Origin of the sequence: Actinacidiphila sp. bgisy160 (assembly GCF_965342435.1) — a bacterium.
In the GTDB taxonomy this organism is placed as follows: Bacteria; Actinomycetota; Actinomycetes; order Streptomycetales; family Streptomycetaceae; genus Actinacidiphila.
Map to the genome: position 1 here is coordinate 1 of NZ_CBDRCM010000020.1, position 55,244 is coordinate 55,244.

54 protein-coding genes (1 of these 54 running past the window's edge) are annotated in these 55,244 nt (G+C 73.3%); 24 read left to right on the forward strand and 30 right to left on the reverse strand.

Annotation, left to right across the window (positions count from 1 at the left end):
• Nucleotides 1-279 precede the first annotated feature (279 nt).
• From ACRWNP_RS17725 to ACRWNP_RS17740, 4 genes are all read right to left on the reverse strand, one after another.
• Entirely contained in the window at nt 280-516 is a 237-nt protein-coding gene (locus tag ACRWNP_RS17725; protein ID WP_431962357.1) for a response regulator transcription factor, read from the reverse strand.
• Between the two features lie 139 nt (nt 517-655).
• Nucleotides 656-1,180: a helix-turn-helix domain-containing protein gene (locus ACRWNP_RS17730; protein ID WP_431962359.1), complete on the reverse strand. Its 525-nt coding sequence runs from the start codon at nt 1,178-1,180 to the stop codon at nt 656-658.
• Nucleotides 1,181-1,338: 158 nt separating this feature from the next.
• Complete coding sequence (locus ACRWNP_RS17735; RefSeq protein ID WP_431962361.1) at nt 1,339-1,683, reverse strand: hypothetical protein; 345 nt, start codon at nt 1,681-1,683, stop codon at nt 1,339-1,341.
• A gap of 471 nt (nt 1,684-2,154) precedes the next feature.
• Nucleotides 2,155-2,451 carry a hypothetical protein gene (locus tag ACRWNP_RS17740; RefSeq protein WP_431962363.1) on the reverse strand — a complete coding sequence of 99 codons (297 nt, stop codon included), beginning with the start codon at nt 2,449-2,451 and terminating at the stop codon, nt 2,155-2,157.
• 175 nt (nt 2,452-2,626) lie between these two features.
• Here ACRWNP_RS17740 and ACRWNP_RS17745 point away from each other — a divergent pair, with 175 nt between their 5' ends.
• Together ACRWNP_RS17745 and ACRWNP_RS17750 are read left to right on the forward strand one after the other, a co-directional pair.
• Nucleotides 2,627-3,061 (forward strand): hypothetical protein, encoded by a 435-nt coding sequence (locus ACRWNP_RS17745; RefSeq protein WP_431962365.1) that lies wholly within the window; start codon nt 2,627-2,629, stop codon nt 3,059-3,061.
• Nucleotides 3,058-3,519, forward strand: coding sequence for a group III truncated hemoglobin (locus ACRWNP_RS17750; protein ID WP_431962367.1), 462 nt, complete (start codon nt 3,058-3,060; stop codon nt 3,517-3,519). Before ACRWNP_RS17745 ends, ACRWNP_RS17750 begins: the two co-directional genes overlap by 4 nt.
• Before the next feature lie 89 nt (nt 3,520-3,608).
• On the opposite strand, the gene ACRWNP_RS17755 is transcribed toward ACRWNP_RS17750, so the two are convergent.
• Nucleotides 3,609-4,616, reverse strand: a complete 1,008-nt coding sequence (locus tag ACRWNP_RS17755) for a zinc-binding alcohol dehydrogenase family protein (protein ID WP_431962369.1) — start codon at nt 4,614-4,616, stop codon at nt 3,609-3,611.
• Between the two features lie 162 nt (nt 4,617-4,778).
• Here ACRWNP_RS17755 and ACRWNP_RS17760 point away from each other — a divergent pair, with 162 nt between their 5' ends.
• A complete protein-coding gene (locus ACRWNP_RS17760; protein ID WP_431962371.1) occupies nt 4,779-5,084 on the forward strand; it encodes a hypothetical protein in 306 nt (101 codons plus the stop codon).
• A gap of 173 nt (nt 5,085-5,257) precedes the next feature.
• On the forward strand, nt 5,258-5,677 hold the full coding sequence (locus ACRWNP_RS17765; RefSeq protein WP_431962373.1) for a PPOX class F420-dependent oxidoreductase: 420 nt from the start codon (nt 5,258-5,260) through the stop codon (nt 5,675-5,677).
• A 208-nt stretch (nt 5,678-5,885) separates the two neighbouring features.
• Here the strand turns inward: ACRWNP_RS17765 and glgC are convergent, their stop codons facing one another.
• Nucleotides 5,886-7,103, reverse strand: a complete 1,218-nt coding sequence (gene glgC / locus ACRWNP_RS17770; protein WP_431962375.1) for a glucose-1-phosphate adenylyltransferase — start codon at nt 7,101-7,103, stop codon at nt 5,886-5,888.
• A 17-nt stretch (nt 7,104-7,120) separates the two neighbouring features.
• Nucleotides 7,121-8,317 (reverse strand): glycogen synthase, encoded by a 1,197-nt coding sequence (glgA, locus tag ACRWNP_RS17775; RefSeq protein ID WP_431962377.1) that lies wholly within the window; start codon nt 8,315-8,317, stop codon nt 7,121-7,123.
• Between the two features lie 145 nt (nt 8,318-8,462).
• On the opposite strand from glgA, the gene ACRWNP_RS17780 reads away from it, so the two are divergent.
• A complete protein-coding gene (locus tag ACRWNP_RS17780) occupies nt 8,463-9,209 on the forward strand; it encodes a class I SAM-dependent methyltransferase (RefSeq protein ID WP_431962379.1) in 747 nt (248 codons plus the stop codon).
• Between the two features lie 9 nt (nt 9,210-9,218).
• On the opposite strand, the gene ACRWNP_RS17785 is transcribed toward ACRWNP_RS17780, so the two are convergent.
• Complete coding sequence (locus tag ACRWNP_RS17785) at nt 9,219-10,094, reverse strand: DivIVA domain-containing protein (RefSeq protein ID WP_431962381.1); 876 nt, start codon at nt 10,092-10,094, stop codon at nt 9,219-9,221.
• A 532-nt stretch (nt 10,095-10,626) separates the two neighbouring features.
• Between ACRWNP_RS17785 and ACRWNP_RS17790 the strand changes: the two genes are divergently transcribed.
• Nucleotides 10,627-11,574 (forward strand): N(4)-(beta-N-acetylglucosaminyl)-L-asparaginase, encoded by a 948-nt coding sequence (locus ACRWNP_RS17790; protein WP_431962383.1) that lies wholly within the window; start codon nt 10,627-10,629, stop codon nt 11,572-11,574.
• A 9-nt stretch (nt 11,575-11,583) separates the two neighbouring features.
• On the opposite strand, the gene ACRWNP_RS17795 is transcribed toward ACRWNP_RS17790, so the two are convergent.
• The 6 genes from ACRWNP_RS17795 to ACRWNP_RS17820 form a co-directional block, all read right to left on the reverse strand.
• The gene (locus ACRWNP_RS17795) at nt 11,584-11,805 is read right to left on the reverse strand and encodes a ferredoxin (RefSeq protein WP_431962385.1); all 222 of its coding nucleotides are present in this window, start codon (nt 11,803-11,805) and stop codon (nt 11,584-11,586) included.
• 51 nt (nt 11,806-11,856) lie between these two features.
• Nucleotides 11,857-13,062, reverse strand: coding sequence for a cytochrome P450 (locus tag ACRWNP_RS17800; protein ID WP_431962387.1), 1,206 nt, complete (start codon nt 13,060-13,062; stop codon nt 11,857-11,859).
• Nucleotides 13,063-13,102: 40 nt separating this feature from the next.
• Nucleotides 13,103-13,756 (reverse strand): TetR/AcrR family transcriptional regulator, encoded by a 654-nt coding sequence (locus ACRWNP_RS17805; RefSeq protein ID WP_431962389.1) that lies wholly within the window; start codon nt 13,754-13,756, stop codon nt 13,103-13,105.
• Nucleotides 13,757-13,864: 108 nt separating this feature from the next.
• Complete coding sequence (locus tag ACRWNP_RS17810) at nt 13,865-14,086, reverse strand: hypothetical protein (protein ID WP_431962391.1); 222 nt, start codon at nt 14,084-14,086, stop codon at nt 13,865-13,867.
• A 42-nt stretch (nt 14,087-14,128) separates the two neighbouring features.
• Nucleotides 14,129-15,244 carry a PP2C family protein-serine/threonine phosphatase gene (locus ACRWNP_RS17815; RefSeq protein WP_431962393.1) on the reverse strand — a complete coding sequence of 372 codons (1,116 nt, stop codon included), beginning with the start codon at nt 15,242-15,244 and terminating at the stop codon, nt 14,129-14,131.
• Between the two features lie 130 nt (nt 15,245-15,374).
• Entirely contained in the window at nt 15,375-17,012 is a 1,638-nt protein-coding gene (locus tag ACRWNP_RS17820) for a phosphodiester glycosidase family protein (RefSeq protein WP_431962395.1), read from the reverse strand.
• 257 nt (nt 17,013-17,269) lie between these two features.
• Here ACRWNP_RS17820 and ACRWNP_RS17825 point away from each other — a divergent pair, with 257 nt between their 5' ends.
• Entirely contained in the window at nt 17,270-18,010 is a 741-nt protein-coding gene (locus tag ACRWNP_RS17825; protein ID WP_431962397.1) for a TSUP family transporter, read from the forward strand.
• 38 nt (nt 18,011-18,048) lie between these two features.
• Here the strand turns inward: ACRWNP_RS17825 and ACRWNP_RS17830 are convergent, their stop codons facing one another.
• On the reverse strand, nt 18,049-18,660 hold the full coding sequence (locus ACRWNP_RS17830) for a TetR/AcrR family transcriptional regulator (protein WP_431962399.1): 612 nt from the start codon (nt 18,658-18,660) through the stop codon (nt 18,049-18,051).
• Nucleotides 18,661-18,773: 113 nt separating this feature from the next.
• Here ACRWNP_RS17830 and ACRWNP_RS17835 point away from each other — a divergent pair, with 113 nt between their 5' ends.
• Nucleotides 18,774-20,396, forward strand: a complete 1,623-nt coding sequence (locus tag ACRWNP_RS17835; RefSeq protein ID WP_431962401.1) for an FAD-binding oxidoreductase — start codon at nt 18,774-18,776, stop codon at nt 20,394-20,396.
• Nucleotides 20,397-20,428: 32 nt separating this feature from the next.
• Here ACRWNP_RS17835 and ACRWNP_RS17840 read toward each other — a convergent pair whose 3' ends face one another.
• Entirely contained in the window at nt 20,429-21,691 is a 1,263-nt protein-coding gene (locus ACRWNP_RS17840; RefSeq protein ID WP_431962403.1) for an MFS transporter, read from the reverse strand.
• 58 nt (nt 21,692-21,749) lie between these two features.
• Here ACRWNP_RS17840 and ACRWNP_RS17845 point away from each other — a divergent pair, with 58 nt between their 5' ends.
• The 5 genes from ACRWNP_RS17845 (at nt 21,750) to ACRWNP_RS17865 (ending at nt 31,807) form a co-directional block, all read left to right on the forward strand.
• Complete coding sequence (locus ACRWNP_RS17845) at nt 21,750-22,739, forward strand: helix-turn-helix domain-containing protein (protein ID WP_431962405.1); 990 nt, start codon at nt 21,750-21,752, stop codon at nt 22,737-22,739.
• A gap of 219 nt (nt 22,740-22,958) precedes the next feature.
• Nucleotides 22,959-24,059 carry a PucR family transcriptional regulator gene (locus ACRWNP_RS17850; RefSeq protein WP_431962407.1) on the forward strand — a complete coding sequence of 367 codons (1,101 nt, stop codon included), beginning with the start codon at nt 22,959-22,961 and terminating at the stop codon, nt 24,057-24,059.
• A 141-nt stretch (nt 24,060-24,200) separates the two neighbouring features.
• Nucleotides 24,201-24,869 (forward strand): hypothetical protein, encoded by a 669-nt coding sequence (locus ACRWNP_RS17855; protein WP_431962409.1) that lies wholly within the window; start codon nt 24,201-24,203, stop codon nt 24,867-24,869.
• 57 nt (nt 24,870-24,926) lie between these two features.
• Nucleotides 24,927-26,939: a flotillin family protein gene (locus ACRWNP_RS17860; RefSeq protein WP_431962411.1), complete on the forward strand. Its 2,013-nt coding sequence runs from the start codon at nt 24,927-24,929 to the stop codon at nt 26,937-26,939.
• A gap of 35 nt (nt 26,940-26,974) precedes the next feature.
• Nucleotides 26,975-31,807, forward strand: coding sequence for a DNA repair ATPase (locus ACRWNP_RS17865; RefSeq protein WP_431962413.1), 4,833 nt, complete (start codon nt 26,975-26,977; stop codon nt 31,805-31,807).
• On the opposite strand, the gene ACRWNP_RS17870 is transcribed toward ACRWNP_RS17865, so the two are convergent.
• Nucleotides 31,768-32,235: a winged helix-turn-helix transcriptional regulator gene (locus ACRWNP_RS17870; protein ID WP_431962415.1), complete on the reverse strand. Its 468-nt coding sequence runs from the start codon at nt 32,233-32,235 to the stop codon at nt 31,768-31,770. The two genes, ACRWNP_RS17865 and ACRWNP_RS17870, sit on opposite strands and share 40 nt — an antisense overlap.
• Nucleotides 32,236-32,329: 94 nt before the next feature.
• Between ACRWNP_RS17870 and ACRWNP_RS17875 the strand changes: the two genes are divergently transcribed.
• Complete coding sequence (locus tag ACRWNP_RS17875) at nt 32,330-32,824, forward strand: PaaI family thioesterase (RefSeq protein ID WP_431962417.1); 495 nt, start codon at nt 32,330-32,332, stop codon at nt 32,822-32,824.
• Here the strand turns inward: ACRWNP_RS17875 and ACRWNP_RS17880 are convergent.
• The 3 genes from ACRWNP_RS17880 to ACRWNP_RS17890 all read right to left on the reverse strand — a co-directional run bounded on the left by ACRWNP_RS17880 (nt 32,712) and on the right by ACRWNP_RS17890 (nt 34,745).
• Nucleotides 32,712-33,290 (reverse strand): hypothetical protein, encoded by a 579-nt coding sequence (locus tag ACRWNP_RS17880; RefSeq protein ID WP_431962419.1) that lies wholly within the window; start codon nt 33,288-33,290, stop codon nt 32,712-32,714. The two genes, ACRWNP_RS17875 and ACRWNP_RS17880, sit on opposite strands and share 113 nt — an antisense overlap.
• Before the next feature lie 44 nt (nt 33,291-33,334).
• Nucleotides 33,335-33,733 carry a hypothetical protein gene (locus ACRWNP_RS17885; RefSeq protein WP_431962421.1) on the reverse strand — a complete coding sequence of 133 codons (399 nt, stop codon included), beginning with the start codon at nt 33,731-33,733 and terminating at the stop codon, nt 33,335-33,337.
• A gap of 109 nt (nt 33,734-33,842) precedes the next feature.
• Nucleotides 33,843-34,745, reverse strand: a complete 903-nt coding sequence (locus ACRWNP_RS17890; protein WP_431962552.1) for an EamA family transporter — start codon at nt 34,743-34,745, stop codon at nt 33,843-33,845.
• Between the two features lie 119 nt (nt 34,746-34,864).
• Here ACRWNP_RS17890 and ACRWNP_RS17895 point away from each other — a divergent pair, with 119 nt between their 5' ends.
• Complete coding sequence (locus ACRWNP_RS17895; protein ID WP_431962423.1) at nt 34,865-35,968, forward strand: protein kinase family protein; 1,104 nt, start codon at nt 34,865-34,867, stop codon at nt 35,966-35,968.
• Nucleotides 35,969-35,971: 3 nt separating this feature from the next.
• On the opposite strand, the gene ACRWNP_RS17900 is transcribed toward ACRWNP_RS17895, so the two are convergent.
• Together ACRWNP_RS17900 and ACRWNP_RS17905 are read right to left on the reverse strand one after the other, a co-directional pair.
• Nucleotides 35,972-36,355, reverse strand: coding sequence for a VOC family protein (locus ACRWNP_RS17900; RefSeq protein ID WP_431962425.1), 384 nt, complete (start codon nt 36,353-36,355; stop codon nt 35,972-35,974).
• A 174-nt stretch (nt 36,356-36,529) separates the two neighbouring features.
• A complete protein-coding gene (locus ACRWNP_RS17905) occupies nt 36,530-37,078 on the reverse strand; it encodes a GNAT family N-acetyltransferase (protein WP_431962427.1) in 549 nt (182 codons plus the stop codon).
• Between the two features lie 61 nt (nt 37,079-37,139).
• Here ACRWNP_RS17905 and ACRWNP_RS17910 point away from each other — a divergent pair, with 61 nt between their 5' ends.
• Nucleotides 37,140-37,559 (forward strand): hypothetical protein, encoded by a 420-nt coding sequence (locus ACRWNP_RS17910; protein WP_431962429.1) that lies wholly within the window; start codon nt 37,140-37,142, stop codon nt 37,557-37,559.
• Between the two features lie 11 nt (nt 37,560-37,570).
• Here the strand turns inward: ACRWNP_RS17910 and ACRWNP_RS17915 are convergent, their stop codons facing one another.
• Nucleotides 37,571-38,494: an RNA polymerase sigma-70 factor gene (locus ACRWNP_RS17915; RefSeq protein ID WP_431962431.1), complete on the reverse strand. Its 924-nt coding sequence runs from the start codon at nt 38,492-38,494 to the stop codon at nt 37,571-37,573.
• Between the two features lie 26 nt (nt 38,495-38,520).
• Complete coding sequence (locus ACRWNP_RS17920; protein WP_431962433.1) at nt 38,521-38,994, reverse strand: carboxymuconolactone decarboxylase family protein; 474 nt, start codon at nt 38,992-38,994, stop codon at nt 38,521-38,523.
• Nucleotides 38,995-39,489: 495 nt separating this feature from the next.
• On the opposite strand from ACRWNP_RS17920, the gene ACRWNP_RS17925 reads away from it, so the two are divergent.
• Nucleotides 39,490-40,032, forward strand: coding sequence for a DUF2238 domain-containing protein (locus tag ACRWNP_RS17925; RefSeq protein ID WP_431962435.1), 543 nt, complete (start codon nt 39,490-39,492; stop codon nt 40,030-40,032).
• On the opposite strand, the gene ACRWNP_RS17930 is transcribed toward ACRWNP_RS17925, so the two are convergent.
• The 3 genes from ACRWNP_RS17930 to ACRWNP_RS17940 all read right to left on the reverse strand — a co-directional run bounded on the left by ACRWNP_RS17930 (nt 40,013) and on the right by ACRWNP_RS17940 (nt 44,823).
• A complete protein-coding gene (locus tag ACRWNP_RS17930; RefSeq protein ID WP_431962437.1) occupies nt 40,013-40,216 on the reverse strand; it encodes a hypothetical protein in 204 nt (67 codons plus the stop codon). The two genes, ACRWNP_RS17925 and ACRWNP_RS17930, sit on opposite strands and share 20 nt — an antisense overlap.
• Before the next feature lie 248 nt (nt 40,217-40,464).
• A complete protein-coding gene (locus ACRWNP_RS17935) occupies nt 40,465-40,710 on the reverse strand; it encodes an aldehyde dehydrogenase family protein (RefSeq protein ID WP_431962439.1) in 246 nt (81 codons plus the stop codon).
• Between the two features lie 393 nt (nt 40,711-41,103).
• Nucleotides 41,104-44,823, reverse strand: a complete 3,720-nt coding sequence (locus ACRWNP_RS17940; protein WP_431962441.1) for a S8 family serine peptidase — start codon at nt 44,821-44,823, stop codon at nt 41,104-41,106.
• A gap of 193 nt (nt 44,824-45,016) precedes the next feature.
• Between ACRWNP_RS17940 and ACRWNP_RS17945 the strand changes: the two genes are divergently transcribed.
• The 3 genes from ACRWNP_RS17945 (at nt 45,017) to ACRWNP_RS17955 (ending at nt 46,364) form a co-directional block, all read left to right on the forward strand.
• Nucleotides 45,017-45,376, forward strand: a complete 360-nt coding sequence (locus ACRWNP_RS17945; RefSeq protein WP_431962443.1) for a hypothetical protein — start codon at nt 45,017-45,019, stop codon at nt 45,374-45,376.
• A complete protein-coding gene (locus ACRWNP_RS17950) occupies nt 45,373-46,083 on the forward strand; it encodes a hypothetical protein (protein WP_431962445.1) in 711 nt (236 codons plus the stop codon). The genes ACRWNP_RS17945 and ACRWNP_RS17950 overlap by 4 nt, the downstream gene beginning before the upstream one ends.
• 107 nt (nt 46,084-46,190) lie before the next feature.
• Nucleotides 46,191-46,364, forward strand: a complete 174-nt coding sequence (locus tag ACRWNP_RS17955) for a hypothetical protein (RefSeq protein ID WP_431962447.1) — start codon at nt 46,191-46,193, stop codon at nt 46,362-46,364.
• 267 nt (nt 46,365-46,631) lie between these two features.
• On the opposite strand, the gene ACRWNP_RS17960 is transcribed toward ACRWNP_RS17955, so the two are convergent.
• The 3 genes from ACRWNP_RS17960 to ACRWNP_RS17970 all read right to left on the reverse strand — a co-directional run bounded on the left by ACRWNP_RS17960 (nt 46,632) and on the right by ACRWNP_RS17970 (nt 48,993).
• A complete protein-coding gene (locus ACRWNP_RS17960; protein ID WP_431962449.1) occupies nt 46,632-47,012 on the reverse strand; it encodes a thioesterase family protein in 381 nt (126 codons plus the stop codon).
• Nucleotides 47,013-47,093: 81 nt separating this feature from the next.
• On the reverse strand, nt 47,094-47,990 hold the full coding sequence (murQ, locus tag ACRWNP_RS17965) for an N-acetylmuramic acid 6-phosphate etherase (protein WP_431962451.1): 897 nt from the start codon (nt 47,988-47,990) through the stop codon (nt 47,094-47,096).
• A gap of 52 nt (nt 47,991-48,042) precedes the next feature.
• Nucleotides 48,043-48,993, reverse strand: coding sequence for a MurR/RpiR family transcriptional regulator (locus ACRWNP_RS17970; RefSeq protein WP_431962453.1), 951 nt, complete (start codon nt 48,991-48,993; stop codon nt 48,043-48,045).
• Nucleotides 48,994-49,197: 204 nt separating this feature from the next.
• Between ACRWNP_RS17970 and ACRWNP_RS17975 the strand changes: the two genes are divergently transcribed.
• From ACRWNP_RS17975 to ACRWNP_RS17990, 4 genes are all read left to right on the forward strand, one after another.
• Nucleotides 49,198-50,199 (forward strand): N-acetylglucosamine kinase, encoded by a 1,002-nt coding sequence (locus tag ACRWNP_RS17975; protein ID WP_431962455.1) that lies wholly within the window; start codon nt 49,198-49,200, stop codon nt 50,197-50,199.
• An 8-nt stretch (nt 50,200-50,207) separates the two neighbouring features.
• Complete coding sequence (locus ACRWNP_RS17980) at nt 50,208-51,785, forward strand: sodium:solute symporter (RefSeq protein WP_431962457.1); 1,578 nt, start codon at nt 50,208-50,210, stop codon at nt 51,783-51,785.
• An 85-nt stretch (nt 51,786-51,870) separates the two neighbouring features.
• On the forward strand, nt 51,871-53,049 hold the full coding sequence (locus ACRWNP_RS17985) for an anhydro-N-acetylmuramic acid kinase (RefSeq protein ID WP_431962459.1): 1,179 nt from the start codon (nt 51,871-51,873) through the stop codon (nt 53,047-53,049).
• A gap of 42 nt (nt 53,050-53,091) precedes the next feature.
• Nucleotides 53,092-55,244, forward strand: the 5' portion of a protein-coding gene (locus ACRWNP_RS17990) for an FAD-binding and (Fe-S)-binding domain-containing protein (RefSeq protein ID WP_431962461.1). It continues 706 nt past the right edge of the window; 2,153 of the gene's 2,859 nt are visible here — the first part of the coding sequence; the start codon lies at nt 53,092-53,094; its stop codon lies beyond the right edge, outside the window.

Genomic DNA, 55,244 nt, shown 5'->3' on the forward strand with positions numbered 1-55,244 from the left:
GCTCCTGACCCCCTCCCCGGGTGACGTCGCGACAGATCGGCCCCTCGACGGAGGAGTTCGCGGTCCGCGAGAGGTTCGCCGTCCTCGGGGCGACCGGAAACCTCAACGCGCGCTACTGCTGCCGGGCCCGCGCCCGCTGTGCCCGAGAAGACCTCGGCAAGTGCTTGCTGTCCATCCGCGCTGACGAGGCCGAGGAGGCCTGGCGCGTCGTGGGACCCGTGCTGCCGGCGTGGCTCCCCCTCGGAAGGCCGGCGGTTGCCACCCTCCGTGCGGCCGGGCTCACAGGCCGAGTGCGATGGCGGTGCGGGTGAGTTCGGCGGTGCTGTAGACGCCGAGTTTCGCGCGGATGCGGCGCAGGTAGGCGTCGACGGTGTGCTTGGACAGTCCCATGTGGCGGGCGGTCTGGAGGTAGGTGCGGCCCGCGGCGATGTGGCGGAGGGTCTCGCGTTCGCGGGGGGCGAGTTCGGGGACCTCGGTCCCGGTGCCGGACTGGGGCGTGGTGGGTGCGGAGCTCATCGGGTGTCCTTCGGCGGCTGTCGTCCCTGCTCACGCCCTCGGAAGCAGGAGATGGATGTCCGATTAGGGCGTTTTGCCCTCTATGGACCACCCTCGCGCGCCGACGTCATCACATCGTCCGCCGACTGTCACAGACGTGTCACGAGGCGGGTGTGCCGGCCGCGCGAGGGCGGGGGACGCCGTCGGCCGCGGTGAAGATGCCGAAGACCCGGTCGTACCCCTCCAGCCGTTGACGTGGCCGCGGTTGGTGCTGATCCGGGCGCAGGAGTCCGAACCAGTCGCCGAGGAGCAGCTGCCGCTTCCAGGCGGCGACCTGGTCCTCGGAGACCCGGTACTGCGCGGCCACCTCGGAATCGCGGGCCTCGCCGTCCGCCATGAGCACCACGATCCGGGCCTTGTCCACGACGGAGAGCCGGTCCTCCGGCTTGTCCGGCAGGGCGCCGGGCAGGGCGCATCCGGACGCGGCCGCCGCGACGGGCAGGCCGGGCAGGCCGTCCCGGCCCGTGACAGCGCCGTCGCCCCCGCGGCCGTCGTACCGGGAGCATGGGGCGGGGCGGTCGGCGGCGGTGGTGTGGGTCAGTTGCGCGGCGCCCGCGGTGGCGCCGGCTACCGCCAGGGCGGCCATCACCGTGGCGACGGGACGCCGCAGGGCGTGCCTGGACATGGCAGGTGCTCCGTTCCGGGGGTGCTGGGGGAGAGGTGTCGTGGAAGGGCGGAGGTCCGAGGAGGGCGTGAGGACCTCCGCCCTTCCACGGCGGGCCGTGGCTGCCCGCGCCTCCGGCAGGCCTGGTCGGGGGTGACGTGACCGGGCCCGGGGAGTCGTCAGTCGGCGATGACGCCGTTGTTGATGGTCCCGTTGTTGACGTTGGTGGAATTGTTGTCGCCGACGACGATGATGATGCCGCCGTTGCCGTTGCCACCGGGACCCTTGTCGTGGTTCCAGTCGCTCCCACCACCCCAGCCGTCGCCATGGCCCCGGCCGCCCCAGTCGCCTCCGTGGCCGCCGCCCCAGCCGCCGTGCCCAGTCGCCTTGGCGGTGACGGGGTGCGCCGGCGCCTGGCCGGGCGTCGCGGCGAACGCGGTGGCGGGGAGCAGTGTGCCTCCTGCTGCCAGGGTCGTCACGGCGGTCAGCGTGACGAGGCGTCGGATACCGGAGGTGCGCTTCATGGGAGCTCTCTTTCGTGAGCCGGAGGAGTTCGCGATGTCTCCAGTAAGCCGTGCGGCCGCCCACGCGTCATGTCGCTGGATTTCGGTACTTGACAGGAACCGTCACCGGTTTGATCCGGCCGTCCGCAGTTCCTCCCGCGACTCAGCCGTCGCGGCGGTAGTGGGCGGCGACGGCGGGCCGGCCGGTGTCGTTGGGGCCGGCGTCCGGGTCGGCGCCGACGTAGCGCAGGGGCAGGTGGAGGGCGCGCGGGCCGTCGAGCGTGAGGCGGTGGTGACGCGCTCTGCAGGCGAAGCCCTCGGCCCGAAGGGCGGCCAGGACGAACCCCCGGCGGGACCGCCGTCGGCCCAGCGGATCGGGGCCGGGTCGAAGTGGGCGACGAGCAGGCCCCCGACGTAGTGGAGGCCGTGGACGCAGGTGATCAGGTCGTACGGCGCGGTCGGCTCCCAGGCCGTCACCGACGCGGTGACCAGTTACACCGAGGGCGGCAGGGGCGTCGGTGCCAGGGGCCCCACCAGGTCGACACCGGTCAGTCGCGCGGTGGCCGGCAGACGCCCGGAGGCCTCCCGCAGGGCCGGCCCCTGCCCGCCGCACAGGTCGAGCCGGCGCGGCTCGGGAGCGTGGGACAGCAGATGGCCGACCGGGTCGAAGCCGGGTTCGCGGGCGTAGCTGTTGGCGCCGGTCAGACCCCGCTCACGGGTCGTGGTGTTGCCGGCGACGACGGCGGTGCTTTCGAGGCGGTGGTCGGGCAGCAGAACGGGCGAGGTCATCGGGCCATTCTCGAGGCCGATCGACTTGCGCCCCAACCCCGTTGGGGGGATTGTGACGGGCGACTCTAATTTGCATTTCATATGCGCATTTACGCTAGGGTGGAGGCATGGACCTTCACCGCATCCGACGTCATCCCGTGCGCACTGTCCGGCGCCGCCCCGAGCGGAGCGCCCGGTGAACGCCGGCGCCGTGCTGGCGCAGGTGGCCGCGGTCTTCGTGTGGCTGGGGATGGTGCTCGGGATCTCGTTCCTGGAAGCCCCCCTCAAGTTCCGCGCCGAGGGGATCACCGTGCCCCTGGGCCTGAGCATCGGGCGGATCGTCTTCCGCGCGCTGAACCGCGTCGAGGCGGTGCTCGCGGCGATCGCCGCCGTGGCGCTGGCGTGGGAGGTGCCGGGGCCGGTCGCGCTGGGTCTCGGCGCGGGGGCCGTCGCCATGCTCCTGGCGCAACTGTTCGTGGTCCGGCCCGCGTTGAACCGCCGCACCGCCGCCGTGCTCGCCGGGGAGACCGGCCCGCGAAGCCGAGCCCATCTGCGGTACGTCGCGCTCGAGGCGGTCAAGGCGCTGTGCCTGGCCGGATGCGGCGCCGCGCTCGTCCTGGAGCGGCTGTGAACGCGTCCGGGCCCGTGGCCGTGCGGGGCGGCACGGGTCGTGACCTCGCGGACCGCGCGGACGTCGAGGTGCTGGTGACCGCCTTCTACCGGCGGGCCTTCGCCGATCCCCTGATCGGGCCGGTCTTCACCGAGGTGGCCCGCATGGACCTCGACGCGCACATGCCGATCATGTGCGACTTCTGGGAAACGGTGCTCTTCGCCGCGGGCCGGTACCGGCGCAACGCGCTGGCCCCGCATCTCGCCCTGCACCGTATGGCCCCCCTGGGCGCCGAGCACTTCGGCCGCTGGCTGGCACTGTGGACCCTGACGGTGGACGGGCTCTTCCGCGGCGACAAGGCCGAACTCGCCAAGCGGCAGGCCGAGCGCATCGCCGGATCCCTCCAGCGCCGCCTGGCCGGCCGCGACGCGAGCGAGTACGTCAGCATTCGCCGCCGTGAGGGCGGCGAAGCGCTCTGAGGTCCCCGGCGGCGGCCGCCCCGCACGGGGCTGTCGCCGCCGGCCAGGGCAGGCGAGCCTGGCCGTCCCGTGGCCGTCGCCCCCGCTCCTCAGCGTGTGACGACGACCTTGCCGATGGTCCGGCCGGATTCCACCATCGTGTGGGCGCGGCGCAGCCCGGCGGCCGAGAAGTCCTCGATGGTGGTGGTGACGGTGCTGCGGACGCGGCCGTCGTCGACCAAGGCCGCGATCTCCTGCAGCAGGTTCTTGTGCTCGATCATGTCGGGGGTCCGGAACATCGGCCGGGTGAACATCAACTCCCAGTGCCACGCGATGCTCTTGGCCTTGAGCGGCAGCAGGTCCAGTCCCTCGGGCTCGTCGATCGCCGTGATGTGACCGCCCGGGCGCATGATCCGGGCGTAGGTCTCGACGTTGCCGGCGGAGTGCGGGGACAGCAGGTAGTCGATGCCGTCCGGGGCCGCCGCCGCGGCGGTCGCGGCGAGGTCGTGGTGGTCGACCACGGCGTCGGCCCCCAGCCCGGTGACCCACTGCGCGGTCTCGGGGCGGCCGGCCGAGGCCAGCACCCGCAGGCGGGTCAGCTGTTTCGCCAGCTGGATGAGGATCGAGCCCACACCGCCCGCGCCGCCCAGCGCCAGCAGGGTCCCGGTGGACCTGGCGTCCAGGGCGAACCGGTCGAAGAGGGTCTCCCAGGCGGTGATGCCGGTCAGTGGCAGGGCGGCGGCCTCCGCGAATCCGAGGCTGCGCGGCTTGCGGGCCACGAGGCGCTCGTCGACGATCTGGAACTCGGCGTTGCTGCCGGCACGGGTGAGGTCCCCGGCGTACCAGACCTCGTCCCCAACTTGGAGGGTGGCCACCTCCGCACCCACCGCCTCGACGACGCCCGCGGCGTCGAAGCCGAGGACGCGGGGCCGGTCGGAGGCGGGCAGACCGGGGCGGACCTTGATGTCGACGGGGTTGACCGACACCGCCTGCACCCGCACCAGCACGTCTCGGGGCTCGGGATCCGGCACCGGCACCTCGACGTCCACGAGGCTCTCGGGATCCTCCACGGGCAGTCCCCGGTAGGAGGCGACAGCCCGCATGGTCCGTTCGGTCATGGCCGGAGGCTCCCTCACTGCGCTGACGGGTTTCGGCCAGCCTGGCACGCCCTCGGGCCCCGGGCAGTGACAGCCGGGCCATCCGGGTGCCGCCACCAGGGCGCCGCCCGGCGGCCGGGGATGCGGGGCAGGGCCGGAAAGAAGGGGCGTCATCCTGACGCCATGCAGCGTCGCGTCATCGTGAAGCCGTCATCGATGAGCGGCGGCCGGCGCGTCCGCGTGGGCGGCGAGATCCTGGGGATCGCGTACCACCTTCGCGACTTCCAGGACTTCCTGCGGTGCGCCGGCGCCGGTCCCGACGCCATCGACCTGGCCGACCCGGACCTCATCGAATGGCGCGGGCCGGCCGCCGGCCCCGGCGCGGACGTGAGGAACCCGCCGCGAAGCCGTGACCGAAGCCGCCGCCCGCCGGCTACCGGGTCTATTCGCAGTGCATCGGGCTTCAGCGCGGTGGTGAAGCGAATCTGAGAACTGCCGTCGCCCGCTCCGCCGGGCGCCTCGGCTGGTTCTGCTGACGCACGGGGCCGGGGGCGCCCCTTCGGCGGACACCGCAGGGCGCGCCGGGTCCGGGCCGCCGCGCGGCCGTACGGGATGTGGCACGGTGAGCGCGCAGCGCCGAAGATCACCGAGAAGGAGTGCCCGTGTCCATGCCCCCGCTTACCCCGGCCGCGATCGAGATGCTGAAGAAGCCCAACCCGGCCGTGATCGCGACGCTGAGGGCCGACGGTCAGCCGGTGTCCACGGCCACCTGGTACCTGTGGGACGACGGCCGGGTCCTGGTCAACATGGACGGCGGCCGCAAGCGCCTGGACCACATCCGCAACGACCCGCGGGTCAGCCTCACGGTCCTGGACGACGGGAACTGGTACACCCACCTCACCCTGATCGGGCGCGTCGCCGAACTGCGCGAGGACACCGGTCTCGCCGACATCGACCGGCTGGCCCAGCAGTACCTGGGCCGCCCCTACCCGCAGCGCGACCGCGAGCGCGTCAGCGGCCTGATCGAGATCGAGCGGTGGCACGGCTGGGGCACGCTCAAGGACAGCAGCCAGCCGGGCTGACCGGCCGGCGGCCCGTCAGCCCCCGTACGGCTGCGCCGTCGACCGGGTCCCACGCGGGATGCGGGTCCCGGTCACCTCCAGCCGGCCGTCCGGCTGCCCTACGCCGGCGGCCGCCGACGGGCCGCTCACCGCGTCCCGGCCGCCCTGGGGATGCCCGCGGCGGCCGGTCCCGCGGCCGCCGCGTCACCGGGTAGCTCCACCGCTCCGCTCACAGGACGCGCTGCCCCTTGCCCAGCGCGATGACGCCGTTGCCGGAGGCGTGGTAGAGCTCGCGGTCCCGCTCCGGGTTGACGCCGACCGTGGCGCCCGCGGGCACGACGACGTTCTTGTCGAGGATCGCGCGGCGCACGACAGCGCCCCGCCCGATGCGGACGTTGTCGTGCAGCACCGACCCCTGCACCACCGCTCCCTCCTCCACGACCACCCCAGGCGACAGCACGGACTGCGTGACCTGCCCCGAGATGATGCAGCCCGGGCTGACCATCGACTCGCTCGCGATCCCGCCGGCCACGAACTTCGCCGGGGGCAGCCGCAGCGAGTGCGTGTAGAGCGGCCACTGGTCGTTGTAGAGGTTGAAGACCGGGTTGACCGAGATCAGGTCCTGGTGAGAGTCGTAGTACGCGTCCAGGGTGCCCACGTCCCGCCAGTAGCCGTGGTCGCGAGCGGTCTCGCCGGGGACGTGGTTGTCGTCGAAGTCGTAGACCTGCACCTGCCCCTTGGCGGTCAGCAGCGGGATGATGCTGCCACCCATGTCGTGCACCGACGCATCGTCCTCGGCGTCCTGGGCCAGTGCGTCCAGCAGCACCTTGGTGGTGAACACGTAGTTGCCCATCGAGGCGTACACCCGGTCGGGGTCCCCTGGCAGACCGGGCGGATCAACGGGCTTCTCCAGGAACCGCTCCACCCGCGACCCGCCCGGCGCCGGGGTGATGATCCCGAACGAGGAGGCCTGGTCGCGCGGGACGCGGATGCCGGCCACCGTGGCCCCCGCGCCCGCCTCGATGTGCCGGCGCAGCATCTGCCGCGGGTCCATGCGGTACACGTGGTCGGCGCCGAACACGACGATGTAGTCGGGCTGCTCGTCGTACACCAGGTTCAGCGACTGGTAGATGGCGTCCGCGCTGCCCAGGAACCACCGTGGGCCCAGCCGCTGCTGCGCCGGGACGGGGGTGACGTAGTTGCCCAGCAGGTTGGACATCCGCCAGGTGGTGGTGATGTGCCGGTCCAGGGAGTGCGACTTGTACTGCGTCAGCACGCAGATGCGCATGATGTCGCCGTTGACGAGGTTGGACAGCACGAAGTCCACCAGCCGGTAGGCGCCGCCGAACGGCACCGCCGGTTTGGCGCGGTCGGCGGTCAGCGGCATCAGCCGCTTGCCCTCGCCGCCCGCGAGCACGATTCCCAGTACCGATGGTCCGCCGCGCATCCCTGCCCCCTTTGCCGCTACCGCCCTTGCGACCTGCAGATCTCCTCGTACACGTCCACGGTGCGGCGGGCCACCGCGTCCCACCCGAACTCCGCCACCGCACGCTCGCGTCCCGCCGCCCCCATCCGTGCCGCCGCCGTGGGATCGCCGGCCAGCGCGCCGACGGCCGCGGCGAGCCCCGCCTCGAACGCCTCCGGGTCCTTCTCCTCGTACGGCACCAGGTGTCCGGTCACGCCGTCCTCCACCACCTCCGGGATCCCGCCCACCGCGGACGCGACCACCGGGGTGCCGCAGGCCATCGCCTCCAGGTTCACGATGCCCAGCGGCTCGTACACCGACGGGCAGACGAACACCGCGGCGTGTGTGAGCAGTTGCACCACCTCGGGCCGGGGCAGCATCTGCGGGATCCAGATCACCCCGCCGCGCACCGCGCGCAGTTCCTCCACCAGCTCGCGGAACTCCCAGTCGATCGCCGGGGTGTCGGGCGCCCCGGCGCACAGCACGATCTGCAGCTCCGGATCGATCCGCCGCGCGGCCCGCAGCAGGTGCGGGACCCCCTTCTGGCGGGTGATCCGGCCGACGAACAGCGCGTACGGGCGGCCCGGGTCGACGCCGTGCGCGGCCAGCGCCCCGGTGGCCTCGTCCGGCCGGTAGAGGCGGGTGTCGATGCCGTTGTGGACGACGTGCACACGCGCCGGGTCGAGCGACGGGTAGCTCCGCAGGATGTCCGCGCGCATCCCGTGAGAGACGGCGATGACGCCGTCCGCGGCCTCGACCGCCGTCCGCTCCGCCCAGCTGGACAGCGCGTACCCGCCGCCGAGCTGCTCGGCCTTCCAGGGACGCAGCGGTTCGAGGGAGTGGGCGGTCATCACATGCGGCACGCCGTACAGCAGTTTGGCCAGATGGCCGGCGAGGTTGGCGTACCAGGTGTGCGAGTGCACAAGGTCCTGTCCGGCGAGCGCGGCGGCCATCGACAGGTCGACCGACAGGCTGCGCAGTGCCTCGTTCGCGCCCGCGAGCTCCCCGGCGGCGGCATGGCGGGTGACGCCGGTGCCGTGCGCGTCGTCGGCTGCGTCCGCGCCGTCCGCCCCGGCCCAGCAGTGGACCTGAAGGTCCGTCAGCGTCCTTAGCTCGTGGGCCAGGAACTCCACATGGACGCCCGCCCCGCCGTAGACGTACGGCGGGTACTCCCGCGTGAGCAGTGCCACCTTCACGGGCGCCTCCCGGGGTCCCGTCGCCGTGTGGGGACATCCATGCCCCGCGGAACGGTGTTCGATCCGTGTTCCCCGCCATTCAGCGCGTGATGTCCCGCGCCAAATTCCTTCGACTTCGCCGCGCGCTTCGTGGATCGTCGGGCGTATGCGACAGGACGACATCTGGGGCGCGGAGACCGCCCGCGCCTACGACACCCCCGGCACCGGCATGTTCGCCCCCGACGTACTCGGACCGGCGGTGGACCGTCTCGCCGAACTCGCCGACGGCGGACGGGCGCTCGAGTTCGCCATCGGCACCGGCCGTGTCGCCGTACCACTGGCTCGCCAGGGCGTACCGGTCAGCGGCATCGAGCTGTCCCAGCCGATGATCGACCAACTGCGCACCAAGGCGGACGCCGCGACCGTCCCGGTCGTCGTCGGTGACATGGCCACCGCCCGCGCCCCGGGCATCTTCCGGCTCGTCTACCTCGTCTACAACACCATCTCCAACCTGCTGACGCAGGCCGAACAGGTCGCCTGCTTCCGCAACGCCGCCCGCCATCTCGCACCGGGCGGGCGCTTCGTGATCGAATTGTGGGTTCCCGAGCTGCGCAAACTGCCGCCCGGTCAGCAGGCGGTGGTCTGGACTTCCGAATCCGGGTACATGGGCGTGGACACCTACGACGTCCTGCGGCAGCAGGTCGTCTCGCACCACTTCCGCTTCGCCGACGGCGAGCGGACCCGGCTTTACCGCAGCCCGCACCGCTACATCTGGCCCTCCGAGCTGGACCTCATGGCCCAGCTCGCCGGCTTCGTCCTGGAGTCCCGCCACGCCGACTGGCTCGGCGCAGAGTTCACCGCCGAATCCCGCTCCCACGTCTCCGTGTACCGGCTCCGCACTCCGGAGAGCTGACGGGCCGCCTCAGTCCTCCTCCCCGCTCAGGGAGCCCGCGGAGGTGAGGGCGGTGGTGTCCTGGGCGGGGGCCGGTGGGGCGGTCGGGTCGGGGGCGGTGGCCATGGCCGGGGTGGGGGCCGGGGAAACGGGATGGGGTTCCGCGGTGCGCTTCGCGGTGGTGCGGGTGAGGGAGACCGTCGGGGGAGCGGGAGGCGGCGCGAGGGAACGGGCGAGGTCGCGGTCGAGGCGGCGGAGCTGGGACCGCATGTGGGCGGTCAGACGGGTGCGGTAGGCGTTCTCGAAGGTGCGGAGGTCCTCGACCTTGCGCTGCAGCACGGTGCGGGCGGTGACCAGCGAGACCATCGCCTGGCGGTGCTTGTCCTGGGCCTCGTGTTCGAGGGCCTGGGCCCGGTCGCGGGCGTCGCGGCGCAGGCTCTCGGCCTGGCCGAGGGCCTCGCCGACGATCTTGTGGGCCTCGGCGCGGGCCTCGGTGACGGCCTGCTCGGCGGTGCGCTCGGCCAGGGCGAGCAGCCGGGCCGTGCTGTCGGCGGCGAACCCGGGCTGCGGTTCCGCGGACTCCTCGGCTGCCTCGGGCGCCTCGGGCTCCGTCACCTCGGCGGCCGGGCCGGGGACGGGCTTCGGCTCCGGCGCCGCTTCGGGCTCGGGTTCGGGTTCCGGTCCGGACGCCACCTCGAGCTCGGGCTCCTCGGGCTGCCGGGCGGCTGCCTCGGCGGAGGAGATCGCGGCGCGCAGGTCCTGGTTGATCCGCAGCAGCCGGGTCAGCTCGGCCTGCACGTCGTCCAGGAAGTCGTCGACCTCGCGCTCGTCGTAGGCCTCGCGGAGGCGGACGGTGGTGAACTGCTTCCTGCGCACGTTCTCGGGGGTAATCGGCGTCTGTGCCATCTGCTCACCTCGAGGTGTTCGTCGACAAGTCCTGACCGCATCCGTCAACTCCAGCTTGGGCGGCGGACCGGGCCTGGGCAGCCCGGGAACACCGCGCGGGGGCGGTGCGGGCGGTGTCACCAGCGCCGATCGTGGGACCCGGGCGAGCGGCGTGGATGGCGCAACTGCGGGCGGCGCAGTGGCAACTGTGATCATCCGCGCTGTCACCGCGCCCGCAGACAGCGTGGATTTCCTTCCGCGTCCGGCGAAAGGGCCGGACGGGTGAATACAGGCCCCCGGAGGCTGGGTACGGACACCTTCCGGACGGCACACGTGGGCTGCCCGACGGGGCCTCAACCGGCCGGCACGCCGACGTGAGCCGGACCCACGAGGAAGCGCGCGTCCTCGCGGCAGAGCCCGGGCGGCGACCGGCCCTTCCGGGCCCGGCGTCGGGCTCGCCGCGACGTCCTACCAGCTCGTCGCCGGTGCCGGGGCGGGGTGCCGGGGGCCGCGGGGCGCCCGTACGACCCGACCCACCAGAGAAGGGGAACTCATGACGCAGCACGTCGTCATCGGAAGCGAGCGCAGCGAGGTCGGTCTGCCGGCCGGGATGGACGTCCTGCGACGGGGCGGCACGGCACTGGACGCCGTGGAGGCGGCGATGCGCCGTTGCGAGGACAACCTCACCGACCACTACGTCGGCACCGGCGGGCTGCCCAACGCGCAGGGCGTCGTCGAGCTGGACGCGTCGGTGATGACGGGTTCGGACCGCAGGTTCGGCGCGGTGGGCGCGCTGCGCGGGTTCCCGAACCCGATCTCGGTGGCGCGCGCGGTGATGGAGCGGCTGCCGCAGCACTGCCTGCTGGTGGGGGAGGGCGCCGCCCTGTTCGCGCGGGAGAACGGGTTCGAGGCCGCCGAGCTGCTGACCGAGGAGTCCCGGGCCATGTGGCGCGAGCAGCTGCTGACCGCCGCCGAGGCGGTGGAGGGGGAGAACACCCCGGCCGTGGACGGCGACCGCCGCTACCGGCGGGCGGCGCTGGAGCTGGTGCGGCGGATGGCGCCGCACGAGGGGCCGTGGGGGACGATCAACATCATCGCCCTGGACGCGCAGGGCGAGATGTGCGTGGGCGTCTCGACCTCCGGATACCCCTTCAAGTACCCGGGACGGGTGGGGGACTCCGCCGTCCCGGGGGCGGGCAACTGGTGCGATCTGCGCGGTGGCGGGGCGGCCTGCACCGGCCGCGGCGAGCTGAGCCTGCGCGGCGGGACGGCGCGTACGGTGGTCGACCTGCTGGCGCTGGGCAAGGAGCCCGCCGACGCGTGCCGCGTCGCCCTGGAGGAGGCGGCCGGCCTGCCCGACGAGTACCGGTCCGAGCTGAGGGCGCTGGCGCTCACCCCGGACGGGCGGCACGGTGGCGCGGCCGGCCAGGAGGGCAGCGTCTACGCCGTGATGACCGACGCCTCCACCGAGCCGGAACTCCGCCCGCGCACGCTGGTCTGACGACAGGCCTCAGGGCTGGGGCGCGATCAGTTCCCCGCTGGTCGCGTCCCGGATGGTAATGGCCTCCACGGGGCAGGACTCCGCGGCGTCGACCAGGCGCTCGTCCGGTTCGGCCGTCGGGTGCCTGGGGCACGACTTGCGGTCGCGTAGCTCGAAATGCCCGGGTGCGATGCCGGCGCAGGAGCCGGTGCCGATGCAGGTGTTCCGGTCCACCTCGATCTGCCAGGTCATGATCGGTGTCCTTCGGTCTCGTCGGGTGTTGCCGGCTGTCGCCAGGTGTTGTCAGGCCCGGTCCCAGGTGAGCGGCATCCGCTCGGGTCCGCGCAGGAGAAGGCCGGACTTCCACGCGACGCTCTCCTCCGGCCCGGCGAGGCGCAGTCCGGGCAGTCGGTCGAGCAGGGTGCGCAGGGCCACCTGTAGCTCCATGCGGGCCAGTTGGGCGCCCAGGCAGTGGTGCGGTCCGTGCCCGAACCCGACGTGCGAGGCCTCCTGGCGGAGCAGGTCGAGCCGGTCCGGGTCGGTGTAGACCGTTTCGTCGCGGTTGGCCGACACGGGGCAGACCACCACCGCCTCGCCGGCGCGTACGGTGCCGCCGCTGAGTTCGACGTCGTCCAGCGCGTAGCGGGGCATGCCGGCGCCGTTGCCCAGGGGGACGTAGCGCATGAGTTCCTCGACGGCGGCGGGGACGAGACCGGGGTCGGCGCGCAGTGCCGCGAGTTGCTCGGGGTGGGTGAGCAGCGCGTAGACGAAGTTGGGGATCTGCGTGGCGGTGGTCTCGTGGCCCGCGACGAGCAGCGAGATCGCCAGGACCTGCAGTTCCCGTTCCGACAGGCGCTCGTCGTTGTCGCGGGCGTCGACCAGGGTGCCGAGCAGGTCGTCGTGCGGCGCGGCGCGGCGTTCGGCGATCAGGGCGGCCATGTACGCCATCAGCGCGTCGGTGCAGTCCTGGATCTCCCGCGGGGTGTACTTCGAGGTGGACAGCAGCGCGTCGGACCAGGTGCGGAAGTCGGCGCGGTCGGTCAGAGGGACGCCGAGCAGTTCGCAGATGACGGTGACGGGCAGCGGCAGGGCGAAGTCGGCCACGAGATCGGCGGGGGCGCCGCGGGCGGCCATGCCGTCGGCCAGTTCGGCCGCGATCTGTTCGGTGCGGGGTCGCAGGCGCTCGATGCGCCGGGCGGTGAAGGCCTTGGCCACGATCCGCCGCAGCCGGGTGTGGTCCGGGGGGTCGAGGTCCAGGATGCTGCCCTTGAGGCCCCGGTGCGGCCGCAGGCGCGGCTCATCACGGCGGACCGCCTCGGCCCGGCTGAACCGGGGGTCACCGAGGACGGTCCTGACGTCCTCGTACCGGGTGACCAGCCAGGCGGCCTCCCCGTAGGGGAACCGGACCCGGCACAGCGGCTCGTCCTTGCGCAGTTGGGCGAAGGCAGGGTCGACGGTCAGGCGGTCGGTTTCGGTGAGGGGGTAGTTCCGGGGCTCGGTCGTGGCCATGGCGCACGCCTCCCATGAGCTCGGGGTGTCGGCGCGGTCCTCACGACGGCCCGCGGGGATCGCGAGGTGCGGCGGCGCGGCCGCCGAGGGCGGGCCGCAGCAGGTGGCACAGGTCGTCGGCGAGGATCTCCAGCGGGTCGTCGGTGTCGACCGGCCGGCCGCCGGCGATCCAGGCGGTGAGGAACGACCCGGTCTGGAGCACCGCCATCAGGGCCCGCTGCCGTGCCTGCGCGGGGGTCACGCCCCGCCACCGCCGGGGCCCGGCGGTCAGCAGGGCCACGTAGCGTTCGTGGGCGGCCAGATAGCGGTCGCGGGCACTGCCGTCGTCACCGGCCGCCGAGGGGGTGGCGGCCAGCAGTACGCGGATCGTCGGCGCGAGGGCCCGCCAGCCCGACGCGGCGTGCTCCAGCCAGTCGCGGACGCCGGCGCGGGTCCACTCGGGGACGGAGGCAAGCTCGGCGTACAGGTCGTCGGTGACCTGGTACACCCGGTTCGTCAGGGCGGCGATGACCTCCGCCTTGCCGCGGAAGTGCGCGTACACCGTGGCCCGGGTGACCCCGGCCGCGCGGGCGATGTCCTCCATGGTGGCGGTGACGAAGGACTTGGCGGCGAAGACCTCGACCGCCCCGTCCAGGATCCGGTTGCGGGTCAGGTCCCGCTGTTCGGCGCGCAGGCTCACCCGCGAAGCGCCCATCGCGGTCGCGGATCCGGCACCGGCCGACGACGTTCCATGGAAAAAGCTTACAAAACGCTATCAAACTGTACATTTTGTGTACGGGTGGCGGGGGTCCGCGACGGCCGGTCAGCCGTGGTTGCGGGGGTGGTCGCGGGCGGTGCGCTCGTTGCCCCGCTTGTAGTCGCCGGTCCAGCGGGCCATCACCAGCTGGGCGTCGCCGCGCTCCACTTCCTCCAGGAACCGCTCGGCGCGCTCCCCGCGCAGGAGGGCGGCGGTGCGCGCGCCGTGGGTGACGACCACGGTACCGTCGCCGCGCCGGCGGTAGGAGAATCCGTGAGGCCGGGGCATGGTGGCGAGCGTAGGGGCGGGCCGGGTCCGTGCGACAGCGATTTACGGGACGTCGCGGGACACGACGTGCGGCGAGCGCACGGCCAGGGCGGCGATGTCGTCCTCCAGCCGCCCGCCGCTGTAGCGCACCAGTTCCCGGTGCAGCCCGTCCAGCAGTTCGCGGGGCGCCGCCGGGCTCTGCCGCCGCAGCCAGTCCGGCAGCGGGAAGAACGCCCCTGTGTGGTCGCGGGTCTCGGTGACGCCGTCGGTGTAGAGCAGCAACTGGTCGCCGGGGGCGAAGGTGTGGGTGTCCACGAAGTAGTTTTCACCGATGAGGTCGGCGAGGTTCAGCGGCGGGGAGGCGGCGGTCGGCTCCAGCACCTGGATGCGGCCGGTGCGCAGGAGGACCGGCGGGGGATGCCCGCAGTTGAGCAGCCGCAGGCGGCCGCCGCCGTGCGGGATCTCGGCGATCACGGCGGTGGCGAAGCGCTCCGGCAGGTCCTGGCCGGGGTAGCCGGAGCTGTGGCGCTTGATGCTGGTCTCCAGGCGGTGGATGATCCCCCGCAGGTCCGGCTCGTCGTGCGCCGCCTCCCGGAAGCAGCTGATCAGCGCCGAGGCCGCGCCCACGGCGGACAGCCCCTTGCCGCGTACGTCGCCGATGAGCAGCCGCACCCCGTAGGGCGTGTCGGCCACCTCGTAGAAGTCGCCGCCGATGCGTGCCTGCACCTGTGCGGCCAGGTACAGCGACTCGATCTCCATGCCCTGGACGTGCCGCGGCAGCGGCCGCAGCAGTACGGCCTGCGCCGCGTCGGCGACCATCCGGGCGTGGAAGAGCGCCTCCTCGCGCTGGATCCGTACGTGGCTGGCGTACGCCGCCGCCAGGGTGACCGCGACGATGGCGGCCCCGGTGTACGGGGTGCCCAGGTCGGTGTAGGCGAAGCTCAGGCCCACCATGACCAGCAGGCAGAACGCGCCCAGCAGTACGGTCGCCAGCACCGGCCACATCGCGGCGGCCAGGGCGGGCGCGACGGGCAGCAGGCGGCTGATCGCGATCTCGCGCGGGGTGGAGAACGCCAGCGAGGCGATGAGCACGGTCAGGATCACCGGGGCGAGCCAGCCGGCCTTCCGGCGGCCGTCCAGGCGGGCACTTCGGTGCCGCAGCCATCCGGACATGATCACGAAGCGCATCATACCGGGGCAGAAGGGGGGTGCGAGGTGCCCGTCCGGCCGGACGGACCCGCGACCACCCCGGGGCCCGGCCCGGGGTGGTCGGAGTGCGGGCGAGCCGGGTGGACGGCGCCGGCCCGCGTCAGTTCTCGCCGCGGTGACCCGGCAGGACCTGGATCGTGTCGCCGACGGCGCGCTCACCGGTCGCGTCGGAGGGAACGTTGGCCAGTACGCCGTCGACCACCATCACCGACGAGCCGCCGCCGTCGAGGTTGAGGGCCTGTACCGCGCCCAGCGACCGCATGAACCGGGCCGCCTCGCCGAGGGTGAAGCCCTCGCTCACCCCGGGCCGCCGCCCGTCCACCGTGACCAGCAGCAGCCGGCCCCGCCGGTCGATGCCGGCCATCGTCCGCGGCTGGCGCACGTTGGACCACGCGAAACCGAACGACAGGTCCAGCGGGTCCAAGGTGCCCTCGCCGGCGGCGTCGATGTGCACGCGGCCGTCCTCCACCAAGGTGGGCGCCGCGCTCACGATGCTGTCGCCGGGGCCGAGACGGACCTGACGCCCCGCGGCGTCCCGGACGACCTGCCGTACGACCAGTCGCCCGCCGGTCCGGGCGTGCTCCGTGAGCCACGTCGCCGCGGCGCCGGTGCCCTGCAGCACCGTGCCGCGCTCGGGCACGGAGCCGCCGCGGGCGCCGGTGGAGAGCACGGTCCCGTGCGCGTCGAGCACCACCTGCACACCGCCGCCGGTGGGTAGCGCCGCCCGGAAGGCGGGGGTGAACTCCACCAGGTCGTCCGCCAGGGTGCAGGTCGTGTCGTGGCGCGGCCGTTCGGTCGGGACGCCGCCGGGACGGCCGCAGTTGCGCACCTTGCCCGGCAGGCGGTTGATGCCCTGCACGGCGTACCGGGCGGAACCGGCCCGCACGGTGACCGTGGTGGACAGGTCCGCGATCCGCGGCCGCCGCCCGCCGTCGCCGAGGATGAGTGCCGCACGCGAACCGGCCGCCATCGACTCCAGCTTGCCGTCCACCGCGGACAGACCCGCGACGGTGCCCTGGACGCCGTCGGCGTCCGAGGTGATGAAGAAGCCGCCGTTCACGCCGAGCAGCGACCCCAGCCGGCCGGCGACCGCCGAGGTCTTCTCCCGGTCGGCGACGTTGCCGCCGTCGCTGACCTCGACCGACCCGCGCAGCCGCGCCGGGTCCACCACGGCCACGTGGACGCGCTCGCCGTCGGCGGCCTGCCGTCCGTCGTAACCGGTCCACTCCGTCGCCGTACGGAAACCGGCGGCCACGACCGCGGCGTTCGCCGGGCCCGCCTCGGCCTGCGTGGTGTACCGGCCGACCCTGACCTGCCAGCCCATCACGCCGCGCGGCGTGTCGGCGTAGGTGTCCCACTCCACCGCCTCCAGCCGCGGCTCGAACCCGGCCTCCCGCAGCCGCCCGGCGGTCGCGTCGGCCCAGGCGCGGTCCCCCAGCGGAGCCCACGTCGCGGCGCCCGTCAGCCGGTTGACGGCGGGGGCCTGCACGGTCACCGTCCACACCCCGCCGGCCGAGGGGTCACGCCGCACGCCGCTGCGGACCTCCAGGCCGGGTGCCACCTGCCGCGTCGTCCACGCGATCCCCCGCGTGCCGGAGGCGGTGGGCGACTGCGCCCCCGCGACGGCCGGCGGGACGACGGCGACCAGCGTGAGGGCGGCGGCGAACACCGCCCCCCTCCGTGCGGCCTGCCCCACCCGGCGCGCCCCGTCGCGCGGTTCGGCGGCTGTGACGGACATACCCACTCCTGACGTTCGGTTCCACCGGGCGGTGCAGTGGCGCGGCCCGGGCCTTGATCCGCCATCCCAGACCCGCACCGGGACGGGCAACCCACCAGGCGACGGACCCCGGGGGAACCCTCGATGACAAACCGGGGGCGACGAGGGCGGAGTTGTCCGCGGTCGCGCCACCGGGCCCACCCCGGTCGCGGCGCCGGTCCGGGGGCCCGGTAAGAACGTGCCGTGACCTTCGCACTCTCCGTCCCCCGGCGGCCCTGATGCCCTCGCTCGACCCGGCGCAGTGGGCCGTCGCGCTGCTCGCCCTCTTCCTCGTCGGCTACTCCAAGACCGGCGTGACCGGGGCCGGGACGGTGGGGGTAGCACTGTTCGCGCTGGTGCTGCCGGCCAAGCTGTCCACCGGCGTGCTGCTGCCCCTGCTCCTCGTCGGCGACGTCGTGGCCGTGGCCGTCTACCGCCGGCACGCCGACTGGGGCCGGCTGGTGCGGCTCTTCCCGTGGGTCGTGGCCGGGGTGCTGCTGGGCGCGGTGGTCGTCGACCGGGTCGACGACACGCGCATGCGCGAACTCATCGGCGCGCTGCTGCTGTCGATGCTCGCCGTCCACTGGTGGAGCCGGCGCCGGGGCCCGGACGACCCGGTGGCGAAGCACAGGGCCGTCGCCGCCGGCGCCGGGATCCTGGCGGGCTTCGCCACGATGACGGCCAATGCGGCGGGCCCGATCATGTCGCTGTACTTCCTGGCCGTGGGGCTGCCGATGCTGGGCTTCCTCGGCACCAGCGCCTGGTTCTTCCTGCTGCTCAACGCCTTCAAGGTGCCCTTCAGCGTCGGCCTGGGGCTGATCACACCCGGCACGCTGGCCTTCGGCGCGACGGCCGCCCCGGCCGTGCTGGCGGGGGCCGCCGCCGGCCGCGCGACGATCAGCCGCATCAGCCCGAAGGTCTTCGAGCGCGTCACGGTCGCCCTGACCCTCCTCGCCGCGATACGCCTCGTCACCCTCTGAGCGGCCCGGGTGTGCCGCGAGCGGCGGCACGTGCGGGCTCAGCTGACGATCGCGGTGATCAGCCGCCGGCAGCGCTCCGCCATGTCCTGCGCGGACTCGCCGGGATGGTGGATCCACCAGGTGACCAGGGTGCTGACCGTGCCGGTCCACAGCTGCTCGAGCGCGTCGCGGTCCAGCGGGTCCTCGATCCCGCGGGCGGCGAGGAACTCCGCGCTGCCCGCGGCCGCCAGCCCGTCGATGACGGCACGGTGGCGTTCGGCCGCCTCGCGCGGCGGACCCGTGGCGGGCAACGTCCGGTCGTACAGCACGAACCAGGCGTGGCGCCGGCCCTCCAGCGTGGTGAAGACCGCGCGCAGTACGGACAACGGCGTGCCCGGCGAGGTGACCCCCGGGACCAGCGCGTCGGTGAGCGCGCGCGTCAGCGAGCCGGCGACGCGCTCCAAGGCGGCGGCGTACAGCGCGTCCTTGGATCCGAAGTACTGGTACAGCAGCGGCTTGGTGACGCCGACCCGCTCGGCGATGGCGGCCATCGACGCACCGCCGTAGCCGCGGCGGCCGAACTCCTCGACGGCCGCGGTGAGCAGCTGCTCCTCGCGCTCGGCGCGGGGCACGCCCTTGGTGCCCGCGGTACGGGTTCTCGCGCTCGCCACGTCCGTGATTGTAGGCAGTGAACTGACCTCGAGGTCAGTTCACCCTCCCGGCCGATGTGACTGAGTGGTAATTTACCTTCTGGTCATATCGAGCCGGTGAAGGGCGGACACGCATGACGCGCGCGGGCACACGGTCGTGGTGGGGATGGGGCATCGTCGAGCACGCGGTGCGGGGCGCCGAACGCACCGCGCTCACCGACCGGGTGGCCGGACTGCTCCCGGGTGCCGACCTCACCGTCCACCTTCCCCCGGACGTCGCTTCCCTCGCCCTGCCGCCCGTACGGGTCACGGCGCCGCCGCCGCTGGCCCACCTGTGCTCCGGCACCCCGTACGACCGGGCCGCGCACACCCACGGCAAGGCCTTCCGGGACGTCGTCCGCAACCTGCGCGGCGACCTGCGCCACGCCCCCGACCTCGTCGCCCGCCCCCGCACCGAGCGGGACGTCGTCGACCTCCTCGACTGGTGCACCCGCGAGCGGATCGCCGTCATCCCCTTCGGCGGAGGCAGTTCCGTCGTCGGCGGCGTGGAACCCCGCCTCGCCGACGGCCGCCGCGCGGTGACCCTCGACATGGGGCACCTCGACCGCGTCCTGGAGATCGATCCGGTGAGCCGGTCGGCCCGGATCCAGGCCGGCGTGCTCGGCCCGCACCTGGAGGAGCAACTGCGGCCCTCAGGACTGACGCTGCGTCACTTCCTGCAGTCCTTCGAGTACTCCACCCTCGGCGGCTGGCTGGCCACTCGTGCGGGCGGCCACTACGCCACCCTCTGGACCCACATCGACGATCTGACGCAGGCCCTGCGCGTCGTGACGCCGTCGGGCACCGGCGAGTCGCGGCGGCTGCCCGCCTCGGGCGCGGGGCCGTCGCCCGACCGGATGTTCCTCGGCTCCGAGGGCACCCTCGGGGTCATCACGGAGGCCTGGATGCGCCTGCAGCGACGCCCCCGGTGGCGGGCGAACGCCTCCGTCCACTTCGCCGGGTTCACGGCGGCCGTCACCGCCACCCGTGCCCTGGCCCAGTCCGGGCTCCACCCGTCGAACTGCCGTCTGCTGGACCCCGCCGAGGCGCTCGTCAACGCGGGCGTCACCACCGGCGACAGCGTCCTGATCCTGGCCTTCGAGTCAGCCGACCACCCGTTGGAACCCTGGATGGACCGAGCCCTGGAGCTGTGCCGCGACCACGGCGGCCACGTCCCCGAGCCGGCCCGTCACACGGACACGGGCGCGGACGGCGCGTCCGGGGATAGGGGAGCCGGGGCGGACCGTTCCTGGCGTTCGTCCTTCCTGCGCATGCCCTATCAGCGCGACGCCCTGGCCCAGCAGTCCCTGGTCGTGGAGACCTTCGAGACCGCCTGTACCTGGGACCGCTTCGAGGAGCTCCACGCGGCGGTCACCCAGGCCGCGAACGAGGCGATCCGCACCGTCTGCGGCACAGGAGTCGTCACCTGCCGGTTCAGCCACGTCCACCCCGACGGGCCCGCCCCCTACTTCGGGATCTACGCCGCGGGCCGCTGGGGCAGCACGGTGGACCAGTGGGACGACATCAAGGCCGCCGTCTCCCAGGCCATCGCCGACCATGGCGGCACGATCACCCACCACCACGCCGTCGGCCGCGACCACCGTCCCTGGTACGACACCCAGCGCCCCGGCCCCTTCGCCGCCGCCCTCACCGCCGCGAAGTCCGCCCTGGACCCCGCGGGCATCCTCAACCCGGGCGTGCTGCTGCCCGCGGGCTGAGCCTCGCCTGCTCGCTCCGCCGGCCGCCGTGCTCAACGGCCGATCGGCTCGGGCGGCGCGGCGGACGCCCCCTCGGCGTGCGCGGCGGCGGGACGGCCGTGGGGCAGGCGGCGTACGGCCGCCGAGGCCATCGGGGCCAGGGCCGCGACGGCGTGGACGACCCCGGCGGCCGCGGCCACCCGGTACCCGCCGACGTGGTCGGCGAGCGGCCCCACACTGAGCTGGCCGACCGGGATGGCGATGTAGGACAGCAGGTCGTCGAAGGACGACACACGGGACAGGGCGTCGGGCGGCACGTGTTCCTGGAGGGAGGTGTCCCAGCCGACAGCCGCGACCGACGAGCCCAGCCCGGCGGTGAAGGCGGCGGCGATCAGCCACGGGGCGCCCAGGTGCGTGCCGAGCGTGAGCAGGGGCAGTGCGCCGAGCACGCCCGCCAGCACACTCAGCCGCAGCAGATGACGGGCCGCCAGCCGGTACATCAACGCGCTCATCACCAGCAGTCCGACGCCGCGCGCGCTGAGCACGAAGCCCCAGGCGGCCTCGTCGGCGATCTGCCGGGTGAGCACGGGGCCCAGGATCTGCCAGCTGCCGACCTGCACCAGATTGACCACGCAGAAGCACAGCGACACCGTCCAGACCCAGCGGATCCGGCGGTACGCGGCCCAGCCCTCACGGATGTCGGCGAACAGCCCCGGGCGGCGACCTGCCGCGGCAGGGGTGGTGAGGGACGACAGGCGCGTGAGGCAGCCGGCGGCGAGGAGGTAGGTCAGCGCGTCGAAGGCGATGGCCGGACCGCCGCCGACGGACGCCGCCAGGACGCCGGAAAGACTCGGCCCGAGGATCTTCGCGCCATTGCGCACCGAGCCCAGCAACGCGTTCGCCTGCCGGATCCGGTCCCCGGCAACGAGTTCGGGCACGATGCCGCGCAGCGCCGGCGTGGTGAAGGCGGCGAGCACGCCGTTGAGGAATCCCAGCGCCGCGACCGGCCACAGGGCGTACCGCCCGGTGAGCAGCAGCGCGGCGACGGAGCCCTGGGTGACGGCCGAACCGAGGTTCGCCGCCACCAGCACCGTCCGGCGCGGCAGCCGGTCGGCCGTGGCGCCCCCGACGAGCAGGAACACCAGCAGCGGCACCATGTACGCGGTGAGGACCACGCCGAGGTCGCCGAGGGCGTCCGAGGAGTCGAGGACCGCGAACGCCAGCGCGACGGGCGCCATCGCGCTGCCGAGCAGCGACACGGTCTGGGCGGTGAGGAACCAGCGGAAGTCACGGCGTGGTGGAGGGGGTGGGAGCACGGGCGGAGTCTGCTGGAGGCGCCGCGCGGGGCACTATCGTTTCGGCGGGAGGCGAAAGATGACCTTGTTGAGGCTGAGTTCCCTGGCCCTGTCGCGGTCCCGGTTCGCCCTGTCGCCGCTGGCCGAGACCCTCGCGTCACTGTGGGTGCTGGGCGCCGGGTACTGCGACCCGTGGCTGGCCTCCTGGTACGACCGCCACCGAGGGGCGTTCAGCGCCGCGGTCGACGCCGACCCCTTCGCCAAGGGCCTGCTGCGGCTGCTGGCCTCCACGAAGTGGATGCCGGCGCACATCGTCCTGCCGCCGGCCGGTGGTATGCAGACCACGATCGACAGCGAACTGGCAGCGGTGGCCCGCGTGCCCGACGCGCAGGTGCGCGCCGAACTGGAGAAGTCGGTGGCGCACAGCTGGAAGGAGCACGACCTTCGCTGGCTCACCGGACGCGACCTTGCCGCCAGGACCGCCGAGGTCTTCCGGCGCGCCTGGACCGCCCACGTCGCCCCGGACTGGCCCCGCCGCCGGGCCCTGCTGGAGCGGGACGTCACCTACCGGGCCGGGCTGCTCGCCGCCTATGGCTGGCCCCGCGCCCTGGAGCAGATGAGCCGGCACAGCGCCTGGGTCGGCGCGGACGCGATCCGCTTCAGCCACTGGGGTTCCCCGGACAGGGTCGTCGGCGAGGAGGGCATGCTGTTCGTACCGGTCGCCGCCGTGTCCAGGGGCACTTGGTTGTGCGAGGCACCGCCGGCGTCGTACGCGCTGGTCTACCCGGCCCGGGGCAGCGCCGCGACCGCGCCGCGCATGGAACCCCGGCGAGCCCTGGCCCGGCTGATCGGCACCGGCCGCGCGGCGATCCTCCACGAACTGGAGCGCCCCGCGACCACCAGCGAGCTCTCCGCCCAGCTCGGACTGTCCCTCGGAACCGTCGGCGGCCACCTGGCCGTACTGCGCGACGCCGGACTGGTCACCGGTACCCGTGTCGACCGCCGCGTGGTCTACCGGCGCACCGCCTCCGGCGACCTCCTCGCCGCGGACGTGGACGCGGGCGTCTGAACGCGGCACTCCCCAGGCCACGGGGGGAGACCTGGGGAGCGTGCGGAGATCATCGTCCCTCGAACGGCCGTACGTCAAGCCGACAGCGGAGAAGGGAGGTTGGCCCGGCTCCGGTACATCGTCCGCCATAGGGGCGGTGATCACCGGTCCCGGCAGGGTTGATACGGTCCAGGTTGCCGGGGGACGGCAATGAGGTGTGCCTGGAGGGGAGACGGGGCCATGGGGAGCGTGCCGGAGGAGGAGCTCGAGGCGTACGCGCGCATGCTGGGCGAGGTCTCGGGGACGGGCCGGCGGCCGCGACGGGACGAACTGGACGCGCTCCGCCGGTCCGGCGAACGCGCGGGCGGCGGGGGATACGGGCTGCGCGACGTCGTCGGCGCCTACCTGACGGCGACCCGCGAGGCGTGGGGCACGCTGCGGGGCGTGGCGGGCGCCGGCACCGCCATTGAGGTGCAGCGGGCCGGCGAGGCGGTGCTGACCGCCCTCGACGCCGCGATGGTCGCGCTCGGTGAGGGCCACGAACGTGCCCAGCGGCTCCTGGCCCGCCAGGAGGAGGCCGCCCGCAGGGAGTTCGCCGACGACCTGCTGTACGGGCGCAGCGACCCGGGGCGGCTCGCCGAGCGCGCCGAACGGTTCGGGCTGCGCCTGGGCGGCGGGCACGCGGTGGCCGTGGCGCGCGGCCTGGACGCGTACGAGGACAGCCAGCCCGTGGTGCGGCGCATCGAGCGGGAACTGTCGGGCCGCTTCGGCGACCGGGACGTCCTGGTCGTCGGCAAGGACGGCCGGCTCGTGTGCATCGCCCCCGGCAACGAGCGTGCGGTCTTCGAGGCGTTCGCCGACACGGCGCTGCGCCCCGGCCCCGGGTACGGGGCGGCCCGGCGGGTGGCGGTCGGCCGTACCCACTCCGGCACGAGCGGCATCGTCCGCAGCTACGAGGAGGCCCTCGGGGCCCTGGACGTCGCCGACCGGCTGCGTCTGCATCCTCCCGTGCTGCGTGCCGAGGAACTGCTGGTCTTCCCCGTGCTGATGCGGGACCGGGCCGCCATGGCCGACCTCGTCCGTACCGTGCTGGGGCCTTTGGAGCAGGCGCGGGGCGGGGCCGGTCCGCTGCTGGAGACCATCACCGCGCACGCCGAGGCCGGGCACGTCAACGCGGAGGCAGCGCGTCGACTCGGCCTCGGGGTCCGGACGTTCACCTACCGCCTGGAGCGGATCAAGGTGCTGACCGGCTACGACCCGGCCGACCCGCTGAACCGCTACACCCTGGAGACCGCGGCGATGGGCGCCCGGCTGCTCGGCTGGCCCGAACAGCCTCTCTAGCCCGCGGGCCCGCCGTCAACAGGCCGTCAACAAGGCGTCAAAATTGCCGGGAACCGGCAATGTGCACCGGCCACCCGCCCTGCCACCATCGTCATGGCACCGACAACGGAGCCACTGCACGAAGCGGGGGTGGGCAGGGGGATGCGCGATTTCGCCGAAGCCGCGCTCGGTTACCCCACCGCCCTGTTCAGCTTCGCGCTCGTGGTGGTCATCGGGTACTGGGGGAGTGTCCTGCTCGGTGGCTTTGACGTCGACGCCCTCGGCGGGGGGCAGGGGGGACACGGGGGAGAGGGCGTCGACGTCCACCACGACGGACACGAGCACACGGGGGGCTTCGACGGCTTCCTCGCCGGTCTCGGACTGGGCGGGGTCCCGGTCACCGTCACGCTGTCGTTGCTGATCAGCATCGCGTGGTTCGCCTCGCTGGCAGGCCGGGTCCTGACCGGCGGCGGGCCGCTGACCGGCACCGCCGTCCTGGCCGCGGCGCTGGTGTGCTCCTGGACCGGCACGCGCGTGCTGCTCCTGCCGCTGCGCCGGCTGGTGCCCCGAGAACGCGCGCCCTCGCGCACCGACTTCGTCGGCAAGGTCTGTGTCGTCCGCACCGGCCGCGTCAGCGCCGGGTTCGGGCAGGCCGAGGTCACCGCCGACGACGGATCGACCGCCGTCCTCCAGGTGCGCACGGCCGGGCCGGACGAGGGCCTGGTGGGCGGCAGCACCGCCCTGATCTTCGACTACGACGCCGCCCGGGAGTGCTTCCTGGTCGCGCCGTACGACGCCGCGCTCGATCCGGATCGCCCTCCGGCCGGCTGAGCCCGCCGTCCCACCCCGTCTTCCGCTCTTCCACCTCTTCCCACCCGAGGATCGCTGATGGACGCCATCACCATCGGGATCGGCGTGCTCGTCGCCGTCGTCCTGCTCATCGCCCTGGGCATGCTCCTGATCGTCAGCCGGCTCTTCCGCAAGGTCGAGCAGGGCAAGGCCCTGATCATCTCCAAGGCCAAGAAGGTCGACGTCACCTTCACCGGTGCCGTGGTGCTGCCCGTGCTGCACAAGGCCGAGGTCATGGACATCTCGGTGAAGACCGTCGAGATCCGCCGCACCGGCCGCGAGGGCCTGATCTGCCGGGACAACATCCGCGCCGACATCCACATCAACTTCTTCGTACGGGTCAACAAGACCGTCGAGGACGTCATCAAGGTGGCCCAGTCCATCGGCACGGAACGGGCCAGCAGCCAGGAGACGATCCAGCAGTTCTTCGCCGCCAAGTTCTCCGAGGCGCTGAAGACGGTCGGCAAGCAACTGGACTTCGTCGACCTCTACACCAAGCGCGAGGAGTTCCGGGACCGGATCATCTCGGTCATCGGCACCGACCTCAACGGCTACCACCTCGACGACGCGGCCATCGACTTCCTCGAGCAGACCCCGATGACCCAGCTGGACGCCGCCAACATCCTGGACGCCCAGGGCATTCGGAAGATCACCGAGCTGACGGCGATCGAGCACGTGCGGACCAACGAGTACCAGCGCACGGAGGAGAAGGAGATCACGCGGCAGAACGTCGACGCCCGCGAGACCATCCTGGAGCTGGAACGCCGCCAGGCCGAGGCCGAGATCCGGCAGCGGCGCGAGGTCGAGACCCTGCGCGCCAAGGAGGAGGCCACCACCGCCCAGGTCCAGGAGGAGCAGCGGCTCAACGCCCAGGCCGCCTTCCTGCGCACCGAGGAGCAACTGGGCATCCAGCGCGAGAACCAGGCCCGCGAGGTCGCCGTCGCCCAGAAGAACCGCGAGCGGGTCATCGCCGTGGAGAACGAGCGGATCGAGAAGGACCGGCTGCTGGAGGTCATCGCGCGCGAACGCGAGACCGAGCTGACCCGCATCGCCAAGGACAAGGAGGTCGAGGGGGAGAAGCGGGAGATCGCCGAGGTCATCCGCGAGCGCGTGGCCGTCGACCGCACCGTCGCCGAGCAGGAGGAGAGCATCAAGCGGCTGCGCACGGTCGAGGAGGCCGAGCGCGCCCGCCAGTCCGTCGTCATCCACGCCGAGGCCGAGGCCCAGGAGAAGCTGGTCAAGGACATCAAGGCGGCGGAGGCGGCCGAGGCGGCGGCCCACCACAAGGCCCGCGAGACGCTGACGCTGGCCGAGGCCCGCAGGCAGGCGGCCGAACTCGACGCCCAGGCCAAGGTCCGGCTCGCCGAGGGCGTGCAGGCGGAGGCCGCCGCGGAGGGCCTGGCAGCGGTGCAGGTGCGCGAGAAGGACGCCGAGGCGATCGAGAAGACCGGACGGGCCGAGGCCGCCGTCGCCGTCGAGAAGGCCCACGCCGCCGCGACCGAGATCGGCGAGAGGCTGAAGGCCGAGGCCGCCGGCCTCACCGAGAAGGCGGCCGCCATGGCCGCCCTGGACGAGGCGTCGCGCGGGCACGAGGAGTACCGGCTGCGGCTGGCGGCGGAGAAGGACATCCGCCTGGCGGGCCTGGACGTCCAGCGGCAGATCGCCGAGGCGCAGGCGGCGCTGGTCGGCGCGGGTCTGGAGAACGCCAAGATCGACATCGTCGGCGGGGACAGCGTGTTCTTCGACCGGCTGGTGAAGTCCGTCTCGTACGGCAGGAGCGTGGACGCGTTCGTCGGACACTCCGACACCGTCCAGGCGCTGGCCCGTCCGTGGCTGGACGGCGAGTCGAACGTCGCCGACGACCTGGCGCGCGTGCTGGGTTCGGTGGACGCCGCAGGTGTCCGCGATCTGACGCTCTCCGCCCTGCTCATGCGTCTGATCAGCGCGGGAGGTGACCGGACCGGCCAGCTCCGGCGACTGCTCGACACGGCACGGGAACTCGGCCTCGACCAGACCCCGGTCGCCGGCCTCAACGGCACGGCGCACGTCTGACGGCCGGCCGGACAGAGCCAAGGAGCGCGCACACGATGTCAGACGAGCAGCGGCAGCACCACCCCGAGCGGCAGCCGGAGGCGGCACTGGAGGCCGGTACCCACGAGGTGCTGCGCGGCCGCCTGACCGCGGCCGCACGGGAACTCGGCGCACGGGCACGGGAGCTGAACGCCCGTCGCGTCGAGGCGTTCGGCGGCGGCGAGCTGCGGCCGGTGCACGGCGGCCACGCGCGTACCGCCCGGCGGGGCGCGCCGGCCGACGTCGTCGCCGTCGGCGGCCGGCTGCTGCTCGGACTGCGGGTGCCGGACGGCGCCGGCACGCCCGAGGACGTCTTCTCGCTCCACGAGGTCCCCGGCTTCGCGCCGGCCGCCGCCGACGCCGTCCCCGGACTGCTGGACGACCCCGTCTTCCGGCAGGACTTCACCGAACTGCACCGCTACTACCGCGATGCCCGACTCGACCGGCTGCGCGTCGTGGACGGCACCCTGCTGGCGGTCTTCCGTACCGGCCCCGCCCTCACCGACGTCCGGGCGCTGCGCTGGCGACTCGGCGCCGACGGTACCGTCCGCTACCTCGACGCCCGCGGCGAACGCGACCTCGTCACGCCGCCCGCGTACGACATGACCTGGCGGGAGGCCACCCGCGACGACCACGTCCTGGGCCGCCACCCGCACGTGTCCGTCGAGGGCGAGGTCTTCGTGTCCACCGTCGGCGGCAGCCTGACCGTCAAGGCCGAGAACGACACCGGCACCCCGGACGGCATCCACCGCGAGCCGGTGGACGAGCCGCTGCAGTCCCTCGCCGACGCGGCGATCGCCCACGCCCGCGCCGGGGCGCTGATCCTGCTGCGGGTGCGGCCGTACAACGAGACCCGGGCGCGGCATCTGGTCGTCAACACCCGCACCCGCGAGGCCACCCGGCTCGACGCCGTCGGCCAGGCCTGCCTCACCCTGCCCGGCGAACAGGGCATCGTCTTCCCCGGCGGCTACTGCCTGGCCACCGGTGCCGTAAGGACCTTCGACGTCCCCACCGGCGGCCTGGAATCCGAACGCGTCGTCCGCGCGCCCAACGGCGAGGACGTGCTCTACGTCTTCCACTCCCGCGCCGAGGGACGCACCCTGCTGCTGCCCTACAACGCGATCCACGGCGAGGTCACCCACCCCCTGTCCTGCCGCGGCTGGACCCTGCTCGACGACGGCACCCTGGTGCTGCTGCGCGACGAGCCGGGCGAGCCGTCCCGCAGGCATCCGCTGCAGGTCTGGCAGACCCCGTTCACCTCCGACAGCCACGCGGCCGGGCCGGCGGACGCCGGCCCGCTCGGCCGCGTGGGCAACGCCGACCTGGTCGCGGGCATCGCCGACTGCCTCGCCGTCGTCCGGACGGCCGAGGGGGCGAACCCGGCCGCCGCCGTGTACGAGGCGATCGCCGCCGCCTGCGAGCGGATCGCCGACCGGCACCCCTGGCTCACCGGGACCGGCCTCGGCACCCTGCACGAGCCGCTGGAGGCGGTGCGCGCCACCGCGCTGCAGGCGCTGGAGGAGTTCGAGGCGGTCACGGCACTGACCGCGCGGGCGGCCGGGGTCCTCGACGAGACCGCCGCGGAGATCGCCGCCCTCGTACGGCGCGGCCGCGACCGGGAACCGGAGAACGCCGGCGACTGGGTGCTGCACCTCACCGGACTGCGCCGCGCGCAGGGCCGGCTGGAGTCGGTGCGCGAGATGCGCCACGCCGACAGCGCACGCATCGACCGGCTGGGCGCCGGACTCGCGGACGACCTCGCCGAGGCGGCCCGCCGGGCGGTGGCCTTCCTGGGCCGCGAGGACGCCTTCGTCCGCCACCACCAGGACGTCACGGCGCTGGCGGACGAGGTGGCCGCCGTCGCCACCACCGCGGACGCGGCGCCGCTCGCCGAACGGCTCGCCCGGCAGACCGAGGACCTGCGGACGGTCGGGGACGTGGTGGCCGACCTGGACATCGCCGACCCGCTGCTGCGCACCTTTGTCCTGGAGCGGATCGGCGCGGTCCTCGCCGACGCCAACCGGGTCAGGGCCGCTCTCGACAACCGGCGCGAGGAACTCCTCGGACGCGAGGGACGCGCCGAGTTCGCCGCCGAGTCGGCCCTGCTCGCGCAGGCCGTCACCGCGGGGCTGTCCGCCGCCGGCTCCCCGGAGGAGTGCGAGGAGCAACTGGCCCGGTTGCTGCTGAGGATCGAGACCCTCCAGGCCCGCTTCGGCGAGTCCGCGGACTTCTCCGAGACCCTGGACGAGCGGCGCGCGGAGCTCCAGGAGGCGTTCTCGGCACGCCGGCAGTCCCTCCTCGACGAACGCGCCCGCCGCGGCGAGCACCTGGCCGCCTCCGCCGCCCGCATCCTCGACGGCGTCCACCGGCGCCTGGCCGCGCCGGCCTCCCTGGACGAGGTGAACACCTACTTCGCCTCCGACCCCATGATCGGCAGGCTGCGCCGTATCTGCGACGAACTGCGCGCGCTCGGCGACCCCGTACGGGCCGGGGAATGGGAAGGGCGCCTCCAGGGGGCCCGCCGGCAGGCGGGCCGGATGCTGCGCGACCGCGCCGACCTGCTCGACGCGGGCGACGGCGGCACCACCGTCCGCCTCGGGCGCCACCGCTTCGCGGTCGCCGACGGGCGTACGTCGCTGACGCTCGTGCCGCACGAGGGCGCCCTGGCCTACGCCCTCACCGGCACCGACTACCGGGCCCCCGTCCTGGACCCCGGGTTCGCCGCCACACGCCCCTACTGGGACCAGCACCTGGTCTCCGAGACCGCCGAGGTCTACCGCGCCGAGTACCTCGCCGCGACCCTCCTGGCGGAGACCGATCCGCCGGACGTCCTGGACGAGGCGGCGGCCTCGGGCCGGCTCCTCGACGTTGTGCGCGAGGCCGCCGAGTCCCGCTTCGACGAAGGTTACGAGCGCGGCGTCCACGACCACGACGCCACCGCCGTCCTCGAGGCGCTGCTGCGGCTCCGGGCGGAGGCCGGGCTGCTCCGCTACCCGGCCGCGGCCCGTGCCGCCGCCCAGATGTTCTGGGTGTACGGCTGCGACGACACGGCCCGCACCGCCTGGGCCGCCCGGGCGGCCTCGCTGGGTCAAGCACGCGCCACGTTCGGCCCCGCTCCGGCCGTCGGCGCGCTGGGCCGCGAACTGGCCGGGTCGATCACCGCTTTCACCGACGCCGCCGGTCTCGACCCGCGGGGCACCGAGCTCGCGGGCGAGTACCTCTTCGAAGAAATCGCCCGCGCTGGGGACACCGGGACGGACGAGCAGGGCCGGGACGGGGTCTCCTTCGTCACCGCCGCCACCGCGCGCGGCCTGCTGGAGAAGTTCCGGACCGGCACTGACGGCCGCGGGCCCGGCGCCGCCTTGGCCGCGCTCCCGGACGACCTCCCCTCGCTGCCCGCGCGCCGTCAACTCGTCGAGGCCTGGCTGGGTTCGTTCCTCACCTCCAGCGGCGAGGACGTGAGGCCCGGCGACCTGGCCGAGGCCATCACCCTCCAACTGCTGGACCGGGACCGGCTGCCCCGTCGCGACAGCGCGGCAGAACTCACCGCCCGCGTCGACGGCCTGCGTGGCCGCCACCCTCTCGTCCGGCACGGCACCCTCAGCCTCCGCCTGGACGAGTTCCTGGCCCGCACCGCCGCCTTCCGTGCCGAGCGCGTGCCCGCCTTCCAGGCCTACCGTCGCCTGCGCGGCGATCTCCTCGCGCGGGAGCGCGCCCGGCTGCGCCTGGACGACCTCCGGCCCTCACCCTTGACGACCTTCGTCCGCAACCGGCTGCTGAACGAGGTCTACCTCCCGCTCGTCGGCGACAACCTCGCCCGCCAGATCGGTGCCGCGGGGGAGATCCGTCGCACCGACAACTCCGGTCTACTGCTGCTGATCTCACCCCCCGGCTACGGCAAGACCAGTCTCGTGGAGTACGTCGCCGAGCGTCTGGGCATGCTGCTGGTCACCGTCAGCGGCCCCGCGCTCGGCTCCTCGGTCACCTCACTCGACGACGACCACCCGGAGATCCGCAAGATCCACTTCGCCCTCGCGGCCGCGAACAACGTGCTGCTCTACCTCGACGACGTTCAGCACGTGTCACCGGAACTGCTGCAGCGGTTCATCCCGCTCTGCGACGGCCAACGCCGCCTCGGCACGTACGACCTGAGGGGCAAGCGCTTCGCCGTCGTCATGTCCGGCAACCCCCACACCGAGTCCGGGGCCCGCTTCCGCGTCCCCGACATGCTCGCCAACCGTGCCGACGTGTGGAACCTCGGCGACGTCCTCACCGGGCGCGAGGAGCTCTTCGCCCTCAGTTTCACCGAGAACGCCCTCACCTCGAACCCCGTGCTGGCCCCGCTCGCCGGTCGCGACGTCGCGGACCTGGAGATCCTGCTGCGCCTGGCCCGGGGCGACGGCACCGCGCACGCCGAGCGGCTCGCGCACCCCTACCCGCCGGCCGAACGGGACCGCGTCGTCGCCGTCCTCCGCCTGCTGTTGCGCGCGCAGCGCACCGTACTGGCCGTCAACCGCGCCTACGTGGCATCCGCCGCGCAGTCCGACGAGGCGCGCACCGAACCGGCCTTCCGGCTGCAGGGCTCCTACCGCAACATGAACCAGCTCGCCGAGCGCATCTCCCCGGTGATGAACGACGCCGAACTCGACGCCCTCGTCGACGACCACTACCGCGCCGAGGCCCAGACCCTCACTTCGGCAGCCGAGGCCAACCTCCTCAAGCTCGCGGAGCTGCGCGGCACGCTGACCGCCGGTCAGGCGGCGCGCTGGGAGGAGGTCAAGGCCGCGCACCGCCGGGGCCGCGCGGCGGGTCAGCCCGGCCTGCGGGCGGAGGCGCCGGGCCGGGTGTAGGCCTGCCGGGGGGCGAGCGCGTCGTGGCCGCCGGCGCAGACGACGACCGCCTCGACGGGCTCGCCGCAGTCGCGGTGGCGGACCTCCAGGGGCGGACCCTCCGGGTCGGCGGTGTACCGGTCGCCCCACTGCTTGAGGGCGATCATCGCGGGCCACAGGTCCCAGCCCTTGGGCGTGAGCCGGTACTCGTTGCGGGTACGGCTGCCCGGCTCGCGGTACGGGACGGTGTCCAGGATCCCCGCGGCGACCAGCTTGCGCAGCCGGTCCGCCAGCACTGCCTCGGACAGCCCCATGTGCCGGCGGAAGTCGTCGAAGCGGCGTACGCCGTTCATGGCGTCGCGCAGCACCAGCAGCGACCACTTCTCGCCGACGAGGTCGAGGGTGCGCTGTACCGTGCAGTTCTCGGTACTGGTGTCCAGCCAGGTCATGCGGTCATCGTAGGCTGGCTTCGGCATTGACATCCAGATGTCCCCCTGGCTAACTTCGGATGTCGAAGTCAGTCGGTCAGGGAGGGAACGCCCCATGACGAGGTCACGCACGTTCGAATGGGGGGACCCCAAGGTCTCCGCGGCCGCGGTCGGCCGTACGAGCGGTCTGGAGTTCCTCCGCGACGTGCTGGCCGGGCGCCTTCCCGCACCGCCCATCGCATCGACCCTCGGATTCACCCTGGAGGAGGTCGAGGCGGGCCGCGCGGTCTTCGTCATGGAACCGGGGGAGGAGCACTACAACCCCATCGGCAGCGTCCACGGCGGCGTCTACGCCACCCTCCTCGACTCCGCCGCGGGCTGCGCCGTGCAGTCCGTCCTCCCGGAAGGCATGGGCTACACCTCGCTCGACCTCAACCTGAAGTTCCTCCGCCCGATCACCGTCGACACCGGGAAGGTCCGCGCCGTCGGCACCGTCCTCAACCAGGGCCGCCGCACCGCCCTCGCCCAGGCCGAGCTGTTCGACGCCGCGGACCGCCTGCTCGCCCACGCCACGAGCAGCTGCATGATCTTCCCCGTTCCCGCGCGCTGACCGCTACGGCGCCCGTGCGCCGGGTGTCCCCTGACCCGGCCCGGCAGTAGACGCCCTCGTCACGGCGTTCCGCGCCGGCGACGAGGACGGCCGGATCACCCACGATCGCCCGGGCGACGTCCGCGTCGATGATCGCGCCCTCCGCCGCGCGCTGTCCCGCCCACGCCACGGCGACCTCGCACAGCCGTGAGTGCTCGGTCCCGGTGAGCGCCGCCGCCAGCCGCGGCGAGAGCGCGAGGACGACGTGCTCGCCGTGATCCGCCTCGGCGACGACACGGGGCTCGCCCGCGCCGACGGGGTCCTCGAAGCCGCCGCCGGTGAGCAGGCATTCCCACGCGACCAGGGCCTCTTCGGGGTCGAGGTTCCCGACGGTGAACGAGGCGAACCCGCGCACCGTCCCGGTCCGCAGGACCGAGGCCGCCGCGGTGTCGTCCGGCGCCGCGAAGAACTCCACCACGATGCTCACCGGGGGATGATGCCCGTCCGTAGCGGTTCGCGCGACCCACGCGGTCAGCGCGCCAACGACGCGCGCAACGCGCCGAACAGATCACGCAGCTCGCCGGCGTCGACCGGATCCATGTCCATCCGCAGCAGACACACGTTGTCGTCCCCGTTGGGCGTCAGGGTCACGTAGAGGGCGTAGCCGTCCTCAACGGGATCGCCCGTCAGCCGCAGCGGGTTGTTGCGGCCGGCCGTCACGTCCTCGGAGAAGGCGTGGCCGTCGGGGGCGGACAGCCGGGAGAGCATGCGCGCGGCGAAGTCCGCGACCTCCCCGAAGGTGAGACAGGCCTCGAAATCGGCGGTCAGCGACGAGCACCAGTCCGCTGTGACCCGCGAGTCCTCCCCGCCGGTGTGCACCAGTTCCAGCCACGAAGTGTCGTCGCCGAGACGTATCCGCGGTCTTGCCAACGCCGTGTCCCCTCAGACCCTGTGCCCTGACGCCGTGATCCTACAAAGGCCGTCCGACACAGCCGTGATGCTGTGCCGGCACCATGCCGGGGTCTGGCGTCGGGGGCGGTCAGGCGTCCGGACGGGTCTCGCGTGCGGCGCCCGCCGACGCGGCCACCACGCACAGCACCGCGATCCACTGCGACCAGTGCAGCGACTCGTGGAGCACGACGAGGCCGATCAGGGCCGCCATCGCCGGTTCGAGGCTCATCAGGATGCCGAAGACGCGCGGGGGGATCCTGCGCAGTGCCTCCAGGTCCAGTGAGTACGGGATCACCGACGACAGCAGCGCCACGCCGAGCCCGGCGAGCAGGACCCACGGCTGGACCAGCGCCGTCCCGCCGTCGGCCACGCCGAACGGCACGGTCACCAGTGCCGCGACGGCCATTCCCAGGGCCAGGCCGCTGCCTTCCGTGGTGTGGCGGCCCAGCGCCGCGCCGACCAGGATGTACAGGCCCCAGCACGTTCCCGCGGCGAGGGCGAACAGAAGACCGGACACGTGGAGTTCGCCGCGTTGCTCCATCAGCAGGACCACACCGCCCGCCGCGAGCAGGGCCCAGAAGGCGTCCAGCCATCGCCTCGACCCGGCCAGCGCCACCGTCAGCGGCCCGAGGAACTCGACCGTCACCGCGATCCCCAGCGGGATCCGGGCCAGCGACAGGTAGAAGCACAGGTTCATCAGGCCGAGCGTCACGCCGTAGCCGAGCACCACCGTCCACGCGCGACGGTTCATGCGGGGGGACGGCCGCCAGAACAGCATCAGCACCGCCGCAGCGAAGAACAGCCGCAACGCGACCGTCCCGAAGCTGCCCACCGCGCCGAACAGGTGCTTGGCCAGGGCCGAGCCCACCTGGACGCTCACGATCCCGAGCAGCACCAGCGCGGTGGGCGGGATCGCGCCATAGGTGCGTCCGGCGAGCGCGGTCAGGGAGGACCGGGGGGACGGGCCGTGTAGAGTCCGGTCGACGTTCATGGTGGCCACGCGAGGATTGTCGACGACCGGGCGCCGCGCGTCATGTGATTTTCCGGCGGCGCGGCCACAGCTGAACCGGGGTAGTCCCCCAGGTGGAGGCCACAGTGAAGTGCCCTGACATGTCGCGCGATGCGCGGCTGTCCGCCCACAGCGCCGTCTCGTCGTCCCTGGCCTCGTACGGTGATCGCGCCCTGCGCGAACTCGTCGAGGTGGCCGTGCCCCTGGGATCCGGCATCGGCGGGACGTCGGCCCTGCTGGAGGTCGCCGGAAGCCCGGTCTTCGTCAAGCGGGTCCCCCTCACCGACGTGGAGCGGCGACCCGAGAACCTCCGGTCCACGGCGAATGTGTTCGAGCTGCCCGACTTCTGTCACTACGGCGTCGGCACCATCGGCGGGCCGGGCTTCGGAGCCTGGCGAGAACTGGCCGCGCACACCATGACGACGAACTGGGTGCTCACCGCGGAACACGACGGCTTCCCGCTGATGTACCACTGGCGGGTGCTGCCGGACTCGACTCCCCTGCCCGACGAACTGGCCGACGTGGAAAGGGCCGTTGCCTACTGGGGCGGCGGATCGCAGGTGCGCCGCCGGATCGAGGCCATCCGGCAGTCCTCGGCGAGCGTCGCGCTCTTCCTGGAGTACATCCCGCAGAACCTGCACCAGTGGCTGGGCACCCAGGTCGAAGCCGGGGACGAGTCCGCCGACCGGGCCTGCGCCATGGTGGAGCGGGAGCTGGCGGCCGGCACCTCGTTCATGAACAGCCGCGGACTCCTCCACTTCGACGCGCACTTCGAGAACATCCTCACCGACGGCCGGCGTCTCTATTTCGCGGACTACGGTCTCGCTCTCTCCTCCGGGTTCGAGCTGTCGCAGGACGAGGCCGTCTTCTTCGACCGGCATCAGGCCTACGACCGCTGTTACACCGCCACCTATCTGGTGAACTGGCTGGTCACCGCGTTGTACGGATACCGGAGGGAGGACCGGGACGGCCGCGCCGCGCTGGTGCGCGCCTACGCCGGGGGCAGGCGCCCCGCAGGAATCCCCGAGGAGGCCGCGGCGATCATCGCCCGGCACGCGCCGATGGCCGCGGTGATCTCCGACTTCAACCTCTCGTTCCAGCGCCGGAGCAGGCGGACCCCCTACCCGCTGGACGAGATCCACCGGCTGGACGGGGGACACGCCTTCCCGTTCGCTGACGGGCGCCCCGCCCGGGGCGGGGCGTGAGCGTCAGGAACTCATCGCGGCACGGTCGGACTCGCTGCGGAGGACGCAGAATTCGTTGCCCTCGGGGTCGGCGAGGACCGCCCAGCCGGAGCCGTCGGGATTGCGGTGATCGGCGACAAAGGTGGCACCGAGGCCCAGCAGCCGTTCCACCTCCTGGTCGCGCGAGGTCTCGGGGCGCAGACACAGATGGAGCCGGTTCTTGACGGTCTTGGGCTCGGGCACCTGGTTGAAGTACAGCGCCGGTCCGTCCGCGAGCGTCACCTGGGTCTCCCGGTCACCCGGTCCGTCCTCCGGATGCAGCGGGCGGCCGGTCACCGCGCTCCAGAACCGGGCCAGCTCGTAGGCATCCGCACAGTCGATCGCGATGTTCTGCACTACTGAAACCATGGGCGCGAGCCTTCCCGACTTCCCCTCCGGACGCCACCGGATTGCGCCGAGCCCTCGCGTGCACCGACGAAGTCGATCGCCTCGGTCGTCCTCAGCCAGGACGCCGTTCACTGCGTCACCGGACGAGCGGTCGACCGGGCTCGAGCGGCAACCGCTTGACCGACCGGACACGTTTCATGCGTGGGGATCACGCAGGCCCACCGCGTCGTGGCGCCAGAAGGGGTCGGCGTAGACGAAGGTGCCGGTCATCCAGGGCTCGTACGCGGGGAGCGTCATCGCCTGGAAGGCCGCGTCCGGGATGCGCAGGGACGGCCTGCGGAAGCCGTGGTCGCCGCCGGGCAGGAAACCGAGGCGCGAGTAGTAGGCCGGATCGCCCTCGACGAAGACGACGGGGACCGCCCGCTCGGCGAGGGTGCGCAGGCCGTGCCGGACCAGATGCGTGCCGACGCCGGTCCCTTGGTGTCCGGGCAGGACGGCCAGCGGGCTGAGCACCTGTACCTCGACCAGTCGCCGCGGGGCGTCGAGCAGGCCGCGGGTGAACATCACGTGCCCGACGACCCGGCCGTCGTCTTCGGCGACCAGTGAGAGACCGTCCGCGGGCGTGATGCTCCCGCGCAGGGTGTCGGCCAGATCGGCCACCACTCGGCCGTGGTCGCCGAACGCCCGCAGGTGGACGTCCCGCACGGACTCGTGGTCGCCCGGGAGCTCTTCGCGAAGGTCCATGACCGGAGGGTAGGTTCCTGTCCCGGTCGGCGCACACGGTTTTGGGCGGGGAGGAGTTGTCGTGGGGTGGAGCCCGTTGATCTTCACTTTCGTCGACGGGGCGGCCGTGCCCGTGCCCGTGGATTTGGCGCTGGTGCGGGCCGTCCTGGAACCGCACGATGTCGGCGACCCGCGGCTCACCGCGAGGGAGGACGGCGGGCTGCAGTTCTTCGTGCGGGCCGCCGATGGCGGCGAGGCGGAGATCTTCGTCGGCGAGCGCGACATCATGGTCTCGCGCCCGCATGCCGGCGAGGTGTTCGGGATCGTCGCGGAACTGGTCTCCCGGCTCGGCGCGGTCGTCCTCGACCCGGGTGGGGTCGGTGTCGTGTGCCGGGCGGAGGAGTACGCGCACCTTCCGGCGGGCATGCGGGACGCCGCCGTCGTCGTCGAGATGACGGGTGAGGCCCTGGAGGCCGCCCTCACCGGTCCGCGCCGGCGCTGACGGCCCCCGGGTCAGTTCCCCCGCCGGCGCGCCCGCTTCACCTCCCGGTGGACGGCCCAGGCGTCGGCGACCGGGCCGAGGTGGCCGAGCTTGTCGGGGTTGAGCACCGTGCGGACGGCCTGGATCCGCCCGTCGAGCACGTCGAGGACCAGGGTGTGCAGGACCCTGCCGTCCCGGTCGCGGAAGATCGCCCCGGGCTGGCCGTTGACCTCGCGCGGCTCGAACGTCACGTCGATCCGGAGCAGCCAGGGGAAGGCCGTGCCCAGCACCCGGGCCACGTTGTCCGCGCCGAAGACGGCCCGTGCCAGCTGCGGGGCCCTGCCGCCGCCGTCCCCGACCAGTTGTACGTCGGCGGCGAGCAGTTCGCGCAGCGCGTCCACGTCGCCGTCCTTCAGCGCGTCGAAGAACCGCTGCGCCAGCTCCTGCCGCGCCCCGCGGTCCGCCGAGAACCGCGGCCGCCCGGCCTCCATGTGCCGCCGCGCCCGCACCAGCAGCTGACGGCACGCCGCCTCCGACCGCCCGACCGCCTGGGCGACCTCGCCGAAGCCGAAGCCGAACACCTCCCGCAGCACGAACACCGACCGTTCGAGCGGGCTGAGCCGCTCCAGCAGCAGGAGGGCGGCCATCGACAGAGAGTCGGCGAGCTCGGCCGACCGCGCCGGATCCTGGTACGGATCACTCAGCAGCGGCTCGGGGAACCACGGCCCGACGTACTGCTCCCGCCGCGCCCGCGCCGAGCGCAGCACGTCGATCGAGACGCGCGTCACCGCCGCCGACAGGAACGCCTTCGTCGAAACGGGCCGGGTGGAGGAGGCGTCGAAGCGCAGCCATGTCTCCTGCACCGCATCCTCGGCCTCGCCCACGCTGCCCAGGATCCGGTACGCGATCGAGAACAGCAGCGGCCGCAGCTCCTCGAATTCCTCCACCTTGCCCACGCCCGATCCCCTTCCCCTGCTCCCGGTCAGTGGAACCGCCCGGGCTCGTAGTCACCGGCCGGCTGACGGGCGATGATGTTAAGCCGGTTCACCGCGTTCATGAAGGAGACCAGGAGCACCAGCGCGGTGAGCTGCTCGCCGTCGAAGTGCCGGGCGGCGCGGGCCCACACCTCGTCGCTGACCCCGGTGCCGGCGTCCGCGACGCGGGTGCCCTCCTCCGCCAGCTCCAGCGCGGCACGTTCGGCCTCGGTGAAGACCGTGGCCTCCCGCCACGCCGCGACCAGATGCAGCCGCACCGGGGTCTCGCCCGCGGCGGCGGCCTCCTTGGTGTGCATGTCGATGCAGGCGCCGCAGCCGTTGATCTGGCTGACCCGCAGCGCCACGAGCTCCTGCGTCGCGGCCGGCAGCGGCGACTCCTTGAACGCCTTGCCCACCGACATGAAGTGCTTGAAGGCCCTGCTCGCGGTCGGGCTGGCGAGGTAGTCCAGTCGAGCGTCCATGGTGTGCTCCTCGGGTGTCGTACGGGGTCGTCCGTGGCCGTCCGTCGTCGGCCCCACGGCTTCACCCCTTGGGACGAGGCAGCCCGCATCCCAGTGACATCGCCCGATGTGAGCTGCGTCTCCCGGCTGATGGACTCTCTCGCCGACCTGGCGGCCGGCGATCTCATGCCGTGCGGTGGGCGGTCCTGATGAGCCAGGGGGTACGGGGTGGCTCGGCCACATCAGGGCGTCTCATGGCAGCCCTCACCGGACTCGGCCTCGCAGGCGCCGCCACGGCCACCGCGCGGGGTGCCTCATCCGTCGTCAGCCCTTCTGAGCGCAAGCGGGGCCGAGGAACGCCCGCGATCAATGAGGGGGGCACCTACGCAAGGGCGGTACGTGTCGCCCCACAGCCGCGAGCCGCGAGCCGCGAGCCGCGGGGCGGTCCCGCGCGAGCGAAAGCGTGCGCAGCCGTACCCATGCGCCCGCGTGCCGCACCCCACGACCCTACGGGGCATGACAGACCTCACCGTCCCCGTCCCGCGCGCCGCACTGCCCGTGCTAGCCGCCGGCTTCGCGCTCGCCGCACTCGTGGTGTACGGGGTCCATCCGCGCGACCGCGGCACATGGGCGCCGGGGACCTTCTGGATCATGCTCGGGTTGCCGCTCGCGGTCGCCCCGCGGCGCCGGTTCCGGCTGACCGGGCTGCTGTGCGCGCTGCCGGCCCCGCACGCCCTGGTGCTGCCGGTGGACGGTCACCACACCTGTGCCCAGCTCGCCTTCGGGGACTGGCTGCGCGACACCCCGAGCCTGTCGCGCAACCCGTACGACCGGATCGGTCACCTCATGCAGGGCTTCGTGCCCGCCGTGCTCGTCCGTGAGATCCTCGTGCGCGCCTCCCCGCTGCGCGGCGGTCGCCGGCTCGCGCCGCTCGTCGTCTGCGCCTGCATGGCGTTCAGCGCGTTCTTCGAACTCCGCACGTCACGAGGGGCCGCGCCCCCAACGGACCGGGGTCCGCCCGGGGGCGCGGCGCCCGCGGCTACACCCACCTGCAGGTGAGCCACTTCTCGTGGTCGTAGAGGTCCTGTGAGGGGTACCGCTCCACGACGGGGACCACCTCCGTGGTGTCCTCGGGCCGGACGCGTTCGGGCAGGGTGCCGAAGCGGGTCCGGCGCGCCACCGCGCCGGTGTCCGCGGTCCTGACCACCTTCACGACCTTGACGGCCTGCTGCGTGCTGGGCATGCCGCTCCTCTCTCTCGCTGTGCCGTCCTCAGAAGACCTGGAGGAAACACCCGCAGGCGACGGTGACGATGGCCACGGCCACCGTGGCCACTTTCATGACGCTGAGCACTTTCACGGGAATCCTCCGGTGGGGGATCGGCGGAGTCGGATACCACCGCGGCTGATGCGACCGTCGCACAGGCTGCATCACCTGTCAAGGTGGTGACGATTGCCGAGCCTGTGACGGCCGCCGCACCATGGCGCCGGCGTCACCGCTGGTGGACCGACCGCGACTGCTGGGACGCCTGGAGCACCTCCGCGGCCGGCTCCCGACCGGGGCCACCGGCCTGCACGTCCCCGTACGGGGAGGCGATGTCCGGCACGTAGCCGTTGGTCCAGGCCGTGCCGCTGCGGATGCGCCGGGCCACGCGCGTGCCGGGCTCGGGATCGGCGGTCCAGGCCGTTCCCGCGAGGTCGCGGGCGGAGTCGTCGGCGAGCCTGACGGCCTCGTGCACGTCGTACGGCGTGATCGACGCACGGGCCCGCAGATCTCCTCATGTGCGCCGGCCGAGGCGTTGTCCACGCGGCCAAGACGGTCGGCCGACGGACCAGCCCCGGTCGAGAGCGACCGGCCGGTGCCGCCCGTCGTCAGCCGGGGGCCCTCGTGCAGGCCCCTGGCGATGCGGCCCTCCACGCGGGCGCGCTGCCTCGCGCTGACGAACGGCCGATCTGTGTGGCGCGGTCCAGCGTGTCGCCCACGCCGGCGCCGTGCGGAATGTCGCGGCGACGTCGCGCAGGAACGGCCGCGGGCCACGGGGATGCGCTTCGCCGAGGCCCTGGGCGGCCGGAAACGCCGACGGGCGGGACCGCTGGTCGCGGTGCCGCCCGCCGGGTGATGTGCCGGGGCGTCAGCGCAGGCCGAAGGCCCGGGTGATCGTCTGCGACACGGTGTTGCCCGCGTCGTCCCGGGCGGTGACCCGGAGCGTGGCGAAGCCCGCGGACTTCGGGGCGCGCAGCCCCGTCTGCCAGCCGCTGCCGCTGCGGTCCAGGCCGGCTCGCTGCCAGGTCTTCCCGTCGTCGTAGGAGACCTCGAGCGAGGGCTTCCCGATGGCGGCGGTCGTGCCGGGCAGGTGCGAGGCGGTCACGGTCAGCTTGGCGTGCCGGTCGGCCTGGCCGGCCTTGTCGGTGGCCACGCCGTAGTCGAGCTGGATCAATGGCAGGGACACCGCCGCCTCGGGGCCGGTGGCCTCGGAGGTGAAGTTCCACTCGGTCAGGGTGTGCGTCGAGTACGGGTGGGTCCAGGCCGCCCGGTCGTTGTCGACGACCAGCCGGTAGGGCAGCCGTTCGGGGGCGAGCCCGGTGATCGGCAGGTACTCGGAGTTGCCCCAGTTGAGCTGCCGGTCGCCCTGGTAGAGCGACATCCAGTCCTTCACGTCGTAGTTGCCGTAGGCCTCGCCGACGTGGCCGGAGCCGGAGTCGCCCCAGCCGGGGGCGGGGATGTAGACGCCGTCGAGGTAGCGGACCGGCTGGTAGCCGATGGGGCCCATCCGGGGGCGCTGGATCGGCCCGAACCAGCTGACCTCGGCCGTCTTCCCGGCCGGGTAGCGCAGGACGTCCATCGCGTGCTGCCCGGTCTCGCCCGCGATGTAGGCGTCGTCCAGCCAACCGGCGTCGGCGGTGACCCAGTCGGTCCGGTCGCCCTGAGCGGGAGCGGTGAGCTGGTTGCCGACCACCCAGCCCTGCCAGACGTCGGGGCGGAACTCCATCGCCTTGCCCTGGCGGTGGTTGCGGAACGAGACGTTCACCTTGCCCAGGTCGCGCTGTGCGACGCGCCAGGTCGGGTCCGTCGGTACCGCGCCGGACCAGTGGCGCACCACGTCGTAGACGTAGTCGGTCGTGGGGTTCGAGGTGACCTTCAGCCTGACCGTGCCGTGCCCGAGTGCGCCGATCAGGTCGGCGCCCTGGTCGGCGTTGAGGGTCGCCACCGTCAGCGGCGCCGGGCTCTGCGGGCTCCACGGGACCTCGTCCCAGGGCTGGAGCCGGCCGATGCCGTCGTTGACGACGACGAGCACCTGCGCGCCCGCCGCCGCGGCGGCCTCCGCCTGCGCCTGGATTCCGGACGCGCTGCCGCCCCGCACCACCACGGCCTTGCCGCGTACGTTCGTGCGGGCCAGTTCCGCGGCCGTGCCCGCACCGGCGTAGACCGCCGTGAGCGTCCGGGTGCCGGCGGGCAGCGGCTTGGAGCCGCGCTTGACCAACGGGTCGGCGTAGGTCCTGGAGGCCGTGCTCACGGTCAGCGCGGGCTGCTCCAGCCGGAAGCGGGCACCGAACTCGAACGTGCCGTCGGTGACCTTCTTGCCGGTCGGGAGCGCCCAGATGCTGTCGTAGGTCTCGTTGGGCAGCATGGACGACTCGACCAGGCTGTTGCCGAAGGACCGGTGGACGTCCAGCCGCGGTGCGACGGGGGTGGTCTGCTGCGGGGCACGCGCCAGGATCTGACGCATCTTGCGGCCGTCGAGGGTGACGGACCGGTCCTGGTCCAGCCGCACGTCGTTGAAGGCGAGCAGCGCCATGCCGAGCGAGTGCGGGCCGTTGGCGCCCTGCACGTCCGCGGTGAGCCAGCCGCTGTAGGTGCCGACGGGCAGCCGCGCCGTGCCGGTGCCGGACTCGTCGAGGTCGATCGTCGTGAAGAGGCCCTCGGCGGTGAGCATGACGCGGCCGGCCAGCGGCTTGCCCGAGCGGTCCTTGGCGGTGACGGTCAGGGTCTGCCGCTGCCCCTCCTTGGCGGCACCGATCAGGGTCTTGGCCCGGACCGTTCCGGTGCCGTCCGTGCCGGTGATCAAGCCGCTGACCGACTGGTCGAGCGGCAGCCGGTCCAGGTCCGCGGTCAGGGAGACCGAGGCCGTGCCGTGCGCCGGGACGGTGACCCTGTCCTCGGAGAGAGTGAACAGCCCTGCCGGGGCCTTCGAGTCGATGGCCAGGTTCAGGCCGACCGCCGCGTCGCCGGTGTTGGTGTACGTCACCTTCTGGACGTCGGTCTCTCCTGGCGTCTGGGGCCAGGCGTGGAAACCGGAGAAGGCACTGACGGTCGCGAAGACCGAGGTGTGGACCGCCGCCGGGGCGTCCAGTCGCCCGGCGCCCGCCTCGTACGGGGAGTACGCGGGGGTGGCCTTGGCGCTGCTGACCAGCGCCTCCTTCAACTGCGGGCCGGTCCAGTCCGGGTGGGCGGCGGCCAGCAGCGCGGCGGCTCCGGCGACGTGCGGGGTCGCCATCGAGGTGCCGCTCATGCTGGTGTAGTAGCCCGAGCCCCGCTTGTAGTGGGAGCGGGCCGCCAGGATGTCGACGCCGGGCGCCGTGATCTCCGGCTTCAGCCCGGCGTCGCCGTCACGCGGGCCGGTGCTGGAGAACTCGGCGAGCCGGTCCGCGGAGTCCACGGCACCCACAGTCAGCGCGGAGTCCGCGGCACCGGGGCTGCCGATGCTGTGCGGACCGCCGTTGCCCGCCGCGATGACGAACAGAGCCCCGGTCTCGCTGCTGAGCCGGTCGACCGCCTGGCTCATGGGGTCGGTGTGGTCACCACCGCCGCCCAGGCTCATGCTGATGACCCTGGCCTTCTGGTCCCGGGCAGCCCATTCCATGCCCGCGATGATCCAGGACTCCTGGCCGCTGCCCTCGCTGTTGAGCACCTTGCCGACGTCCAGGCGGACACCGGGGGCGACGCCCCGCTCCTTGCCGTCGGAGGCGCTGCCGGTGCCCGCGATCGTCGAGGCGACGTGGGTGCCGTGGCCCTGGTAGTCGAGGGTGTCCGGCTCGTCGGGGACGAAGCTGGCGCTGTCGGCGATCCGGTCGGCGAGGTCGGGGTGCTCGGCGTCGACTCCGGTGTCGAGCACCGCGACCTTGACGCCCTCGCCGGTGTTGCCCTCCGCCCAGACCTTGTCCGCGCCGATCTGCGCGGTCGAGTCGGCCAGGTCGGCCTTCACCTTGCCGTCGAGCCAGACCTTGGCGACACCGGCCGCGAACGTCGGCTTCGCCGACCGGGCCGCCGCGCCGGCGCCCCCGGTCAGTGCCGACCAGAACGCCGGGGCCTGCTTGCGGTTCTGCGCGAGGGCCGCGCCCTGGATGCTCTCCAGCCGGTGGACGTCCGTGGCGCCCGCCATCTTCGGCAGCGTCCGGGACTTGGCCGCGGCGTCGGTGTAGCTCACGATGAGCGGCAGCCGGGAGGAGTGCGCGTCGTCGTAACCGTCGGCGATCAGCCGGGTCACGTTGAACAGCTGCTCGTCCAGCTTCCCCGCGCTGACGTACGGCAGGACCGCGTCGGGATAGACGTAGGTGGCGCCGTCGACGACGGCGCGGTGGAAACCGGTGGTGGTCCCGTCCGCGCCCTCGAAGGACCGGATGACCGTCCCGTCGGGTGCGGTGCCGATCGTGACCTTGTCGCCGGTGATCAGGGTGACGGTGTGCGTGCCGCCGTTGCCGGGTGACCGTAGTGCGGCGCCGGCGGCGGGCCCGCGACCGGCGGCGTCCGCGGATACGGCGGCCGTGGCCGGTATGACCCCGAGTGCCAGGACGGCGACCACGCCGAGCGCGATCGCCCCGGACCTGGGCCGGGGGATGTGAACCGTGGGCAAGGGAACTCCTCAAGCCATGTGAAGAGTGGACGGCCATTGATCTTCGAGGCGGTCCATGTCCCCGCTCAAGGGGTGCCAGGGGTCGCTCTTGTGCCATGGCACAGTTGTGTCACCGCGGGGCCGCCCGAACGTCGTCGTGTGCCGACAAGACCCGCTATGACCGGGAGTTCGGGTACACGGCGGGCGAACCACGGTGCGGCCGGGACGTGCCCGCGGGCAGCATGGTGCCGGGCCGGATCTGCTGTGGGACGACGTCCAAGACCTCTTCGGCCCCGACCTGATGGGGGCGCTTCCGGACGTGCACGTGCCGGGCGCCCGCCATGTCCCGCCGGTCGGGAATGGACGTCGTCGACTGCCTGGAGCAGGGGCCGCGGCCACGCGGCGCCGGGTCGACCCGCCCCAACTGGGGGGCGTCGCAGGGCGGTACTTCGAGGACGAGAAGGAAGCCCGGGCGGCCACCGAGGGCTACGACCCGCAGTACCGCACACGCCTCGCCGCGGTCACCACCTCGCTGCTCCGACCCCTCCAGCGACATGGTTGGATGCCCGGATGACGGATTGGTCGCGGCTGAGGCACGCGTACGGTACCGCGGAGGACGTCCCGGTCCTTCTCGCGCGGGTGGGCACCGGGCCGGAGGAGGAGGTCTGGGGAGACCTGTGGTCGCGTCTGTGCCACCAGGGCAGCGTCTATCCGGCGAGCTTCGCCGCGCTTCCCGAACTGGCCGACCTCGGCGGCAGGAAGGACGAGGACGGGGACAACGCCCTCGTCCTGGCCGGGGCGATCGTCGCGGCGGCGGACGAGGGGGAACGCCGCGACCACGCGGGCAGCGTCGAGCGCCTCCGGGCCCTCGCGGGCGACCGGGTCCGCCGGCCGGCCGAGCCCGCGCTCTACGTCAACCTCCTGCAGGCACTCATGGCCTTCGACGGGGATCGCGTCTGGTCGTACGCGCTGGAGGGCTTGATCGACGAGGTGTACGAGGTCTTCTGCCCCGCGTGCGACATGGGCGTGTTCGTCTCCATCGGCGAGGCGGGCCACTTCTCCGCCGTGGGTGACCACGAGCCTGGCGACCCCGGCGCGACGCCCCTGCGCCCCGCCGCTCCGGCCGAGTTGTCCGGGCCGGCACGGGTGCTGTACGACTCCGCTGTCGCCGCGCGCATGGATCCGGTCGCCGTCGGCCTCACCCACCTCTTCGGCACGGGCACCTGCGGTGAATGCGGTGCCGAGTTCCCCGTCGCCGCGCAAGTGGCGGACGTCCACTGATGACGAGCCCCCTGACCGACCGCGCCCGGAGTGCCGCGGGGACAGCCGCGGGTTTCGACCTCCGCCCCGCGGGCACGCGCCGGGTGAGAGGTCGCGGAGGTGCCGTGATGAGCGCCGCAGAGAAATGCAAGGCGAAGATGGAGCAGGTCGTCGGGAAGAGCGTGCGGAAGACAGCGCACGCGATGCACAAGGAGAAGCTCGCCGCGAAGGGCGCCGCCCTCGAATCGCGCGGCAGGATGCGGGGCGCGAAGGAGAAGACCAAGGACGTCTTCAAGCACTGACTCCCCTCCGGTACCGGAGCAGCCCGGTCGTGGCGCCGGCCAGGCTGGGAGGGTGATGCGGGCGAACACGACGGTCGCCGGCGGTGTTCCTCGAACCGCACGACCGGACGGCCACACCTGGCCGAGAGCCTGCTCGCCACCATGCGCGGACCACCGACGAAGGCGGCACCGCCTCAGGTTCCACTTCGCGGCGGAGCCCGACGGCACCGTCGGCGGCATCGGCTCCCAGCGTGGTCTGAGCGCACCCGCCGCGGCGGGGACGTCTGGTCAGTGCGGCTCGCCGGGCTGTCCCGGATCGAGCGCCGCCGCCAGGAAACGCTCCCGGTCGACGACGGCACGGTCGATCTCGCCCGTCGCGACCAGCCGGCCCGCGTCGTCGAGGGCCCCTACCCGGAAGGTGAGGCGCCGTCCCCTGGGGGAGGGCGGCGGCTCGGCGAAGACGTCGACCTTACCCCCGACCGGCGTGGCGTGGACGTGCTCGATACGCAGCGCCGTCCCCACCGTCGTCTGCCCCGCCGCGGTGAAGGCTGCCGCGGCGTGCACCGTCTCCGCCTCCATCCAGGCGATGAGGCGGGGCGTGGACAGTACGGGAACGTCGCCGCTGCCCGCCGCCGTCGCGGTGTCGGCATCGGTCACTTCGTGGCGCATGGCACCACGCTAGCGCGCCGTTCACGCCTGCACGGATCGGCGCCGTTGCCCGCTGTCCCGGTCGTGGCGCCCGGGGCCGGGTCAGGCCTGGCCCGCGGCGGTGCGGGTGTCGCCGTGGGCCTGCTCGATGCGCCGGGCGGCCTCCTCGGCGGTGGTGCCGGTGAGCAGCATCACGATGGCGGTCTTGGCGTGGCCGCCCGCGGCGCTCAGGGCCTCGGCGGCGACGTCGGGGTCGGCGCCGGTGGCCTGGACGACCATGCGCCGTGCGCGGTCGACGAGCTTGTTGTTGGTGGCGCGCACGTCGACCATGAGGTTCCCGTAGACCTTGCCGAGGCGGACCATCGAGGCGGTGGAGAGCATGTTGCAGACCATCTTCTCGGCGGTGCCGCCCTTGAGCCGGGTCGAGCCGGTGAGGATCTCCGGGCCGGTGGGCACCTCGATCGGGATGTCGGCGTAGCGGCTGACGAGGGCGTCGCGGTTGCAGGCCACGGAGATGGTGACGGCGCCCCGCGTCGCGGCGTGCTTGAGGCCGCCGATGACGTAGGGGGTGCGGCCGCTGGCGGCGAGGCCGACGACGGTGTCCCGGTCGCCGATGCCGATTTCGTCGAGGTCGGCGATCGCCCTGGCGGGCTCGTCCTCGGCACCCTCGACGGCCACGATGAACGCGCCGGGGCCGCCGGAGAGCAGGCCGACGACCTGCTCGGGAGCGGTGCCGAAGGTCGGCGGGCACTCGACGGCGTCGAGCAGGCCGATGCGGCCGCTGGTGCCGGCGCCGAGGTAGACGAGGCGGCCGCCGCGGCGCAGGGACTCGGTGATGGCCTCGACGGCGGTGCCGATGTCGGGGAGCGCCTCACGGACGGCGAGGGCGACGGTCTGGTCCTCGGCGTTCATCACGGTGAGGAGCTCGGAGACCGGCATGCGGTCCAGTTCGGCGGTCCGCTCGTTGCGGGTCTCGGTGCCGAGTGTGCTGAGGTCCACGGCGCGGTCGTCCTTTCGGTGGTGCTGGGGTGTGGTGCGGGGCCGGCGGCGGTCAGTCGTCGGCCGGGGTACGGCGCTGGGCCTGCGGGCGCCTGCGGCGCTGCACGGCCCCGTAGGTCTTCTGCAGGGCCGCGGTCGTGGCGTCGTAGGAGCGCTGGGCGACCCCGACGAACAGGCAGTCGATCACGGCCAGCTGGGCGATCCGGCTGACGGTGGCGCCGGACCGGAAGGGGGTCTCCCGGGCGAAGGTCGCGAGCACCAGGTCGGCGCTGTCGGCGAGCGTGGAGCCCGGCACGTTGGTCAGGGCGATGGTGGTCGCGCCGCGCTCGGCCGCCGCCTGGAGGGGCTCGACGGTGTCCTCGGTCTCCCCGGAGTGGGAGATGGCCACGGCCACGTCGCCGGGGCCGAGGAGGGCGGCGGCGGTCAGCGCCGCGTGGCGGTCGGTCCAGATGAACGCCATGTGGCCGATGCGGTGCAGCTTCTGGTGCAGGTCCTGGCCGACGAAGGCGCTGGCGCCGACGCCGAAGATGTCCACCCGCCGGGCGCCCGCGACGGCGTCGACGGCGCGGCCGAGCGCCTCGAGGTCGAGTCCGGCCCCGGAGTCCTCCAGGGCGCGGACCTCGTTGTAGACGATCTTGTGGACGATCTGTTCGAGGGTGTCGGTGGCGCTGATGTCGGTGCCCGGGGCCGGGCGCTCGCCGCCGAGCGCGTGCTCGCGGGCGGCGGCCGCGGCCAGCGCGAGCCGCAGCTGGGGGTAGTTGCCCAGCTTCATCGTCCGGCAGAAGCGCATGACGGTGGCGACCGAGGTGGCGGCCCGTTCGGCGAGGGCGCTGATGGACAGTTCCGCCGCCTGTGCCGGATCGGCCAGGACGCTCTCGGCCACGCGCCGCTCGGAGGGGGCCAGGCCGGGCAGGGCCGCGCGGACGCGGGTCAGGATGTCGCCGCCGGAGGCGGACTCCTGCGCGGGCTGCGCGAAGGTGCGGGTCGGGTCCTGGGAGGCCATGGGCGGGTTCCCTCCTGAGTGGGTGGCGTCAGCGTAACCACGCCCCGTCGGTCACGTCAAAAATTTACGTGATGCATTTCGTGAAGTTACTTATTGACATCCGGAGCTCTGCCTTCCGATACTCGCTGCACCGCGATCCGCGCCGGTCACCGCCGACCGTGACCACCCGACGTGCCGGATCCCGTACGACACGAGGGTTGCCGCATGACAGCAGCAGTGGCCGTGGACCTGGGGAAGACGGGCTGCCGTGCCGTGCTCATCGGCACGGACGGCACCGCCGGCCCCGTCCACGAGGTCCCGGGGTCTCCCGGGCTCGCTGCCGAGGGCGGTGTCGAGGCGGCGCGTGCCGCCGTACGCGCCGCCGTCCTGCCGCTGATCCGGGAGCACCACGCCCAGGGCCGGCTCGCCGCCGTCTGCGTCGGCGCCGCCGGAGCGGCCGCGGCACCCGAGGCCGCCCGCACCCTCGCGGAACTGCTCCTCCGGGACCTGCCCGCGGACGAGGTCGCCGTCACCAGCGACGCCGTCACCGCCCACGCGGGCGCCCTGGGCGGCCGTACGGGCGTGGTGCTGGCCATCGGCACCGGCTCGGTCGCCATCGGCATCGGCGAGGACGGCTCGTACGCCCGCGTCGACGGCTGGGGCCCCTGGCTCGGCGACGAGGGCAGCGGCGCGTGGATCGGCGTGACCGGCCTGCGGGCCGCACTGCGCGCCCACGACGGACGCGGACCGGACACCGCCCTGCTGGCCGCCGCCACACGGCGCTTCGGGGACCCGGACACGCTGCCCGCGGCACTGGCCGCCGGTGGCAACCCCGCCCGCACCGCGGCCTCCTTCGCCCCGGACGTGGCCCACGCCGCGGCGGCCGGAGACCGGGTCGCCGGGATCATCGTCGGGGACGCCGCCACCGCACTGGGCGAGGCCGTGCTCGCGGCCGCCGCCCGGATCACCGGTGAGGTCCTGCCCGTCACCGTCACCGGCGGGCTGACCGGCCTCGGCGAACCGCTCATGGCGCCGCTGCGCGCGGCGCTCGAGGGCTCCGCGCGACCGCTGAGCCCGCGGCCCCCGCTCGGGGACCCGCTGGACGGCGCGCGCCTGCTGGCACGGGACGCCACCGTGCCGCACGAATCCCATGTCGTCCGAGTCCGCCGGACGACGCCCCCACCATCTGTCCCCATCACGCCGGTGACCCCGCCGGCTGTTGCTTAGGAGCGAGCGTGCGCCAACTCGACCTCGTCGTGGTCGTCGTGTATCTGATCGCCATCGCGTGGATCGGACTGCGACTGGCCGGACGGCAGAAAACGGCGAAGGACTACTTCGTCGGCGAAGGGCACATGCCCTGGTGGACCGTCTCCTTCTCCGTGGTGGCCACCGAGACCAGCGTGCTGACCGTCATCAGCGTGCCCGGCGGCGCCTACAGCGGGCAGGGCTTCGGCAACGTCGAACTCGCCCTCGGCTACGTCATCGGCCGCGTCGTCGTCGCCACCGTGCTGATCCCCCTGTACAAGCGCGGCGGGTTCGTCAGCGCCTACCAGTACCTGGGCGACAGATTCGGGTTGAAGCTGCAAGGGCTCGCCTCGGTGACCTTCGTCTTCACCCGCCTCCTCGCCGAGGGCGTCCGCCTGTTCGCCTCCGCGATCCCGATCAAGCTGCTGCTCGACGAGTTCGGCGTGCACGCCGGTTACCGCCTGATCATCATCGTCCTCACGGTGATCACCGTCGTCTACACCTACCTCGGCGGCATCAAGGCGGTCATCTGGACCGACGCCATCCAGATGGGCCTGTACCTGGGCGGCGCCATCCTCGCCATCGCCGTGCTCTCCGGCCACGTCGGCGGCAGCGGCTTCTCCGACGCCCTGCACTCGGGCCATTTCAAGCTGTTCGACACCAACTTCGACCTGGCGCACGTCCTCACCAGCCCGTTCGCCCTGCCGACCGCGATCATCGGCGGCGCCATCTTCGCGATGGCCAGCCACGGCTCCGATCAGCTGATCGTCCAGCGCGTGCTGGCCACCCGCTCCCTGCGCGACGGCCAGAAGGCCATGATCGCCTCCGGTGTCTTCGTCACCCTCCAGTTCGCCGCCTTCTCGCTCGTCGGCGCGCTGCTGTGGTCGTACAACAAGGGCAAGAGCTTCTCGGACCTGGGCCTGACCAGCTCCGACAACCTCTACCCGAACTTCATCCTGCACGGGCTGCCCGTGGTGATCTCCGGCCTCCTCGTGGCCGGCATCCTCGGCGCCGCGATGGGCTCCCTGTCCTCCGCGCTGAACTCCATGTCCAACTCGACGGTCGCCGACATCATCCACAGCTTCTTCCGCAGCACCCCGTCGGAGGAGTCGCTGCTGAAGCTCGCCCGGGTGATGACGCTGGTGTGGGCCGTGCTGATGGCCGTCTTCGCCTGCGCCTTCAGCACCAGCACGGGCAATGTCTACCTGACCGGTCTGACCATCGCGGGCTACACCTACGGCGCGTTGCTCGGCGCCTTCCTGCTCGGCAGGATCGTCAGGCGTGCCAACGAGACCGACTCGATCGTCGCGTTCCTGGTCACCGTCGGCGTGATGACCTACGTCGTGCGCTCGGTGAAGATCGACGTCACCGTGGCGGGCGCGACGGTGCCGACCACGATCGCCGCCCAGTGGCTGGTGCCGCTCGGTGTCGTGATCACCCTGGTGATCGGCGGTGTGATGAGCCTGTTCCACAAGGCCCCCGAGGTGCGTACGGCCGGGATGGCCGACGGCGGCCCGGAGTCCGGCTCCGGCTCGGGTCGTGTCGCGGCGGGTGCCGGCGTCGAGTGAGGACTCCCCGGGGTGGGGGCCGCCGACGGGCGGCCTCCACCCCGGGACCGCACGACCGCACCGGACCGGACAGTTGGGAGAAGCCATGCGCGTGATCGGCCTGATGTCGGGCACCTCGTACGACGCCATCGAGGCGGCCGCCGCCGACCTCACCCTGGACGGCGAGACCCTGCTCATGCGGCCGCTCGGCCACCTTTCCGTGCCCTACGCCGACGACCTGCGGGACCTCATCGGTGCGACGCTGCCGCCCGCGACGACGACCACCGAGGCCGTGTGCGCACTGGACACCGGTGTCGGCCAGGCCTTCGCCGGGGCCGCGGCACGCGCGCTCGAAGAGCTGTGCGGGGGCGCCGCCGACCTGGTCGTGTCCCACGGCCAGACGATGCACCACTGGGTCGAGGACGGCGTCGTCCGCGGCACCCTGCAACTGGGCCAGCCGGCCTGGGTCGCCGAGGCCACCGGACTGCCGGTGGTGTCCGACCTGCGCGGCAGGGACGTCGCCGCGGGCGGCCAGGGCGCCCCGCTCGTCGGGATGACCGACACCCTGCTGCTGCGCGGGCTGCCCGGAGTGCCCGCGGCCCTCAACCTCGGCGGCATCGCGAACATCACCGTCGTCGCCCCCGCCGCCGAGCCCCTGGCGTTCGACACCGGCCCCGCCAACGCCCTGCTGGACGCGGCCGTACGCCACTTCACCGGCGGCGCCGCCGCCTTCGATGAGGACGGCCGCCGCGCCGCCGCCGGACGCACCGACCCCGACCTGCTCGAGGTCCTCCTCGACGACCCCTACTACCGCAGGCCCGCACCGAAGAGCACAGGCAAGGAACTCTTCCACCTGCCCTATCTGCAGCGGGCCCTGGCCGCCGTGCCCACACCAGGAACCGACGACGTCCTCGCCACCCTGACCAGGCTCACCGCCGTCACCGTCGCCGACGCCTGCCGGGCGCACGGGGTCACCAGCCTGGTCGTCTCCGGCGGAGGCGCCCGCAACCCGGTGCTGATGCGCATGATCGGCGAGGAACTGCCCGGCGTGACGCTGCGCCCCAGCGACGATTTGGGCCTGCCCTCCGACGCCAAGGAGGCGCTCGCCTTCGCCGTGCTCGGCTTCCTCACCGTCAACGGTCTGCCCGGCACCCTCCCTTCGGGCACCGGCGCCCGCCGCGCCACGCTGTTGGGCAGCATCACCCCCGGCCTGGCCCCGCTGCGGCTGCCCGAACCTGCCGCACGGCCGCCCCGCCTGCTGCGGATCACCGACCCCGCCCGCTGACCGTCGGCCGCCGTCGCGTCGTACCGTCGTACCCGAGGAGCCATGAGCACTGCCGCCGCCACTCCCGCCACCACGTCCCGCACCGACGACCCCGGACCGGCCGGGTGGCTGACGGCATGTGTGGCCGACGCCTCACGGGTCTCCACCGACGTGCCCCGCAGGGTCGCGGCCGCCCACGACGCCTCGCCGTACCTCTTCACGCCGCAGGCCGTGGTGCGCGCCGCCTCCGCCGCCGAGATCGGCGCGCTCATGGCCGGGGCGCGCCGGGCCGGCGTGCCGCTGACGCTGCGCTCCGGCGGCACCAGCCTGGCGGGGCAGGCCGGCGGCGACGGGATCCTGGTCGACGTCCGCACGCACTGGCGCTCCGCCGAAGTCCTCGACGAAGGCAGGCGCATCCGGCTCCAACCGGGACTCACGGTGCGCCAGGCCAACGCACGCCTCGCCCGCCACGGCCGCCGCCTCGGCCCCGACCCGGCCAGCGAGAGCGCCTGCACCATCGGCGGGCTCGTCGCCAACAACTCCAGCGGCATGAACTGCGGCACCCAGGACAACGCCTACCGCACCATGGAGTCGTTGCAGTTCGTGCTGCCCTCGGGCACCGTCGTCGACACCGCCGCCCGCGACGCGGACGCCGCGCTGCGCGCCCACGAGCCCGACCTCCACGCCGGACTGCTCCGGCTGCGCGACCGGGTCCGCGGCTCGGCCGCCTCACGCGCCACCATCGAGCGGCTGTTCGCGATGAAGAACACCATGGGCTACGGGCTCAACTCGTTCCTCGACCACACCGAGCCCGCCGAGATCCTCGCCCACCTGATGATCGGCAGCGAGGGCACCCTCGGCTTCGTCGGCGAGGCCGTCTTCCGCACCGTCCCCGTGCTGCCGCACACGGCCACCGGTCTGCTGATCCTGCCGGGCCTCGCCGAGGCGACCGACGCCCTGCCCGCGCTGCTGGCCGCCGGTGCCCGCACCGCCGAGCTCCTCGACGCCGCCTCCCTGCGCGTCGCGCAGCAGGCCGCCGACCCCGTCGAGGAACTGCGCGGGCTGCGGGTGGAAGGCCACGCCGCCCTGCTGGTGGAGTTCGCCGAGGACAGCGCCGAGGCACTCGACGCCACCGTGGCCGCCGCCCGGCCGGTCCTGGACCGGCTGCCCGCGGTCACCGGGTCCGCGCTCACCCGCGAGGCGGCCGTGCGCGGCCGGCTCTGGCACCAGCGCAAGGGCCTGTACACGGCCGTAGCCGGGGCCCGGCCCGCCGGGACGACCGCGCTGCTGGAGGACATCGCGGTGCCCATGGAGCGCCTGACCGGCGCCTGCGAGGGCCTCATCGGCCTTTTCGACCGGTACGGCTACCAGGACGCGGTCATCTTCGGCCACGCCCGCGACGGCAACCTGCACTTCATGCTCACCCAGGACTTCGACACCCGCGCCGAGACCGAGCGCTACGCCCGTTTCACCGACGCGATGGTCGACCTCGTCCTGGACGCCGGGGGCACCCTCAAGGCCGAGCACGGCACCGGCCGCGCCATGGCCCCCTTCGTCCAGCGCCAGTACGGCGACGAGCTGTACGACGTCATGCGCGAGCTGAAGCGGCTCTGCGACCCGCACGACGTCCTCAACCCCGGCGTCCTGCTGACCGGCGACCCGGCCGCGCACCTGCGCGACCTCAAGAGCGTGCCCCCGGTCGACCCGGCCGTCGACGCGTGCGTCGAGTGCGGCTACTGCGAACCGGTCTGCCCCACCGCCGACGTGACCACCACGCCCCGGCAACGCATCGCCCTGCAGCGTGAGATCGCCCTGGCCACCGCCGCGGGCGACGAGGAGCGCCGCCGCGCCCTGGAGGCGGACTACGCGTACGCGGCCGTCGACAGCTGTGCGGCCGACAGCCTCTGCGTCACCGCCTGCCCGGTCACCATCGACACCGGCGCTGTCATGAAGCGCCTGCGCGCGCGGCGCCACAGTCCCACCGCCCAGCGCCTGGGCAACGCCACCGCCCGGCACTGGGGGAGCGCCGTCAACGGGGTGCGCGCGGCGCTCAACACCGCTCACGCGCTGCCCGCCCCGGTCACCCGGGCGGCCACCGGCGCGGTCCGCAAGCTCGGGGCGACGGAACTGGTGCCCAGCTGGTCCGGTGACGTCCCGCGCGGCGGCCCGGCCCGCCCGGCCCCACGGCACCCCGAAGGGGCGCGAGCGGTGTTCTT

Excerpts from the sequence above, each read along its gene's own strand:
- ACRWNP_RS17725 (WP_431962357.1), bottom strand. The coding sequence starts at position 516 with ATGAGCTCCGCACCCACCACGCCCCAGTCCGGCACCGGGACCGAGGTC.
- ACRWNP_RS17730 (WP_431962359.1), bottom strand. The coding sequence starts at position 1,180 with ATGTCCAGGCACGCCCTGCGGCGTCCCGTCGCCACGGTGATGGCCGCC.
- ACRWNP_RS17735 (WP_431962361.1), bottom strand. The coding sequence starts at position 1,683 with ATGAAGCGCACCTCCGGTATCCGACGCCTCGTCACGCTGACCGCCGTG.
- ACRWNP_RS17740 (WP_431962363.1), bottom strand. The coding sequence starts at position 2,451 with ATGACCTCGCCCGTTCTGCTGCCCGACCACCGCCTCGAAAGCACCGCC.
- ACRWNP_RS17755 (WP_431962369.1), bottom strand. The coding sequence starts at position 4,616 with ATGACCGAACGGACCATGCGGGCTGTCGCCTCCTACCGGGGACTGCCC.
- ACRWNP_RS17760 (WP_431962371.1), top strand. The coding sequence starts at position 4,779 with ATGCAGCGTCGCGTCATCGTGAAGCCGTCATCGATGAGCGGCGGCCGG.
- glgC (WP_431962375.1), bottom strand. The coding sequence starts at position 7,103 with ATGCGCGGCGGACCATCGGTACTGGGAATCGTGCTCGCGGGCGGCGAG.
- ACRWNP_RS17780 (WP_431962379.1), top strand. The coding sequence starts at position 8,463 with ATGCGACAGGACGACATCTGGGGCGCGGAGACCGCCCGCGCCTACGAC.
- ACRWNP_RS17785 (WP_431962381.1), bottom strand. The coding sequence starts at position 10,094 with ATGGCACAGACGCCGATTACCCCCGAGAACGTGCGCAGGAAGCAGTTC.
- ACRWNP_RS17790 (WP_431962383.1), top strand. The coding sequence starts at position 10,627 with ATGACGCAGCACGTCGTCATCGGAAGCGAGCGCAGCGAGGTCGGTCTG.
- ACRWNP_RS17795 (WP_431962385.1), bottom strand. The coding sequence starts at position 11,805 with ATGACCTGGCAGATCGAGGTGGACCGGAACACCTGCATCGGCACCGGC.
- ACRWNP_RS17800 (WP_431962387.1), bottom strand. The coding sequence starts at position 13,062 with ATGGCCACGACCGAGCCCCGGAACTACCCCCTCACCGAAACCGACCGC.
- ACRWNP_RS17805 (WP_431962389.1), bottom strand. The coding sequence starts at position 13,756 with ATGGGCGCTTCGCGGGTGAGCCTGCGCGCCGAACAGCGGGACCTGACC.
- ACRWNP_RS17810 (WP_431962391.1), bottom strand. The coding sequence starts at position 14,086 with ATGCCCCGGCCTCACGGATTCTCCTACCGCCGGCGCGGCGACGGTACC.
- ACRWNP_RS17820 (WP_431962395.1), bottom strand. The coding sequence starts at position 17,012 with ATGTCCGTCACAGCCGCCGAACCGCGCGACGGGGCGCGCCGGGTGGGG.
- ACRWNP_RS17825 (WP_431962397.1), top strand. The coding sequence starts at position 17,270 with ATGCCCTCGCTCGACCCGGCGCAGTGGGCCGTCGCGCTGCTCGCCCTC.
- ACRWNP_RS17835 (WP_431962401.1), top strand. The coding sequence starts at position 18,774 with ATGACGCGCGCGGGCACACGGTCGTGGTGGGGATGGGGCATCGTCGAG.
- ACRWNP_RS17845 (WP_431962405.1), top strand. The coding sequence starts at position 21,750 with ATGACCTTGTTGAGGCTGAGTTCCCTGGCCCTGTCGCGGTCCCGGTTC.
- ACRWNP_RS17850 (WP_431962407.1), top strand. The coding sequence starts at position 22,959 with ATGGGGAGCGTGCCGGAGGAGGAGCTCGAGGCGTACGCGCGCATGCTG.
- ACRWNP_RS17855 (WP_431962409.1), top strand. The coding sequence starts at position 24,201 with ATGCGCGATTTCGCCGAAGCCGCGCTCGGTTACCCCACCGCCCTGTTC.
- ACRWNP_RS17860 (WP_431962411.1), top strand. The coding sequence starts at position 24,927 with ATGGACGCCATCACCATCGGGATCGGCGTGCTCGTCGCCGTCGTCCTG.
- ACRWNP_RS17865 (WP_431962413.1), top strand. The coding sequence starts at position 26,975 with ATGTCAGACGAGCAGCGGCAGCACCACCCCGAGCGGCAGCCGGAGGCG.
- ACRWNP_RS17870 (WP_431962415.1), bottom strand. The coding sequence starts at position 32,235 with ATGACCTGGCTGGACACCAGTACCGAGAACTGCACGGTACAGCGCACC.
- ACRWNP_RS17875 (WP_431962417.1), top strand. The coding sequence starts at position 32,330 with ATGACGAGGTCACGCACGTTCGAATGGGGGGACCCCAAGGTCTCCGCG.
- ACRWNP_RS17890 (WP_431962552.1), bottom strand. The coding sequence starts at position 34,745 with ATGAACGTCGACCGGACTCTACACGGCCCGTCCCCCCGGTCCTCCCTG.
- ACRWNP_RS17895 (WP_431962423.1), top strand. The coding sequence starts at position 34,865 with ATGTCGCGCGATGCGCGGCTGTCCGCCCACAGCGCCGTCTCGTCGTCC.
- ACRWNP_RS17900 (WP_431962425.1), bottom strand. The coding sequence starts at position 36,355 with ATGGTTTCAGTAGTGCAGAACATCGCGATCGACTGTGCGGATGCCTAC.
- ACRWNP_RS17905 (WP_431962427.1), bottom strand. The coding sequence starts at position 37,078 with ATGGACCTTCGCGAAGAGCTCCCGGGCGACCACGAGTCCGTGCGGGAC.
- ACRWNP_RS17920 (WP_431962433.1), bottom strand. The coding sequence starts at position 38,994 with ATGGACGCTCGACTGGACTACCTCGCCAGCCCGACCGCGAGCAGGGCC.
- ACRWNP_RS17925 (WP_431962435.1), top strand. The coding sequence starts at position 39,490 with ATGACAGACCTCACCGTCCCCGTCCCGCGCGCCGCACTGCCCGTGCTA.
- ACRWNP_RS17930 (WP_431962437.1), bottom strand. The coding sequence starts at position 40,216 with ATGCCCAGCACGCAGCAGGCCGTCAAGGTCGTGAAGGTGGTCAGGACC.
- ACRWNP_RS17950 (WP_431962445.1), top strand. The coding sequence starts at position 45,373 with ATGACGGATTGGTCGCGGCTGAGGCACGCGTACGGTACCGCGGAGGAC.
- ACRWNP_RS17955 (WP_431962447.1), top strand. The coding sequence starts at position 46,191 with ATGAGCGCCGCAGAGAAATGCAAGGCGAAGATGGAGCAGGTCGTCGGG.
- ACRWNP_RS17960 (WP_431962449.1), bottom strand. The coding sequence starts at position 47,012 with ATGCGCCACGAAGTGACCGATGCCGACACCGCGACGGCGGCGGGCAGC.
- ACRWNP_RS17970 (WP_431962453.1), bottom strand. The coding sequence starts at position 48,993 with ATGGCCTCCCAGGACCCGACCCGCACCTTCGCGCAGCCCGCGCAGGAG.
- ACRWNP_RS17975 (WP_431962455.1), top strand. The coding sequence starts at position 49,198 with ATGACAGCAGCAGTGGCCGTGGACCTGGGGAAGACGGGCTGCCGTGCC.
- ACRWNP_RS17985 (WP_431962459.1), top strand. The coding sequence starts at position 51,871 with ATGCGCGTGATCGGCCTGATGTCGGGCACCTCGTACGACGCCATCGAG.